Annotated in this window: 47 protein-coding genes (2 of these 47 cut by a window edge); 23 read left to right on the top strand and 24 right to left on the bottom strand. The window is 62.5% G+C overall.

All coding sequences use genetic code 11. The features are described from left to right. On the bottom strand, positions 1-65 hold the start of the coding sequence (locus AC1DLT_RS26285) for an NAD-dependent epimerase/dehydratase family protein (RefSeq protein ID WP_477488713.1). The gene continues 736 nt to the left of window position 1, outside the view; only the first 65 of its 801 coding nucleotides appear in the window; the start codon lies at positions 63-65; its stop codon lies off the left edge, out of view. A 159-nt stretch (positions 66-224) separates the two neighbouring features. On the opposite strand from AC1DLT_RS26285, the gene AC1DLT_RS26280 reads away from it, so the two are divergent. Continuing rightward, the gene (locus AC1DLT_RS26280; RefSeq protein ID WP_293405758.1) at positions 225-989 is read left to right on the top strand and encodes a FadR/GntR family transcriptional regulator; all 765 of its coding nucleotides are present in this window, start codon (positions 225-227) and stop codon (positions 987-989) included. Between the two features lie 88 nt (positions 990-1,077). Beyond that, on the top strand, positions 1,078-2,010 hold the full coding sequence (gene kdgD / locus AC1DLT_RS26275; RefSeq protein ID WP_477488717.1) for a 5-dehydro-4-deoxyglucarate dehydratase: 933 nt from the start codon (positions 1,078-1,080) through the stop codon (positions 2,008-2,010). Positions 2,011-2,166: 156 nt separating this feature from the next. Here kdgD and AC1DLT_RS26270 read toward each other — a convergent pair whose 3' ends face one another. Then, positions 2,167-3,750, bottom strand: coding sequence for an ABC transporter substrate-binding protein (locus AC1DLT_RS26270; RefSeq protein ID WP_477488716.1), 1,584 nt, complete (start codon positions 3,748-3,750; stop codon positions 2,167-2,169). Positions 3,751-4,010: 260 nt separating this feature from the next. Here AC1DLT_RS26270 and AC1DLT_RS26265 point away from each other — a divergent pair, with 260 nt between their 5' ends. From AC1DLT_RS26265 to AC1DLT_RS26245, 5 genes are all read left to right on the top strand, one after another. Continuing rightward, positions 4,011-4,826: an NAD-dependent epimerase/dehydratase family protein gene (locus AC1DLT_RS26265; RefSeq protein ID WP_477488712.1), complete on the top strand. Its 816-nt coding sequence runs from the start codon at positions 4,011-4,013 to the stop codon at positions 4,824-4,826. 7 nt (positions 4,827-4,833) lie between these two features. Then, positions 4,834-5,913 carry a mandelate racemase/muconate lactonizing enzyme family protein gene (locus tag AC1DLT_RS26260; protein WP_477488711.1) on the top strand — a complete coding sequence of 360 codons (1,080 nt, stop codon included), beginning with the start codon at positions 4,834-4,836 and terminating at the stop codon, positions 5,911-5,913. Positions 5,914-6,079: 166 nt separating this feature from the next. Beyond that, positions 6,080-7,213, top strand: coding sequence for a copper-containing nitrite reductase (gene nirK / locus AC1DLT_RS26255; RefSeq protein ID WP_477488710.1), 1,134 nt, complete (start codon positions 6,080-6,082; stop codon positions 7,211-7,213). Positions 7,214-7,300: 87 nt separating this feature from the next. Then, positions 7,301-8,206, top strand: a complete 906-nt coding sequence (locus tag AC1DLT_RS26250) for an SUMF1/EgtB/PvdO family nonheme iron enzyme (RefSeq protein ID WP_477488709.1) — start codon at positions 7,301-7,303, stop codon at positions 8,204-8,206. Positions 8,207-8,353: 147 nt separating this feature from the next. Continuing rightward, a complete protein-coding gene (locus tag AC1DLT_RS26245; RefSeq protein WP_247033604.1) occupies positions 8,354-8,800 on the top strand; it encodes a pseudoazurin in 447 nt (148 codons plus the stop codon). Positions 8,801-8,869: 69 nt separating this feature from the next. On the opposite strand, the gene AC1DLT_RS26240 is transcribed toward AC1DLT_RS26245, so the two are convergent. From AC1DLT_RS26240 to AC1DLT_RS26210, 7 genes are all read right to left on the bottom strand, one after another. Continuing rightward, a complete protein-coding gene (locus tag AC1DLT_RS26240; RefSeq protein ID WP_477488708.1) occupies positions 8,870-9,952 on the bottom strand; it encodes an extracellular catalytic domain type 1 short-chain-length polyhydroxyalkanoate depolymerase in 1,083 nt (360 codons plus the stop codon). 109 nt (positions 9,953-10,061) lie between these two features. Further along, on the bottom strand, positions 10,062-11,723 hold the full coding sequence (locus AC1DLT_RS26235; protein ID WP_477488707.1) for an ABC transporter ATP-binding protein: 1,662 nt from the start codon (positions 11,721-11,723) through the stop codon (positions 10,062-10,064). Beyond that, positions 11,720-12,631, bottom strand: a complete 912-nt coding sequence (locus AC1DLT_RS26230) for an ABC transporter permease (RefSeq protein ID WP_038546146.1) — start codon at positions 12,629-12,631, stop codon at positions 11,720-11,722. Before AC1DLT_RS26230 ends, AC1DLT_RS26235 begins: the two co-directional genes overlap by 4 nt. Continuing rightward, positions 12,631-13,638 carry an ABC transporter permease gene (locus tag AC1DLT_RS26225; RefSeq protein ID WP_477488706.1) on the bottom strand — a complete coding sequence of 336 codons (1,008 nt, stop codon included), beginning with the start codon at positions 13,636-13,638 and terminating at the stop codon, positions 12,631-12,633. The genes AC1DLT_RS26230 and AC1DLT_RS26225 overlap by 1 nt, the downstream gene beginning before the upstream one ends. A 107-nt stretch (positions 13,639-13,745) precedes the next feature. After that, a complete protein-coding gene (locus AC1DLT_RS26220; protein ID WP_477488705.1) occupies positions 13,746-15,323 on the bottom strand; it encodes an ABC transporter substrate-binding protein in 1,578 nt (525 codons plus the stop codon). Between the two features lie 48 nt (positions 15,324-15,371). After that, positions 15,372-16,052 (bottom strand): AroM family protein, encoded by a 681-nt coding sequence (locus tag AC1DLT_RS26215; protein WP_477488704.1) that lies wholly within the window; start codon positions 16,050-16,052, stop codon positions 15,372-15,374. A 174-nt stretch (positions 16,053-16,226) separates the two neighbouring features. Further along, positions 16,227-17,183, bottom strand: coding sequence for an AroM family protein (locus AC1DLT_RS26210; RefSeq protein WP_247135373.1), 957 nt, complete (start codon positions 17,181-17,183; stop codon positions 16,227-16,229). Between the two features lie 145 nt (positions 17,184-17,328). Here AC1DLT_RS26210 and AC1DLT_RS26205 point away from each other — a divergent pair, with 145 nt between their 5' ends. From AC1DLT_RS26205 to AC1DLT_RS26190, 4 genes are all read left to right on the top strand, one after another. Further along, positions 17,329-18,408, top strand: a complete 1,080-nt coding sequence (locus AC1DLT_RS26205; RefSeq protein WP_477485331.1) for a DUF917 domain-containing protein — start codon at positions 17,329-17,331, stop codon at positions 18,406-18,408. Next, positions 18,405-19,979: a hydantoinase/oxoprolinase N-terminal domain-containing protein gene (locus AC1DLT_RS26200; protein ID WP_477488703.1), complete on the top strand. Its 1,575-nt coding sequence runs from the start codon at positions 18,405-18,407 to the stop codon at positions 19,977-19,979. Before AC1DLT_RS26205 ends, AC1DLT_RS26200 begins: the two co-directional genes overlap by 4 nt. Positions 19,980-20,180: 201 nt before the next feature. Next, positions 20,181-21,572 carry an FAD-binding oxidoreductase gene (locus AC1DLT_RS26195; RefSeq protein ID WP_477488702.1) on the top strand — a complete coding sequence of 464 codons (1,392 nt, stop codon included), beginning with the start codon at positions 20,181-20,183 and terminating at the stop codon, positions 21,570-21,572. A gap of 19 nt (positions 21,573-21,591) precedes the next feature. Continuing rightward, a complete protein-coding gene (locus AC1DLT_RS26190; RefSeq protein ID WP_477488701.1) occupies positions 21,592-22,362 on the top strand; it encodes a FadR/GntR family transcriptional regulator in 771 nt (256 codons plus the stop codon). On the opposite strand, the gene AC1DLT_RS26185 is transcribed toward AC1DLT_RS26190, so the two are convergent. The 7 genes from AC1DLT_RS26185 to AC1DLT_RS26155 all read right to left on the bottom strand — a co-directional run bounded on the left by AC1DLT_RS26185 (position 22,363) and on the right by AC1DLT_RS26155 (position 29,668). After that, complete coding sequence (locus tag AC1DLT_RS26185) at positions 22,363-23,736, bottom strand: FGGY-family carbohydrate kinase (RefSeq protein WP_477488700.1); 1,374 nt, start codon at positions 23,734-23,736, stop codon at positions 22,363-22,365. Further along, entirely contained in the window at positions 23,733-24,053 is a 321-nt protein-coding gene (gene rhaM, locus AC1DLT_RS26180) for an L-rhamnose mutarotase (RefSeq protein WP_477488699.1), read from the bottom strand. The genes AC1DLT_RS26185 and rhaM overlap by 4 nt, the downstream gene beginning before the upstream one ends. Continuing rightward, positions 24,050-25,051 (bottom strand): ABC transporter permease, encoded by a 1,002-nt coding sequence (locus AC1DLT_RS26175; RefSeq protein WP_247039052.1) that lies wholly within the window; start codon positions 25,049-25,051, stop codon positions 24,050-24,052. The genes rhaM and AC1DLT_RS26175 overlap by 4 nt, the downstream gene beginning before the upstream one ends. Continuing rightward, complete coding sequence (locus AC1DLT_RS26170) at positions 25,048-26,037, bottom strand: ABC transporter permease (RefSeq protein WP_247039054.1); 990 nt, start codon at positions 26,035-26,037, stop codon at positions 25,048-25,050. The genes AC1DLT_RS26175 and AC1DLT_RS26170 overlap by 4 nt, the downstream gene beginning before the upstream one ends. 10 nt (positions 26,038-26,047) lie before the next feature. Further along, on the bottom strand, positions 26,048-27,532 hold the full coding sequence (locus tag AC1DLT_RS26165; RefSeq protein WP_477488698.1) for a sugar ABC transporter ATP-binding protein: 1,485 nt from the start codon (positions 27,530-27,532) through the stop codon (positions 26,048-26,050). 266 nt (positions 27,533-27,798) lie between these two features. Beyond that, positions 27,799-28,803 carry a rhamnose ABC transporter substrate-binding protein gene (gene rhaS / locus AC1DLT_RS26160; protein ID WP_038590455.1) on the bottom strand — a complete coding sequence of 335 codons (1,005 nt, stop codon included), beginning with the start codon at positions 28,801-28,803 and terminating at the stop codon, positions 27,799-27,801. Between the two features lie 49 nt (positions 28,804-28,852). Beyond that, positions 28,853-29,668 (bottom strand): DeoR/GlpR family DNA-binding transcription regulator, encoded by an 816-nt coding sequence (locus tag AC1DLT_RS26155; protein ID WP_046634068.1) that lies wholly within the window; start codon positions 29,666-29,668, stop codon positions 28,853-28,855. A 199-nt stretch (positions 29,669-29,867) separates the two neighbouring features. Between AC1DLT_RS26155 and AC1DLT_RS26150 the strand changes: the two genes are divergently transcribed. After that, positions 29,868-31,964 carry a bifunctional rhamnulose-1-phosphate aldolase/short-chain dehydrogenase gene (locus AC1DLT_RS26150; RefSeq protein ID WP_477488697.1) on the top strand — a complete coding sequence of 699 codons (2,097 nt, stop codon included), beginning with the start codon at positions 29,868-29,870 and terminating at the stop codon, positions 31,962-31,964. Between the two features lie 176 nt (positions 31,965-32,140). Next, positions 32,141-33,433, top strand: a complete 1,293-nt coding sequence (gene rhaI / locus AC1DLT_RS26145; RefSeq protein ID WP_477488696.1) for an L-rhamnose catabolism isomerase — start codon at positions 32,141-32,143, stop codon at positions 33,431-33,433. Between the two features lie 76 nt (positions 33,434-33,509). Here the strand turns inward: rhaI and AC1DLT_RS26140 are convergent, their stop codons facing one another. Beyond that, complete coding sequence (locus tag AC1DLT_RS26140) at positions 33,510-34,658, bottom strand: MalY/PatB family protein (protein WP_477488695.1); 1,149 nt, start codon at positions 34,656-34,658, stop codon at positions 33,510-33,512. A gap of 288 nt (positions 34,659-34,946) precedes the next feature. Here AC1DLT_RS26140 and AC1DLT_RS26135 point away from each other — a divergent pair, with 288 nt between their 5' ends. Genes AC1DLT_RS26135 through AC1DLT_RS26125 form a run of 3 tightly spaced genes read left to right on the top strand, consistent with a single transcriptional unit; the run spans position 34,947 to position 42,489 of the window. Beyond that, complete coding sequence (locus tag AC1DLT_RS26135) at positions 34,947-36,275, top strand: efflux RND transporter periplasmic adaptor subunit (protein WP_477488694.1); 1,329 nt, start codon at positions 34,947-34,949, stop codon at positions 36,273-36,275. Next, on the top strand, positions 36,272-39,391 hold the full coding sequence (locus tag AC1DLT_RS26130) for an efflux RND transporter permease subunit (RefSeq protein WP_477488693.1): 3,120 nt from the start codon (positions 36,272-36,274) through the stop codon (positions 39,389-39,391). Before AC1DLT_RS26135 ends, AC1DLT_RS26130 begins: the two co-directional genes overlap by 4 nt. Continuing rightward, positions 39,388-42,489: an efflux RND transporter permease subunit gene (locus AC1DLT_RS26125; protein WP_477488692.1), complete on the top strand. Its 3,102-nt coding sequence runs from the start codon at positions 39,388-39,390 to the stop codon at positions 42,487-42,489. Before AC1DLT_RS26130 ends, AC1DLT_RS26125 begins: the two co-directional genes overlap by 4 nt. A 33-nt stretch (positions 42,490-42,522) precedes the next feature. Here the strand turns inward: AC1DLT_RS26125 and AC1DLT_RS26120 are convergent, their stop codons facing one another. The 3 genes from AC1DLT_RS26120 to yghU all read right to left on the bottom strand — a co-directional run bounded on the left by AC1DLT_RS26120 (position 42,523) and on the right by yghU (position 44,955). Then, positions 42,523-42,768 (bottom strand): DUF982 domain-containing protein, encoded by a 246-nt coding sequence (locus tag AC1DLT_RS26120; RefSeq protein ID WP_477488691.1) that lies wholly within the window; start codon positions 42,766-42,768, stop codon positions 42,523-42,525. 77 nt (positions 42,769-42,845) lie between these two features. Continuing rightward, positions 42,846-44,003 carry a fumarylacetoacetate hydrolase family protein gene (locus AC1DLT_RS26115; protein WP_477488690.1) on the bottom strand — a complete coding sequence of 386 codons (1,158 nt, stop codon included), beginning with the start codon at positions 44,001-44,003 and terminating at the stop codon, positions 42,846-42,848. Positions 44,004-44,085: 82 nt separating this feature from the next. Next, the gene (yghU, locus tag AC1DLT_RS26110) at positions 44,086-44,955 is read right to left on the bottom strand and encodes a glutathione-dependent disulfide-bond oxidoreductase (RefSeq protein WP_477488689.1); all 870 of its coding nucleotides are present in this window, start codon (positions 44,953-44,955) and stop codon (positions 44,086-44,088) included. A 286-nt stretch (positions 44,956-45,241) separates the two neighbouring features. Between yghU and AC1DLT_RS26105 the strand changes: the two genes are divergently transcribed. The 5 genes from AC1DLT_RS26105 to AC1DLT_RS26085 all read left to right on the top strand — a co-directional run bounded on the left by AC1DLT_RS26105 (position 45,242) and on the right by AC1DLT_RS26085 (position 50,413). Next, positions 45,242-46,768 (top strand): ABC transporter substrate-binding protein, encoded by a 1,527-nt coding sequence (locus AC1DLT_RS26105; RefSeq protein WP_038546082.1) that lies wholly within the window; start codon positions 45,242-45,244, stop codon positions 46,766-46,768. 90 nt (positions 46,769-46,858) lie between these two features. Beyond that, positions 46,859-47,800, top strand: coding sequence for an ABC transporter permease (locus AC1DLT_RS26100; protein WP_038549714.1), 942 nt, complete (start codon positions 46,859-46,861; stop codon positions 47,798-47,800). Then, positions 47,800-48,672 carry an ABC transporter permease gene (locus AC1DLT_RS26095; protein WP_038546079.1) on the top strand — a complete coding sequence of 291 codons (873 nt, stop codon included), beginning with the start codon at positions 47,800-47,802 and terminating at the stop codon, positions 48,670-48,672. The genes AC1DLT_RS26100 and AC1DLT_RS26095 overlap by 1 nt, the downstream gene beginning before the upstream one ends. Next, entirely contained in the window at positions 48,673-49,881 is a 1,209-nt protein-coding gene (locus tag AC1DLT_RS26090) for an amidohydrolase/deacetylase family metallohydrolase (protein WP_477488688.1), read from the top strand. A gap of 19 nt (positions 49,882-49,900) precedes the next feature. After that, complete coding sequence (locus AC1DLT_RS26085; protein WP_051899842.1) at positions 49,901-50,413, top strand: RidA family protein; 513 nt, start codon at positions 49,901-49,903, stop codon at positions 50,411-50,413. Between the two features lie 10 nt (positions 50,414-50,423). On the opposite strand, the gene AC1DLT_RS26080 is transcribed toward AC1DLT_RS26085, so the two are convergent. Continuing rightward, complete coding sequence (locus tag AC1DLT_RS26080; protein WP_477488715.1) at positions 50,424-51,263, bottom strand: IclR family transcriptional regulator; 840 nt, start codon at positions 51,261-51,263, stop codon at positions 50,424-50,426. 115 nt (positions 51,264-51,378) lie between these two features. On the opposite strand from AC1DLT_RS26080, the gene AC1DLT_RS26075 reads away from it, so the two are divergent. Next, entirely contained in the window at positions 51,379-52,575 is a 1,197-nt protein-coding gene (locus AC1DLT_RS26075) for an aminotransferase class V-fold PLP-dependent enzyme (RefSeq protein WP_477488687.1), read from the top strand. A gap of 152 nt (positions 52,576-52,727) precedes the next feature. After that, complete coding sequence (locus tag AC1DLT_RS26070) at positions 52,728-54,563, top strand: ABC transporter ATP-binding protein (RefSeq protein WP_477488686.1); 1,836 nt, start codon at positions 52,728-52,730, stop codon at positions 54,561-54,563. Positions 54,564-54,588: 25 nt separating this feature from the next. Here AC1DLT_RS26070 and AC1DLT_RS26065 read toward each other — a convergent pair whose 3' ends face one another. The 3 genes from AC1DLT_RS26065 to AC1DLT_RS26055 form a co-directional block, all read right to left on the bottom strand. Next, positions 54,589-56,142, bottom strand: coding sequence for an acetolactate synthase large subunit (locus tag AC1DLT_RS26065; RefSeq protein ID WP_477488685.1), 1,554 nt, complete (start codon positions 56,140-56,142; stop codon positions 54,589-54,591). A 97-nt stretch (positions 56,143-56,239) separates the two neighbouring features. After that, a complete protein-coding gene (gene gabT, locus AC1DLT_RS26060; protein ID WP_477488684.1) occupies positions 56,240-57,547 on the bottom strand; it encodes a 4-aminobutyrate--2-oxoglutarate transaminase in 1,308 nt (435 codons plus the stop codon). Between the two features lie 73 nt (positions 57,548-57,620). Next, positions 57,621-57,671: the 3' end of a cupin domain-containing protein gene (locus AC1DLT_RS26055; RefSeq protein WP_477488683.1), read on the bottom strand. Its footprint extends 534 nt past the window's final position; 51 of the gene's 585 nt are visible here — the last part of the coding sequence; the start codon falls outside the window, past its right edge; the stop codon is at positions 57,621-57,623.

Genomic DNA, 57,671 nt, shown 5'->3' with positions numbered 1-57,671 from the left:
AGCATCGGCCGGATTGCCCGGCCGACACCCCCCGCGGCGCCGGTTAGAAGCAGTCTCTTGAGCATTCTTCCCTCGTGGACGGGTCGACGGTAAATATGCGTCGGTCCGCAGTGTCATCATACCTCATAGGTCATCTCATACTATAGGTCCGTGGCCGGGCGTCAATAAAATTCTTGCCCGGTGCTTGACAACACGGGCAGGTTTTACCCCTCTAAGTGGCTGAAATGGCAAAGCGAGAGAGCGGGCAGGCATTGAAGAGAGCAGATAACATCACCGGGGAGGCACCTTCCCGAAAAGGCCGCAACTTGGTCGAGACGGTTGGTCGGCGGATGCGGGATGCGATCACGAGTGGCGCGTTGAAACCCGGTGACAAACTGCCCACGGAAAGCGGACTGACCCAGCAATACGAGGTCAGCCGCACGGTCATCCGCGAGGCGATCGCCTCGTTGCGGGCCGATAATCTCGTCGAGGTCCGCCATGGCGTCGGTGTGTTCGTGCTGGCGCCACAAGCCGGGCTTCAGGGCGGCTTCCGCACCGTCGATGCCAGCCGGGTTTCCTCGATCATCGAGATGCTGGAAGTCCGCGCCGCCATCGAGATCGAGGCCGCGGGCCTTGCCGCCGTTCGCTCGTCGCCGGCACAGCAGGAGTTGATCTTCGAATGTCTCGAAACGATCAAACGGCAGATTGCTGCCGGTGCGGCAACCGTTGAAAGCGATCGGGCTTTCCATCTTGCCATCGCGGATGCGACCAACAACCCGCGTTTCCGGGAACTCCTGGAGGCGATCGGCAAGCAGATGATTCCGCGATCGCTGCTGCAGGAGGGCGAGGTCGAGATTTCGCCGCCCGAATACCTGGCCCAGATCCAGGATGAACATGCCCGGATCGCCCGCGCAATCACGGATGGCGATGATTCGGCTGCTCGCGACGCCATGCGCATGCATCTCAAGGGGAGCCAGCAACGCTATCGATCGCTGATACGGCGACCGTGAGTTTTCCACAAAGATAATACAACTATTGACAGTCATAATATGACTTGGTAGCCTTCTGGAAATCAACCAGGAAGGGACTGTCATGTCTATGGATCCAAATGAACTGAAGCATGCGCTCGGCGCCGGCCTCCTGTCGTTCCCCGTCACGCCGTTCGGTAAGGACGGCCTCTTCAACCGCAAGGCCTACGAGCAGCATGTCGGCTGGCTGGCCGGGTTCGATGCTTCGGTGCTTTTTGCTGCCGGCGGCACCGGCGAGTTCTTTTCTCTGGAGCCCTCCGAAATTCCGGAGATCATCACCGCCGCCAAGGCTTCGGCCGGCAGCACGCCGATCGTTGCCGGTTGCGGTTACGGCACGCGGATCGCCGTCTCGATCGCCAAGTCTGCCGAAAAGGCCGGTGCCGACGGCATTCTCCTGCTGCCGCATTACCTGATGGATGCCAGCCAGGAGGGCCTTTACCAGCATATCAAGACCGTCTGCCAGTCGGTCGGCATCGGCGTGATGGTCTACAATCGCGACAACTCGATCCTGACGGCGGAAACGCTGGCCCGCCTTTGCGAGGCCTGCCCAAACCTGGTCGGCTTCAAGGATGGTTCCGGCGATATCGGCCTGGTGCGCAAGATCACCGCGATCATGGGTGACCGCCTGACCTATCTCGGCGGCATGCCGACGGCCGAGCTTTTTGCGGACGCCTATCTCGGCGCCGGCGTCACCACCTATTCGTCGGCGGTCTTCAACTTCGTTCCGGCGCTGGCCCAGACGTTCTACAAGGCGCTCCGCGCCGGCGATACGGCCGCCACCAACCAGATCCTCACCGATTTCTTCTATCCGTTCATGGAGATCCGCAACCGCCAGAAGGGTTATGCCGTTTCCGCCATCAAGGCCGGCGTGCGGCTGATGGGCTTCGACACCGGTCCGGTTCGCGCCCCTTTGACCGACCTGACCGCCGAAGAAATCAAGATGATGGAGGCTCTCTGCGAGCCCTATCGCAATGGCGCTCTCGGGGTGCAGGCGGCCGAATAGGCGTCCTCCTCTCCAACCCTCTCCCCGAGCGCATCAGCCGGCAGGTCCGCCCTGCCGGCTTTTTCGTGTCCGCGGCCAAGCGTTGGCGGCCCATAAAAAACGCCCGCAACCGAGGTTGCGGGCGTTCGTCCTGGGAGGGACTGATAGCTTGAGTGGTCAGCGCTGCTTGGACACGCTGCGCAGGCGAACCGTCCACCCGTAGTGGTTCACATAGCCCTTGACGTCGGCACGATAGACGACGCTGTCGACAACCGCCGAAATCGGCTGCAGCGCAGGAACGAGTTCCTCGTATCGCTTCTGAATGTCTTCATAGGCCGTCTTCTGCTTCGCCTGGTCACGCTCTACCAGTGCCTTGGCCGACATGTCGTTCAGCTGCTGGTCGAAGAAGGACGTGCGCCAGCCGATGATGCCGCTGAGCTTGGCGTCGTCGGCGTTGTTCGGGTTGATGACCAGGGCGCGCAGGTTGGAATGCGGATGCGGCTCCTGGCCGCCGCCGCCGCGACCGACGAGCATCTCGAACTTGCGCTCGCGCATCGGGCCATAGATCTGGTCGCCGGCGCCCTGGACGATTTCGGCCTTGATGCCGGCCTGGGCAAGGGTCGCCTGGATCGCGGTGGCGGTGTCCGTGAAAGGCGGCTCGTTGAGCGTCAGCAGCCTGACCGGGAAACCATCGGGATAACCCGCCTTGGCGAGCAGCTCCTTGGCCTTGGCGACATCGATCTTATAGTCCGGATCGGCCAAGCTGCCGATGACGCCTTCGGCGACCGGGCGAAGACGTTTGGTGCCGTAATTCGGCATGATCGTCTTGTTGATGCCGTCATAGTCGATCAGATACCGGATCGCGAGGCGCACGTCCGGGTTCTTGAAGCGCTCGTCCTTCATGCTCACGGCGAGGAAATAGAAGCCCGAGCTCGGTGTGCTCTGCACCTCGACGTCCTTGTTCTTACCGAGCGCGGCGATATCGGGAACCGAAAGGCCGATCGCGACGTCCACGTCGCCTTTTTCCAGCATCAGGCGCTTGGTCTGGGATTCCGGCATGTGCCGGAAGATCACGCGCTTCATCCTGGGCTTTTCGCCCCAATAATCGTCGAAACGCGTCAGGATGAGCATTTCGTTGGAGGACCAGCGCGTCAGGCTGAAGGCACCGGAACCGGCGGCATTGATCTTCAGCCAGGCTGCTGCCTTGTCGCCGTTTGTCTCGTGGCTCATGGCGGTCTTCATATCGATGACCGCACTGGCATCCGGCTTGCCAAAAATGTCGAGCGTGAGCTGCGGATCGGTCGGCTGAGCCGGCTTGAGGGTGATCTTGTTGCCGTCAGCCGTCAGCAGCTGGTCGATATTGTTGGCCTTGTAACCGAAGGACGACCAGACGCCCGCCCCGACCAGGCCAAGGCTGATATTACGTTTGATCGACCAGACGACGTCTTCGGTCCGGACCGGATTGCCGGACGTGAACTTTGCGCCATCCCTCAGCGTGAAGGTGATCGAGCCGTCATCCGCCACCGTCCAGGAGCTGGCGAGGCTCGGATTGACGGTCTTCTTGTCCGGGGCGAGTTCCACCAGCGTGTCATAGAGATTGGCGATGACGCCTGTCGCCTCGCGGCCTGAAATCGCCGCCGGGTCGAGGGTCAGGATATTGTTCATGCTGAGGCCGACGATCAGCTGGTCGGCGGGGGTATCTGCGTATGCGCCGATCGGCGCAGACAGCGTCAGAGCCGTGGCCAGAGCCACATGCTTCATCCATTTCATCTGGGGTTCCTCCATCCAGGCACTCAAGTGAGAGTATGACGTCACATGACTGCTGCGCTATATGAAGACCGAAAAGATAACCTTCGTCAATCGATACGGGCCGATAAAACAACGCATTTTGCGTTATTTTGATCTCGACGTCGGGCAGTCAATGCCCTGGCATCCTATTTTGGTCTTCAAGTCATATTATGAGTTGACGCCCCTTCGGGGCACCTTCTAGATTGCCGGCAGCATATCGAGGAGGAATGGGGATGAAGCGGCTTCTGATCACCGGGGCGGCCGGCAACATGGGCAAGGCCATGCGCCAGCGGCTCGGGCACCTGGCGGAGATCATCCGCATTTCCGATATCGCCCCACTGGACGATGCCGCGGCCGACGAGGAGCCGTTTGCCTGCGACCTGGCGGATTCCGATGCCGTCCTGCGCATGGTGGAAGGGTGCGACGGTATCCTGCATTTCGGCGGCGTTCCTTCCGAAAACACCTTCGCCAGCATTCTCGACAGCAATATCCGCGGACTGCACAATCTCTATGAAGCGGCGCGAAAGCACAGTAAACCGCGCATCCTGTTTGCCAGCAGCAACCATACGGTCGGCTTCTACCGGCAGGACCAGTTCATCGGCGTCGATCAGCCGACCAGGCCGGACGGCCTTTATGGCGCCTCGAAATGCTTCGGCGAGGGTCTGGCGCAGATGTATTTTCACAAATTCGGCCAGGAAACGGCGATCGTCCGCATCGGTGCCTGCTGGCCTAGGCCGACGACGGTGCGGATGCTGTCGATCTGGCTGAGTTTCGACGACATGGCTTCGCTTGCGGAGAGGGTCTTCAAGGCTCCTTATCTCGGTTGCCCGACGATCTGGGGCGTTTCGGACAATCAGCCGAAATGGTGGGATAATTCTGCTTCCGCCTATCTGGGCTGGGTTCCGAAGGACAGTTCGGAGATTTACCGCTCGGAACTGGAACGCAATCCCGGCATTCCTGACAGAGGATCGTCACAAGCCAAGTGGCAGGGCGGCGGTTTCGTCGACGATCCGATCTACACCGAAGCTCCCCGTGCCCTGAACCGGTAACGATCCCATGAAAATCACCGATCTCACTACCACCGCCGTCAGCCTGCCGCTTGCGGAACCGCTCGGCAATGCCACGGCGACCATCCATCAATTCTCCTGCATCGTCGTCGATCTCGTTACCGACGAGGGACTGCGGGGCGAAAACCTGATCTTCACCATCCGGCCGGAGCAACTGAAGCTGCTGGATAGCATGGTGCATGTGCTGCGGGATGCGGTGATCGGACGCGATCCAGACGATACGGGCGCCTTCTGGGCTGATGCCTGGCGGCGCATCAACTTCATCGGCTTCACGGGCGTCTCGATCATGGGCGTTTCCGCGATCGATGGCGCCATGTGGGATCTGAGAGCCAAACGCGCCGGGCTTTCGATCTCGCGGATGCTGGGCCGGTGCCGTGAGACTATTCCAGCCTATGCGAGCGGCGGCCTATGGCTCACTCAGGACATTCCCTCACTCGTCCGGCAGGCGGAAGGTTTTGTTGCAGCCGGCTTCAAGGCGATGAAGCTGCGGCTTGCTGGGCGGATCGACGTCGACCTGCCGCGCGTGAAGGCCGTTCGGGCAGCGATCGGCAGCGATATCGGGCTGATGATCGACGCCAACCAGGTGCTCGACGCTGACGCCGCGATCAAGCTCGGCGACGCTTTGGCACCCCTGGATATAGCCTGGTTCGAAGAACCGGTGCCGGCCCACGCATTGGAGGATTCGGCCAAGGTGGCAAAAGCCCTGCGCATGCCGGTCGCGTCCGGTGAAAATGAATATACCCGCTATGGTTTCCGGCGGATGATCGAAATGGGCGCCGCCTCCATTCTCATGCCGGATCTCCAGCGGGTTGGCGGCGTTACCGAATTCGCTCGCGTCGGCGCATTGGCGGCAAGTTTTGATCTGCCGATCTCCTCGCATCTTTTCCCTGAAATGAGCCTGCAGCTGCTGGCCCACGTCCCGACCGCCCATTCCCTGGAATATGTGGAATGGTTCGCGCCGCTCTACGAGGAAAAGATAAAGCTCGTCGACGGTACGGCCCAGATCCCGGATGCGCCTGGCTGGGGAATGTCCCTCGACCGGGATGCGATCCACCGCCACGCTCTTTAGGCTGAAATCCGCATAGGACGAGATTTGCCCCGTTTTCTTGCGAAAGCGCAAGCAAATGCCCATGCCCTGTTTGTTTCACGTCAAAGAGAAGAGGTTGGCGTAGACATAAATTCTATTTCCAGAGGACGGCGATTTACTCCGCCCCTTGTTCCGAAGGACAGAAACCATGACCGACACGATTCAGATGACCAGACGCTCGATCCTCGCGGGGGCAGCCTTCGTTGGCGCAATCGCACCGGTCGTGCAGGCTTCCTTCGCTTATGCGGACGAAGCGCCCCCGGCGAAGATGAAACCGGTGGACCTATCGCGCCTCCGTCGCGAGAAAATCGAGCTGGTGAAGCCGCCTTTCGTGCATGCCCATGCTCAGAAAGCAGACGGCCCGCCAAAGGTGATCGAAGTTACGCTGACCATCCAGGAGAAGAAGCTCGTCATCGACAAGGAAGGCACCGAGATCAATGCGATGACCTTCAACGGGTCGGTTCCGGGCCCGCTCATGGTCGTCCATCAGGACGACTATGTCGAGCTGACGCTCATCAACCCCGACACCAACGAACTCCAGCACAATATCGACTTCCATTCGGCAACCGGCGGCTTGGGTGGCGGTGCGCTGACCGTGGTGAACCCAGGCGAGAAAACCGTTCTGAGATTCAAGGCAACCAAGGCCGGCGTCTTCGTTTACCACTGCGCACCTCCCGGAATGGTGCCGTGGCACGTTACCTCGGGCATGAACGGCGCTATCATGGTGCTCCCGCGCGACGGTCTCAAGGACGGCAACGGGAAACCGCTGACCTACGACAAGATCTACTATGTGGGTGAGCAGGATTTCTACGTCCCCCGCGACGGGAACGGCAAGTTCAAGAAATATGACAGCGCCGGCGAAGCCTATGAAGACACGCTCAAGGTGATGCGGACGCTGACCCCGACGCATATCGTCTTCAACGGGGCCGTCGGTGCCTTGACTGGCCAGAACGCCATGACCGCCGCTGTCGGCGAAAAGGTGCTGATCGTCCATTCGCAGGCAAACCGGGACACCCGGCCTCACCTCATCGGGGGCCACGGCGATTATGTCTGGGCCACGGGCAAGTTTGCCAACCCTCCGGACCTTGACCAGGAAACGTGGTTCATCCCGGGCGGGGCAGCGGGCGCTGCGTTCTATACCTTCCAGCAGCCCGGCATATACGCCTACGTCAACCACAACTTGATCGAGGCCTTCGAACTGGGCGCGGCGGCGCATTTCAAGGTCACCGGCGATTGGAACGACGACTTGATGACGTCGGTCCTTGCGCCGAGCGGCACCTGATCGGAAACGGCCGGGAGCATGGCATGAGCCTGTTCCCGGCCGGCCTTCATCCCCCGCAAGCGCCAGAATTCGCCTCGGGAGGCGAACATGCCATGCACACACGACAGGCCAAAGCTCTCGCTCCTCCATACCGGGCTTCCGATCACGCTGATCGCCGTGCTGGCGGCAGGTATCTTCCATCAGGCGGGCTTCATGAGGCCGGCGCCCCCAGAGGGCGCGGTCTATGAGCCCGCGACGGTCGTCGTTCCTGCCCGCAGCTACAGCTACAGGAGTGACGGAGAGTTCCTGAAGGGCACGGCACCGATCGATGCGCCGATGAAGACGGTGGTCGCGGGGCCGAGCCTTACGATCATGAAAAATCATGTCGCGGCCTCGGAATACCGGACGTGCGTTTCCGCAGGCGCCTGCAGATCGCCAGAAGCGGCTACATCAAGGACGGACGTTCCTGCCACCGGCGTGAGCTTCGACGATGCCACGACTTATGCCCGCTGGCTCTCCGAGGTGACCGGTGAATACTGGACCCTGCCGACAGACGAACAACTGGCGCAGGCCGCGGGCAAGAGGTTTCCGGACGATGCTCTCGGCCTCGATCCGGACAGCAAGAACCCCGCGCTGCGGTGGCTCGCCGACTACGAGCGCGAAGCACGCGAGCGGGCCGCGGGTAATCCCACCCCTCGGCCGACGGGAAGCTTTGGGGAGAACGAATATGGTCTGGCCGACTTTGGCGGCAACATCTGGGAGTGGACCTCGACCTGCCATCGCAGGGTCCATCTTTATGCGAACGGTTCCGTTCGGGCCTTCGAGGAAAGTTGCGGCGTCTATGTGACGGTCGGCACCCATCGCTCGCCGATGAGTTCCTTCATCCGCGATCCGAAAGGCGGCGGCTGCGCAGTGGGAATCCCGCCGGACAATCTGGGCTTCCGCCTGGTCAAATCCACCCGCTGGTATGCGCCCTTTCTCAAGACGCTTCGGCAAGTGGGTTGGACAACGTGACCATCACGTCGCCATCCGGGCCCAAACCGACGCAAAAGCGAGCCGCGACAAACTCAAAACCGTTTGTCGTACGTCAAAGAGCACCGGCGGTTTTGCTCTAGTGTGAATTCCAACGAAGCCGTGGGCTTCCAGAAAAGGAGTAAGAAAATGAAGAAGATTTTGGCATCCCTGGTCGGTGCGGCGATCGTCACGGCTGTCTGCGCCACGGTGGCGTCGGCTGCCGATTTCGAAGTGCACATGCTCAACAAGGGTAACGACGGCGCGATGGTATTCGAACCGGGCTCCCTGAAGATCGCCAAGGGCGATACCGTCACCTTCATCCCGACGGACAAGTCTCACAATGCCGAGACCATCGAGGGGCTGATCCCGGAAGGTGCAAAGCCGTTCAAGGGCCAGATGAACGAAAGCGTCAAGGTCACCTTCGACGTTGAGGGGGCATATGCCGTGAAATGCTCGCCGCATGTCGGCATGGGCATGATTGGCCTCATCGTTGTCGGCAATGCGCCAGCCAACCTGGAGGCCGTCAAGACCGCGAAACTGCCCAAGAAGGCTCGCGAACGTCTCGACGCGGATATTGCAGCTTCCGGCGTTTAAGCCGGGAGCGTTCGGCGGCGGCCATTCCCTCTCCCCCCGACCGTCGCCGCGCTTATTCTCCAGGTCTTATCAGCGCATCAGGCCAGCCATGCGAAGCGCATTCTCGATGATCTGCTGGATACCTTCAGGCTCTTTTGCCTCCTGAGAAGAAACGGATGCCCGCTTGGGGCCGCCAGTCTTCGCCTGCAACGGCTCCGCACCTTCGCGAAGCAGGCCCCAGCTTTCTGCCGAATGAAGCGTCGACGATATGCCGACATCCAGCAGATACGGCGCGGCGTTCTCGCCGCCGAGCGTCGGATCGATCGGCGTTCCATGGCCCATTCCGGCGATGCTGTAATATTCGAGCGCCTGCCTGCCGCGGGAATCTTTCCACGCGGTTCTCGTCTGGCCGTCGATCTTTTCCTTGAGGTCCGGCCGCGGGCCGACCTCGTGAACGCCGCGCCACTGGTCGATGATCGCCTGCGCATTCGCCTCCGCGACCGTCTTGTCCTCGGTGCCCTGCCATACGGAGATGGTTGGCCAGGGTCCCTGATGGGTGGAAGCGGCTTTCAGCCGCGACTGAAGCATCGATGGTGCCGGCAGGCCGTGGCCGCGCATCCGGTCGAATGCTTCGGGCACCGTCGCGGCGACGCCATAGGGCAGTCCTGCGATGATTGCGCCACCCGCGAAGACTTCCGGATAGGTGGCGAGCATGACGTTGGCCATGCCGCCGCCTGCGGACAGGCCGCTCACATAGATGCGCGAAGTGTCGATCCCGTGCCGGGAGACCACGGCATCGATCATCTGGCGGATCGAGTGCGCTTCGCCCTGGCCGCGGCGCGTGTCGCCCGGAAGGAACCAGTTGAAACAGAGATTGCCGTTGTTGGCCCGGACCTGTTCCGGCAAGAGCACCACGAAGCCATGCCGTTCGGCGAGCTTCGACCATCCGGTGCCGTGATCATAACCGGATGCGGTTTGCGTACATCCGTGGAGAACGACGACGAGGGCGGGGTGTTTGGGAAGCAGGGAGGGCACGTAAACCTTGGCTGCCAGCGCTCCGGGGTTGGATCCGAAACTTTCAAGCGCCGCCAGATGGCTGGGCGCGTCGGTCGGTTCCCAACCCAGTGATTTCAAGCGGGCGAGCCGCTCCAGCGTATCCGACAACGATCTCATCATGCCTCCTGGCAATCATTGCCGGGATGGCAGTGATCAACGACAACGTCCCCCTATATGGGAAGCGTTGCTGCACTGCACAATTATTTTTTTGCAAACGTATGTTTCATCACGAGCCGGCGGGGGCCGACAAGTTGGCCGCGCGCGAGGTTTTGCGTCCGCTTTCGATCAGCGCCCTGGTGTATTCGTGCTGCGGCGACAGGAAAAGGCGTTCCGTCTCGCCCTGTTCGACGATCACGCCGCGTTTCATCACGATGGTCCGGTCGCAGATCTGCCGGATGACGGCCAGGTTGTGCGAGATGAAGACGTAGGTGAGGTCGAGTTCGGCGCGCAGTTCCTGCAGGAAGTCGAGCACCTGCGCCTGCACCGAGATGTCGAGCGCGGAAGTCGGTTCGTCGAGGATCAGCAGGCGCGGATTGAGGGCGATGGCGCGGGCGATGCAGATGCGCTGCTTCTGGCCGCCGGAGAGTTCGTGGGGATAGCGGTATTTGAACATTTTCGGCAGCTGGACGATGTCGAGCAGTGCTTCGACGCGCGCCTCGATGTCGCGGCGGCCCATGCTTGTCTGGATGCGCAGGGGCTCGCCGATCGCGTCGCCGATCGTGTGGCGGCCGTTAAGCGCCGAATGCGGGTTCTGGAAAACGAACTGCATGTGCCGGCGCATCAACCGCATGGGCTCGCCGGTCAGGCCGGAAATGTTCCTGCCGTCGAAGATGATGTCGCCGGAGGTCGGCTCGATCAGCCGCAGCAGCATGCGCGCCAGCGTCGATTTGCCGGAACCGGATTCGCCGACCACGCCGAAGATTTCGCCGGTTGCTACGGACAGGTTGATGCCGTCGACCGCAGTCACCTCGCTGCCGGACTGGCTGCGGTAGACCTTCTTGAGGTCGATCGCTTCCAGAAGCACGCCGGGTTTCACCGGCGTGCCGATTGCCGGTTCGGCGACGACCTTTGCCGCGGCGGTATCGATGTCCGGCACGGCAGCCAATAGGCGCTTGGTGTATTCGTGCTTCGGCGCGCTGAGGATGTCCGCCGTCAGGCCCTGTTCGACGATCTCGCCCTTGTACATGACCGCACAACGTTTCGCGATCGTGGCGATCGCGCCGATATCGTGGCTGATCATGATGACGGTGAGGTTTAGCTTCTCGACCAGCGAATTGATGAGGTCGAGCACCTGCGCCTGGACCGTCACGTCGAGTGCCGTCGTCGGTTCGTCGGCGATCAGCAGGTCCGGCTTGCCTGACAGCGCCATGGCGATCAGCACCCGCTGGCGCATGCCGCCGGAAAGCTGGTGGGGGTACTGGTCGAACAGCATGGCCGGGTTCGGCAGGCCGACCTGGTCAAGCAGGTCTTCGGCGCGGGCACGGCGAATGGCCTTTAAGGAGACGCCGTGGCCGGCTGCCTTTTCATGGGCGGCGATAACGTCGGAAATCTGCTGCCCGATGGTGAAGAGCGGGTTCAGATAGGTCATCGGGTCCTGGAAGATCATCGAGATGCGGATGCCGCGGATCTTCCTCCAGTCTTTTTCCGAAAGCGCCGTGATATCCTGTCCGTCGAAGGCGATGCTGCCTTGGACGACTTTTGAGGCCTTCGGCCCGATGCCGAGCACCGAGCGCACCAGCACCGTCTTGCCTGAACCGCTTTCGCCGACGATGCCGAGCGTATCGCCGCGGTTGACGGTCAGGTTGATATCCTTCAGCACGTGCACCGGGCCGTCGAAGGTGCTGATATCGAGCCGGTAGTTCTGGATGTCGAGAAGAGGTCCGGTCATCGGTCGCGGCTCCGGGGGTCGAGAATGTCGCGCAGGCCGTCGCCCAGCAGGTTGAAGCCGAGCACGGTCAGGAAGATCGCGGCGCCCGGAAACAGCGAATACCACCACCAGTCCGGCATGTAGGTGCGGGCGACCGAGATCATCGCGCCCCATTCCGGTGCCGGCGGCTGGGCGCCGAGGCCGATGAAGCCGAGGCTGGCGGCGGACAGGATCGCCATGCCCATGTCCATGCTCATCTTGACGATGATCGGCGACATGCAGTTCGGCAGGATGTGGTGCCAGAGGATCCACGGCGTTTTGGCGCCGATCGAGCGGGCCGATTCCACGAACAGTTCTTCCTTGACCGACAGCGTCTTTGCCTCCACCAGCCGCACATAACCCGGCCACCAGACGAGCGACAGAGCCAGCACGCAATTGGTGATGCCGGGGCCGAGTGCGGCGACGATCGCGAGCGCGAGAGCCAAGCCCGGTACTGCGAGGAAAAGCTCCGTGATGCGCATGATGACGGCGCGCACCCAGCCGCCGCGATAACCGGCGATGATGCCGAGCGGCACGCCGATGACGGCGCCGACGCCGGTGATGATCAGCCCGATCCACAGCGAGGTGCGGGCACCGATGATGACGCGCGAAAGGATGTCGCTGCCCATCTCGTCGGTGCCGAACCAGTGACCGACGCTCGGGCCCATCAGCTTGTTGGCCATGTTGAAGGCGCCGACGGTATCTTCCGGATAGGGCGCGAGCCAAGGGCCGAGTGCTGCAAGCAACAGGAAGAGCACGACCAGGCCGAGGCCGAGCATGGAGGAGAAGCTCTTGCCGAACATGTGGGCATAAAGCCGCCACTGGCGGATCTTGCTTTCATGCCGTTCGCGGAAGGTGAGGGGCCGGGAGAGTTCCACGGGCGTCGTCATCAGGCGCTCCTGAGGCGGGGATCGATCCACGCATAGGCGAGATCGACAAGGGTGTTGGCGACGATGAAGAAGAAGCCGATTACCAGCGTGACGCCGATGACAGGCTTGAAATCCGACGAAAGCGCCGAAGAGACGGCGTAAAGCCCGATTCCCGGCCAATCGAAGACGGTTTCGACGAGAACGGTCGAGCCGAGCATCCAGCCGAAGCGCAGACCGATCATCGCCAGCGTCGGCAGAAGCGCGTTCTTCAGCGCATAGATTGCGACGATGCGGAAGGAGGCGATGCCGTGGGCGCGGGCCGCGACGATGTAGTCCGACTGCAGCACTTCGATCATCTCGGCGCGGTTGACGCGCAGGATCGAGGCGAGGCAGGGGAAGGAAAGCACGATTGCCGGAAGGATGATATGCCGCAGCGATATCCAGAACGTGTCCAGCCGGCCGGCGAACAGGCTGTCGACGAGGAGTAGGCCGGTGACGGTTTGCGGCGGGCGGGTGACCAGCGGCAGACGGCCGGAAACCGGCAGCCAGCCGAGATCGACCGCGAATGTCAGCTGCAGGATGATGCCGAACCAGAAGGCCGGCAGAGCGACGCCCGAGATCGAGAAGATGCGGGTCGCATGGTCGATCGGGCCGTCCTTATAGACGGCCGACAGCATGCCCAGGGGCACGCCGACGACGATGCCGAGCGTCATGGCGACGAAGACCAGTTCCAGCGTTGCCGGCGCATAACGCAGCACTTCTTCCAGCACCGGCCTGGTGGTGACGATCGACTGGCCGAGATCGCCAGTCATGAGATCGCCCATATAGACGACGAACTGTTCGGGCAGCGACTTGTCGAGGCCGTATTCGGTGCGAATGGTCGTCACCATGTCCTCGGTCGCGTTGGGGCCGGCGACCAGGCGGGCGGGATCGCCCGGCGCGACATTGGTGATGACGAAGGTGAGTGCCGCAATGCCGATCATGGTTCCGACCAGCGTCAGCACTTTGCGGAAGGCGAATGTCAACATCGTCTTCTCCGGTGGCTATCTTCTAAAAAACTGCGCATGGCCCGGCCGGTTGGGATGGCCTGGCCATGCGCATCATGCTGGCTGCAAGAGGGGACGCAAGCCAGTTTCTATTCGGCCTTCACCCACATCGGGTAGAGATCGACTTCGCCGGTGAAGCGGACCGGGCTAAACTGGAAGCCCTGCAGATAGTCGCGATGCGCCCAGCGGCGGTTCTGCAGCATGCCGAAGACTTCCGGCTGGTCGGCGACAATCTGCTTCTGGATGTCGGCATAAAGCTTGGCGCGGTCATCCCAGTTGGTGGCGGCACGGGCCTGGTCGATCATCTCCGAGACCTTCGGATTGTCGTAGAACATCATCGCGTAATACTGGCCCCAGCTCGCCTTGTGATACTGGTAGGCGACGGCGTCCGGGTCGGTCGAGACCGGTGTGGTGAAGACCGAGGTCATGGCCGGCGAAGTCTCGACCTTGGAACCGGCGGCGACCATGTTCGGCCACTGTTCCGGCTTGACCTCGACGGTGATGCCGAGCTCCTTCAGGTTGTCGAGCAGCACGAGACCGATGCGGCGGGCTTCTTCGAGGCCGGCGACATGGACATAAGGCAGGGTGATGCCGCCGTTCGGATAGGCGGATTTCGCCAGGTATTCCTTGGCCTTGGCGATGTCCTTGCGCGGGACGCCCGGAACCGAGACGAAGCCCTTCATGGCGTCCGGCAGCGGGCTGCTCTCGAGCGATGCGGCGCCGTTGTAGATCTGGATCAGGGCATCGTAGTCGACCGCATAGGCGATTGCCTTGCGCAGGTTGATGTCGGCGGTCGGGCCCTTCTGGGTGTTGAACTTGATGCCGAAGGTGGTCATGCCCTTATGGTCCTCGATGACCACGCCCGGCACGCGCTTGATCTGGATGTAGTCGTCCGGCGTCAGACCTTCGACAATGTCGGCTTCGCCGCGCTGCAGGGCAGCCTTCTGGGCGGCGGGTTCGCGGATGATCTTGTAGATGACGCCGGCCGGGCGGTTCTTCTCGCCCTGCGGCCAGCCCTTCCAGTAGGTGTCATTGGCTTCGATTTCATAAAGAACGTTCGGTTCCCAGCGGCCGAGTTTGAAGGGGCCGGAACCGGCTGCATGGTCGGTCAGCCACTTCTGGCCGTAGTCGCCGTCGACTTCATGAGCCTTCACCTCAGCCGGGTTGACGATGTACCACCAGGGCAGGAAGGAGAGGAACGGTGCGTAGGGCGCCTTTAGGTCGAAGCGGACGGTGTTGGCGTCGACGGCGACGATGTTTTCCGGCGCCAGGAAGTCCTTGAGCATCCAGGCGACGCCCTTGTTGAGCTTCAGGCCGCGCTCGAAGGAATAACGCACGGCTTCGGCGGTCACCGGATCGCCGTTGTGGAACTTGGCGTTCTTGGCGAGATGGAAGGTCCAGCTCTTGCCGTCGGCGCTGGTTTCCCACTTCTCGGCGAGCCAGGACTTGATCTCAGCCGGGTTGCCTTCGTACTTGACCAGAGCATCATAGACCGACTGCTGGATCATGCGCGTCGACCAGTCGTAGCGGATATGCGGATCGAGGACCGGGATGGCCTGACGGCCGCCGAAGACGATGACATTGCCCTTGTCGGTGCGCTCAAAGGCGCCGGCGGGCGCGGCGAGGATCGAGGAGGCGAGCAGTCCCGCGACCGCGACGATTCTCAAGGTTTTTCCGAACATGTGGTTCCCTCTGTTTTTAATGTGGCTCGGCTATCAGATCATTTGACGGACGACGCCCGCGACGACGCGGCGCGACAATAGAACCGGGGCATCGACGGCGCGGCGCACCTCATCCAGCATTCCGGCGGAATAACCCATGCAGTGCATGACGATGAGGTCGCAGCCTTCAAGCGTTTTTGCCCGTTCGCCGACATCGTCGCCGGCATAGGGGGAGGCGGCGACGAATTTCGGCTCGCCGCTGAAGACGTGGCGATCGGCGAAATCCTTGACCTGCCGTTCGAGCGGCAAGATGACGCCGAGCTTGCGGGAGGAAGCGGCGAGTGCCTCGACGGTGGAATCGACGATCCGCTGGGCCTCGACGACCAGCGTGTTTTCGAGCGGATCGATCCGGGTGCCGGTGCAGAGAAGAACGACGAGCTCGAAACCTTGCGCATCGATCTTCTTCAAGAGAACGTTGAGCTTCTCCTCGGTGCGGGCCTTGGACGTGACGATCTCCTCGCCGCTCTTCAGACGCGTTGCGAAGGAATGCTCGCCGTCGACAGCGCGCATCGCACCGAGCTCGGCGGAGTTCATGCCGTCGAGCACGCCGAATTCACGGAACTCGACGCGACCTTCCGGCAGGCCGATGCCGATCTCGGCCATCATTTCCGGAACGATATCGACACGTGGTGTCTGACCGATGGTCACAAAGGCGATCTTGGATGTGGAAGGCATGCTCTCATCGTTCCCTGCATGACATTATCGACAGGGAGCCTAGCGCCCGGAAGCGCGGCTTCACTATAGGGTAATGCCCCTAGAACGACATGATTCTGACATGCTCAAGGCGACCAATTTTTAGGCAAAGAGGTCTTCTGGCGCAATTTTCTTGCGCGAACCGGATTATTTCGATCAGGGATGGCCGGCGGTGATGACCATGCGGATCAGGGCATTGGACGACGTGACTTCCATCTTGCTCATGACATTCGAGCGGTGGATCTCGACGGTCTTCGGGCTGATGCCGAGCTGGCGGGCGATCGCCTTGTTGGACAGACCTTCGGCCACAAGCGACAGGACCTGCCGCTCGCGCGGCGTCAGACGAAGAAGTTTTTCGGCAAATTCCGGCGAAACGCCAGGCAGAGTGACAGGCTGCGAACGATGCAGGAGGAGCCGGATGGCGCTTGCGACGATGCGGCGGGCGAGGACGACAGGCTTGCCGCTCGCCTTCGCCACCATCTGCCGGTCGGCCTCGGTAAAGCTGACGGAATTCAGGACGATGATTTCCGCATCCGCAAGATCGACGAGCGCGCCGGCAAGCAATTTCCTGTCGCCGTCGGCTGCATAGCTGGCGCAGATCTTATAGGGCGCCAGCGCGGGGATATCGAGTTCCTCGATCTGCTGCTGCAGTGGCTGGATGAGGCCGACGGAAGAGCCGTGCGCGGCGAGCGAAATCACCGCCGATTCCATGGCACGCTGGGCATTGACGGTCGGGCAGGTGCTTTCGAAATCGCGGAACAGGCCGGTCGAGAGGATGACGACGAGGTCGAATTCGTTGGGGTGGAAGGCGGCGGCGATCTTCGCCATGCGCTCGGCGATCCGCGGCTTGGACACGACAATGTCGGTATTGTCGGCAAGCCGGGTGACGATGCTCTGTTCGCCTGGCCTGACCCTGAGATCGTCGATCTCGGCTTTGGAAAGCCCGTCCAGCGCGCCGATTTCGAGTGCTTCGATCGGCACATCGAGATTGGTCAGCATGTCCCCGATAAGATCGGCACGCGGCGTCTGGCCGACGCTCAAAAACATCACCCGATGGCGCAATTCCGCACCTTCCGGCGAGGTCGGGGCCAGCGCATATGGGCTCTTCGTCACCTGCAGGGAATCGGTCCTTTCGATCGTCAAACCATGATTGCGCCGAGCGTGCCCAAAATCAAGGCAAGCTCATTCTAGGGGCAGTCCCCTATAGGCATCCTTCGTCACTCATGGCTAGGTTCTAGCACATTCTTCGGAGGTAAACATGATCCGTGATTTCGAAGCGAGCGAGATCGACCCGCTTGCCGTAGGCGCCTGGATTCTCGGCACCGGCGGCGGTGGCAGCCCTTATCTGGCGCAGCTCAACCTGAAAAAGCTCTACAAGGACGGCAAGCGCGTCAAGCTGATCGACCCCCAGGCGCTCGATGACGGCGATGCCGTCGCGGTCGTTTCCAAGATGGGCGCACCGCTGGTCGGCCAGGAGCGTCTCGTCGATCCCGCGCATCTGGCGCGTGCCATGCAGCTGATGGAAGAATATACCGGCCGCAAGTTCCGCGCCGTGATGAGCGTCGAGATCGGCGGCGGCAATGCGCTGTCGCCGTTCCTCGCCGGTGCCATGCTGGATATCCCGGTCGTCGACGCGGACGCGATGGGCCGTGCCTATCCGGAAGCGCAGATGACCAGCTTTGCGATCGGCGACCTGCCGATGTATCCGCTGACGCTGGTCGATTGCCGCGACAACGAGGCGATCGTCGCCAAGGCTGCCTCCTGGAAGTGGATGGAGCGGATTTCCCGCAAGATCTGCACCGAAGTCGGCTCGACGGCGGCGACCTGCAAGGCGCCGCGCACCGGCCGGGAAGTCAAGGACTGGGGCGTGCTCTACACGGTGACCAAAGCCGTCAGCCTGGGCCGCGCCGTGCTTGAGGCCCGCGCCGCCCATACGGATCCCGTCGAGGCCGTGCTTGCCCATGAGGGCGGCAAGGTGTTGTTCAAGGGCAAGATCGCCGATGTCGACCGCACCACGACGGGCGGCTTCCTGCGCGGCTCGGCGATGATCGAAGGCCTCGACGGTGATCGCGGCTCGAAGGTCGAACTCGCCTTCCAGAACGAATGGGCGGTCGCTTTCCGCGACGGCCAGCCGATCGCCATGACGCCGGACCTGATCTGCCTGCTCGATACAGTGTCGGGCGAGGCGATCGGCACCGAGACGGTTCGGTACGGCCAGCGCGTCACGGTCGTGGCACTGCCGGCGCCGGAGGTGCTGACCAGCGCCAAGGGCCTTGAACATGTCGGCCCGCGCGCCTTCGGATATGACCTGGATTTCAAATCGGTGTTTGCAGCATGAAGCGGATCGGAATTGACGTCGGCGGCACCAATACGGATGCCGTGCTCATCGATGGCGAGAAGGTTCTCTCGGCCATCAAGTTTCCCACCACGTCGGACGTGATGCAGGGTGTCGTCAACGCGATCGGCCATGTGGTCGCTTCGCAGGCGCCGGGTGCGGCACCGGTCGATGCGGTGATGATCGGCACGACGCATTTCACCAATGCGGTGGTCGAACGCGCCCGTCTCGATCGGGTCGCGGCGATCCGCATCGCCATGCCGGCCGGCGCCTCGCTGCCACCGATGGTCGACTGGCCGGATGAGTTGCGCGATGCCGTCGATCCGCTCACCTTCATGGTGCACGGCGGCCACGAATATGACGGCCGGCCGCTGGTGCCGCTCGCCCGCGACGAAGTGCGCGACGCGGCGATGAAGATCCGCGATGCCGGCGTCGATTCGATCGGTATCACCGCGCTTTTTTCGCCCCTGACGGCGGAATGCGAGCTGGAAGCGGCGGAGATCGTCCGTTCGGTGATCCCGAATGCGCGCATCACGCTGTCCCATACGCTCGGCCGTATCGGGCTCCTGGAACGCGAGAATGTCACGCTGCTGAACGCTGCACTGCAGGGGCTCGGCCGCAAGACGATCGACGCCTTCAAGGATGCGCTGAAGCAGGCCGGCATCGACGCGCCGTTCTATCTGACCCAGAACGATGGCACGGTGGTGCTGGCGGATGTCGCTGCCGCCAACCCGGTCTACAGCTTTGCGTCCGGCCCGACCAATTCCATGCGCGGCGCGGCGTTTCTGACCGGCCTCAAGGAGGCCATGGTCATCGACGTCGGCGGCACCACCTCGGATGTCGGCTGCCTGGTCGGCGGTTTTCCGCGCGAGGCGAACAATGTCGTCGAGGTCGGCGGCGTGCGCACGCTGTTCCGCATGCCGGACCTGCTGCCGATGGCGCTCGGCGGCGGCACGATCATCGACCCGGAAACCCGCAAGATCGGGCCGCGTTCGGTCGGTTACCGCATCACCGAGAAGGCACTGGTCTTCGGCGGTGATACGCTGACGACGACGGACGTGGCGGTTGCTGCCGGCCTCGTCGAGATCGGCGACCGCGACCGGGTCAAGCATCTCGACAAGGCGCTGGTGGCCGATCTGCTGAAACGCGTCGAGGCGATGGTCGAGGACGGCGTCGACCGGATGAAGACGTCTGCCGAGGGCGTGCAGTTGATCGCCGTCGGCGGCGGTGCGTTCCTGATCCCGGAAAAGCTCAAAGGTGCCAGCGAAGTGCTGCGCGTCGAACATGCCGGCGTCGCAAACGCGCTCGGTGCTGCGATGGCGCAGGTTTCCGGCGAAGTCGACCAGGTGTTTTCCGGCATGTCGCGCGAAAAGGCGATCGCCGAGGCCGAGCGCATCGCCCGCGCCCGCGCCGTCGAGGCGGGCGCCAGCGTCGAAACGATCGTCACGCTCGATACGGAAGACATTCCGATCGCCTATCTGCCGGGTGATGCACGGCGTGTGCGTGTGCGCGTCGTCGGCGACATCGCCTTCATGAAGGACGAACAGAAGCACGTGGCCGGCGCCTTGCGCTGAACCAAATCTCCTCCCAGGGAGAAATCGGCGGGCCGGCTTGTTGCCGGCCCGCCGATTTCATTTGGAGCTGCCGGGATCGCTTCGGCATCGATGGCGGTTATCTGCCGGCCTCTGCTCTTCGAGAAAATTCGGAGGTATATTTATTTTACCGAAGATGGCAGTTAAGCTTACCTTTATCGATATCTCCGAGGTGACGGCTTCATGACACAAGAATTCATCCACGCGCTCCAGCGCGAGCTCGCTCCCGACGTCTTTTTCGGGGACGATATTCCGGTCCGCTTCCACAATGATTGGGGCGGCCTTTCGCCGGTGGTGCCGCTTGCGCTGGTGCGGCCGCGCACGACGGAGCAGGTCTCGGTAACGCTGCGCCTTTGCAACGAATTCAAGGTGCCGGTGGTGCCGCAGGGCGGGTTGACTGGTCTTGCCGGCGGCGCCCGGCCGATTGAAAATGGCGTGGCGCTGTCGCTCGACCGCATGAACGGTATCGAGGAAGTCGATACCGTGATGGCGACGATGACGGTGATGGCAGGCACGCCGCTCAGCGTTATCCAGGCGAAGGCCGAGGAGGCGGGGTTGTTCTTCGGGCTTGATCTCGGCGCCCGCGATTCCTGCCTCATCGGCGGCAATCTCGCCACCAATGCCGGCGGCAATCGCGTCATCCGGTTCGGCATGGCCCGCGAACATGTGCTCGGCCTCGAAGTGGTGCTGCCGGACGGCACGATCGTCAAGTCGTTGAACAAGATGCTGAAGAACAATGCGGGCTACGACCTCAAGCAACTGTTCATCGGTTCGGAAGGCACGCTCGGCGTCATCACCCGCGCCGTGCTGCGGCTGCAGGCGAAGCCCGCCGAACTTGCCAGCGCCTTCTGCGGCTGCCCGGATTTCCCCTCGCTTCTGGAGCTATTGAAGAGCGCCCGCCAGGGCATGGGATCGGCGCTGACCTCGTTCGAGGTGATGTGGCCGAGCTTTTACGACTTCATGACGGGTAAGCTTCCTGACCTGCGCCGCGCCTTCAAGGAGCCGCACGGTATCTATGTGCTGATCGAGACTGGCGGGCGCAATGCGGACGAGAACCGGGCGCTGCTGGAGCAGGTGCTGTCGGATGCGCTGGAAGCCGGCTGGGTTTCCGATGCGGTCCTGCCGTCCTCCGAGCGGGAGACCAAGGACCTCTGGGCGGTGCGCGAAAGCGTGTCGGAATACGGCAAGCTGATGGGGCCGCTGACCGCTTTCGACGTCGGCCTGCCGACCAGTGCCGCCGGCCAGGTGGTCGACGAGATCGAGGCCGCGATGAAGGCCCGCTGGCCGGATGCGATTGCGCTCAGCTACGGCCATATCGGCGACAGCAACCTGCATCTCGTCTGCAACATTCCATCCGCCGGCAACGACCAGCCGCACAAGGAGATCACCGAACTCGTCTTCGGTTCGATCGCCCGCGAAGGCGGCACGATTTCCGCCGAACACGGGATCGGCCTGCTGAAGAAGCCCTATCTCAAGCTGTCACGAACCCCGGAGGAGCTGGCGTTGATGGCGCGTATCAAGCTGGCGCTCGATCCCAACAACATTCTGAATACCGGCAAAGTGCTTTCCGTCTGAGCGGGGGTAGGAGGTGCTGGTGGACCGACATTTTCAGCCTGTCAAAGTGCTGCTTCCCAACGAAGAGGTGGCGCGCCGGCTTGCCGATGCCATCAGGGCCGGGTTTTTCCGGCTCGGCTCGCGCCTCCCGTCCGAGCGCAGCATCGCCGAACAGATGCAGGTGAGCCGTCCGACGGTGCGCGAAGCGGTAAAGCTGCTGGTCGAGGCGAATATCCTCACCGTCAGGCCGGGTGCCGGCGGCGGCACGTTCGTCAGCAGCGAAATAGTGCCGCTCGACCTGATCGTGCCGAGGCCGGACATGCGGCCCGGCGACATCGACGAGGCGATCGAGGTGCGCCGGCTGATCCTGCCCTGGGTGGCGCAGATCGCCTCGCAATATGCCGAGGATGCGGATTTCGACCGGATGCGGGAGGCGATCCGGTTCGGCCGGGATTCGTTGCCGCTGCCGGAGGTGACGAAAAGCAGCCCCGAACATATCAGCTCGATCATCATCGCGTCGATGCGCTTCGACCTCGCCCTGGCGCGGGCGACCCGAAACGGCCTCGTGCTGGAACTGATGGAACTGCTGCTGCAATGGGTGGAGCCGATGCGGCACAGGACGCTGCATACCCGCGCCGACCTCGTGCTGTCGCTCGAACTGGTCGAGACCATGATGCAGGCGATCGAATCCGGTGATCCCGTGCAGATTGCCGAAATCACCGAACGCCGGCTCGGCATTCTGGAGGACGCACTCGAGGAGCAGACGGGACGGCGCCTTCGCCGCAACCGCCGGCCGGCCAATGCGCGCTGATCAGCGCCCCAGCTTTTCGTGCCAGGCAGCGCGATAGGCGCCGATGTTCCAAGGCGGCGCGGGCACGACGCGGCCTGCTTTGGTCGCCGGCGAAATGCCTGCGAGAAGCGCTGCGCCCTGACTTGTGCCGGTCGAGCCAGGAAGTGCCATGATCTCGCGGCCGAGCAGCGCGGCCAGCGCCTGGAGATAGGCCGGGTTGGCCGAGAAGGGGCCTTCGACCAGAACCGGTCCCTTGGCGCCGATGAGATCGAGGCAGGTCTCCGTCATCAGCGCGAGGTAGAGGCAGGCTGCCGCCCAGCGCTGGTCGATAGTGGCGCCGGTGTCGTTGATCCATTGCCGTTCGCGGCCCGGGAAGGGGCCGGAACCGCCTGAAACGTTCGGCAGAAGCATCAGGCCTTTTTCGATGACATGAGGGATGGCTGCAAGCGCCGCTTCCGGCGATAAGATGCCGAGTTCCACCGTCAGCATCTCAAACTCGCGGCCGCCCATGAAGCGGCTCGAGGGCACGGCACGGCCATAGGCATCGACATTGGCAAGCGCGTCGCGCTGCGGGTCGAGATGGTCGAGATCGCCACCGACCGCGAAATTGATGGCCCAGGTACCGGTGGAGACCACCGCGAACGGCGGCTCACGTCCGACCAGATGCGGCAGCAGCGAGGCGTTGGAATCGTGCATACCGCAATGGACCGGGATCGGTTTCGTCGTTCCGATCTGCGCTGCAACGTGTGGCAGGAGCGAACCGAGCGTGTCGAAGGCCGAACGCACCGGTGCCATCAGGTCGCGGATGCCGAGTGTCTCGACCAATGACGAATAAGCGCCTTCACGTGGGAGCCAGAGATCGGTGTGGCAGCCGAGCGATGTGACTTCGTTTGCCGCGACACCGGTCAGCCTGAACGCCCAATATTGCGGGTAGGTGAGGATGGTGCGGACGCGGCCAAAGGCTTCAGGAAAGGCGGTCTTCTGGTAGTGAAGCTGTGCGCCGACATTCAGCCCGCCTGATAGGACCGGGGAGAAGGTTTCAGAAAAAGGCGGGCGGATCGATCGGTAGGTTTCGCGGATGTCTTCCGGATATTCGTGTTCGTAATCGAGCACCGGCAGCGCCAGTTTACCCTCGGCATCGAGAAGCACCGCCGATGCGCCGTGGGTGGTGATGGAGATCGCATCGAAGCCGGGGTAATTGGCAAAGTCGGACAAGGCTTGGAGCACGAAGGTCCACAGGGCGTCGATATCGTAATGCGGATAGGGCAGGCCCGGCAGAACCCGGTTCGGCGCGCGCCTTTCGGCGATCTCCTCACCGGTCGCGCAGTCGAGGACGACGATCTTGGCATTGGTCTTGCCGATATCGAGGACGGCGATCTTTTCCGGCGTGGTCATGGCAGGTGGAAGACCGTCACCAGATCGCTCTGGACCGGCGAGTTGTCCGGATTGGTTTCCATGATGTCGGCCATATGCGCCCACCATTTCTTCAGCGCCGGGTGGTCGGGCAGGCTCGACAGAGTGTGGTCGGTCGGCCGTGTCAGCACGCCGAACAGAATGTTTGTCTCGCGGTCGAGATGGATGGAATAGTCGCTAGCGCCCGCCTGGTGGAGGAGATCGACAAGCTCCGGCCAAATCTCGTCGTGGCGTCTGCGGTATTCCGCTTCCATTCCCGGATTGAGCTTCATCTTGAAGGCGTACTTTTCGAGCGTCATCGGCTCATTTCCTTGATGCGGCGGGCGATGATCGGGATGGCGATGGTGATGATCAAGAGCAGGCCGACGAAGATCGACATGACGATGCCGGGCACGTTGAGCAGCCCCAGTCCGAAGGTGACGAGGCCCATGACGAAAGCGGCGATGACGACGCCGGCAATGGTGCCCGCGCCGCCGAGAATGGAGACGCCGCCGAGCACGACCATGGTGACGACCTCAAGCTCCCAGCCTTGGGCGATCGAAGGCCGGGTCGAGCCGAGGCGGGATGTGAGGCAGACGGATGCGACACCCGCCATGACACCGGTCAGCAGGAAGAGGATGAATTTCACCCGTTCCACCGGAATGCCGGAGAAACGTGCCGCGAATTCGTTGTTGCCGATCACATAGACCTGCCGGCCGAAATTGGTCGCGTGCAGCAGGATGCCGAAGGCTGCGGCGAGGATGATGAACAGCACGAATTCGAAGGAAAACATCCAGGCCACATAGCCCTGGCCGAAATAGGCAAAGCTAGACGGATATTTGCCATAGGCTTGGTCGCCCAGCACGATATAGGAAATGCCGCGGAAGAGGCTCATCGTGCCGATCGTCACGACGATGGACGGTAGCCTCAGGCCGGCGACGAGCAGGCCGTTGAACGCGCCGCAGACAAGCCCGGTGCCGATGCCGATCGCCACCAGTCCCGGTGTGCCGATGCCGGCCTGGGCCGCGGCGCCCATGGCGGTCGAAGCAAGCGCGATGATCGCTGCGACCGACAGATCGATCTCGCCGGCGATGACGAGCAGCGCCATGGCAAAGGCGATCATCGCCTTTTCGGTGAAATTGAAGGTAGCGTCGGAGAGGTTCCAGGCATTCAGAAAGTAAGGCGAGGCGAACGAATTGAAGACAAAGATCAGCACCGCCACGCCGAACAGCAGCACTTCCCAGCTCGCCAGCAGGCGCGAGGTCTTGCTGCCGAGCCGGTCGGGAATGACCCGTTTGGAAGAAACGACGTCGCTCATGCGGACACCTCTTTTGCGCCGCGATCGCGCAGGATGATGCGGCCGGCCTTGCGTTCGGCGCGGGCGTTGAAGACGACGGCGAGCACGATGACGATGCCGGAGATCGCCATCTGCGCGAAGGGCGAGATGCCGATGACGGGCAGCGCGTTCTTGATGACGCCGAGGAAGAGGGCGCCGAGCACCGCACCGCCGACCGAGCCGATGCCGCCGGCAATCGAGATGCCGCCGATGACGCAGGCCGCAACCGTGTCCAGTTCGAAGCCCGCAGCGATATCGACATAGGCGACCGCATAACGCGACACCCAGAGATAACCGGAGAGGCCCGCGAGCGCGCCCGACACCACGAAGGCTATGAATTTGGTCCAGCCGATATCGATGCCGGCATAGATCGCCGCCGTCGGGTTGCCGCCGGATGCGTAGGCTGCCCGGCCAAAGGGCAAGCGGGTCAGCACGAACCAGGCGCCGAGCACGATGAGGATGGCGATCCAGGAGAGGATCGGCAGGCCGATCACCGGCATTCGCGGGACATTCAGGAAGGAAGGGGCCATCTGGTGGGCGTTCACCCAGCCGCCGCCCGACAGCACGAAGGCCATGCCGCGATAGATGGTCAGCGTTCCGAGCGTGACGACGATCGGCGGAATCCGCAGCGCCCAGACCAGGTAACCGTTGATCGCACCCAGGAAGGCGCCGATGCCGATCGCCATGACGATGAGCAGGGCCAGCGGCAGGTCGGGATAGGCAGCATTGGTCATGGCGACCGCCATGCCGGTGAAGGCAAGGTTGGCGGCAACAGAAAGATCGATCGACTTGGTCAGGATCACCGTCATCTGGCCGAGCGCCAGGATGATCAGAATCGAGGTGTCGTTGAAGATGTTGGCGAGATTGCCGGGAGACGCAAAGCCCTGCGCACGAGTCGCGAAGCCGGCGATCATCGCGGCGATGATGACGGTGAGCAGGATTTCGCGGTTCTTCAGGAGGCGGTTCATCGGTTTCTCCTCACTGGTTGCCGGTTGCGGCGCGGACCAGCACTTCTGCGCTCAGGGCTTCGCGCTCGAAAACGCCGGCGGAAAGGCCCTCGCGCATCACCATCACCCGGTCGGACATGCCGAGGATTTCGGGAAGCTCGGACGAAACCATGATGATCGACAGGCCCTCGGCGGCAAGTTCGCCGATGAAGGCGTGCACGGCAGCCTTGGAGCCGATGTCGATGCCCTTGGTCGGCTCGTCGAGAATGATCACCTTCGGCTGCGTCGCCAGCCATTTGCCGATGACGACCTTCTGCTGGTTGCCGCCGGACAAGGTGCCGACCGGAACCGAAAGGGCGGCGGCGCGCAGGTCCAGCCGCTCGGCATATTTTCGCGCAAGCGCCAGTTCGTTGGCGGCTTTCAGGAAACCGGAGCGGGAGGTCTTGCCGAGCGAGGGCAGCGACATGTTCTGGAAGATCGGCATGGGCAGCGCCAGGCCGTGGCGGCCGCGTTCTTCCGGAACGTAGACGATGCCGGCGCGGATCGCATCACCCGAGGAGCGGATTTCGAGCGGCTTGCCTTCCAGCACCAGCCGTCCGGAGGAGGGCCGGGTCACGCCGAACAGCGACTGGCAGAGTTCCGAACGCCCGGCGCCGATCAGGCCGTAGAGCCCCAGGATTTCGCCGCGACGAAGCTCGAAGGAAATGTCGCGGAATTCGGTCGGATGGCAATAGTTCTCGACGCGGAAGACCGGCGCACCGATCTGGACCTCGACCTTGGGAAAGACGTCCTTGACGTCGCGGCCAACCATCAGCCTGACGATCTCGTCCTGGGGCGTTTCCCTCAGCCGGCCCTGGCCGACGGCGCGGCCATCGCGAAAAACCGCGTAGTTCTCGGCGATCTCATAGACCTCGTCGAACTTGTGGCTGATGAAGAGGATCGCCTTGCCCTGGCGTTTCAGGCTCTCGACAATGCGGAAGAGGTCATCGATCTCCTTTCGGGAGAGGGCGGCAGTCGGCTCGTCCATGATGACGATGCGGGCCTCGACCGACAGCGCCCGGGCGATCGCCACGAGATGGCGCTGGGCGATCGAGAGGTCGCGCAGGCGGATCGTCGGGTCGATATCGCTCTCGAGCTGAAGCATGAGGGCCTTGGCGCCGGAATTGATCTTCCGCCAGTCGATCGTGCCGAAACGGGTGCGCGGCGCATGGCCGAGAAAGATGTTTTCCGCGACACTTAACTCGTCGAAGAGGACGGTTTCCTGATGGATTGCGGTAACACCGGCGTCGATCGCCGCCTGCGCGCTCGTGAATGTGGTGGGCTTGCCGTCGATCAGGATCTCGCCCTCGTTCGGGCGGTAGATGCCGGTCAAAATCTTGACGAGCGTCGACTTGCCGGCGCCGTTTTCGCCGATCAGCGCCGTCACCTGGCCGGGATAAAGCTTGATGCTGACGCCGTCGAGCGCTTTGACGCCGGGAAAGATCTGGCTGATGCCGCGCATTTCCAGGATCGGCATTGCTTCCGTCGTCGGTGCCGGTCGGGGCGATCGGTCTTGAATTTTCGTAACGCCGTTCATTATGGGTGGCCGTTTTCCGATGGCAAGAATCGTGGCGTCGAGGCGGCAGCGCCCCTCACCCACCTCCGCTTCGCTCGGTCACCCTCTCCCCAAGGGGAGAGGAGGAACGGAGACGTTGCAGCATATTTCTTCTCCCCCGGTGGGAAAGAAGGTGCCGGCAGGCGGATGAGGGGGCTCGCGCCTGCCGGCAAGGGGAGTTCTCCGGATCAGAAGATCTTGGAGAACTCATCGATGTTCTTGGCGTTGTAGACGAAGGGGTCGGCCATGGCGGCTTCGCCATTGTCGCCAATCTTGATCGAGCCCATGCGGCCGGCCTTGATGTCCGAGCCCGGCTTGCCGTCCGCATCACCCTTGACGAGGTGATAGGCTATCTGGGTGGCGGAATAACCGAGGTCGATCGGGTTCCAGATGGCGAATTCCTTGGTGGCGCCGGACTTGATGGCGCCGGCCATTTCAGACGGCAGGCCGAGACCGGTCACATAGACCTGGCCGATCTTGCCGGCATCCTTGACGGCCTGCGAGGCGGCGAGAACACCGACCGTGGTCGGAGCGACGATGACCTTGACGTTCGGCTGCGAGGTCAAGAGGCCCTGTGCTTCGCGATAGGACTTGTCGGCGAGGTCGTCACCATAAACTGTCGTGACGAGGTTCAGGCCCGGAAAATCCTTGAGCTGCTTCTTCATCTCGGCGATCCAGGTGTTCTGGTTGGTCGAGGTGGTGGTGGCCGAAAGGATCGCGAAACCACCCTTGCCGCCATCCAGGTGGTCCTTGGCGAGCGTCAGGCACATCTTACCGATCAGCTCGTTGGAAGACGGGTTCAGGTGCATGATGCGGCCTTCCTTGGCGACCGCCGAATCCCAGGAGATCACCTTGATGCCGCGCTGGGTGGCCTTCTTCAACGCCGGGATGACGGCGTCCGGATCGTTGGCGGAGATGGCAATCGCATCGACGCCTTGCGCGATCAGCGAGTTGATCACTTCGATCTGGCCTTCGGCCGTCGTCGAGGTCGGGCCGGTATAGATGACCTGGACGCCGCCGAGTTCCTTGGCAGCTTCCTGCGCGCCCTTGTTGGCCGCTTCGAAGAAGCCGTTGCCGAGCGATTTGACCACGAGCGCGATCTTCATGTCGGCAGCGCTTGCCGTCGTCATTGTTGATGTCAGGGCGGCGAAGGCGAATGCCGCGCCGAGGGCGAGTTTCTTTGCAAGTTTCATAGTTGGTCCTCCCAGTTGATAGTTCAATCTTTCTCCCGCCGGTCGCTCCTCACGCGGCCGACGAAGAATCCTCCTTGGCCGTGTCCGCTGCGGCGGCACCGGCGATAATCAGTTTGACGCCCGCATCCTCGATCATGCGTGCGGCGTCGTCTGTCACACCGTCATCGGTGATGACGGTGGTCACCCGGTCGAGCGGGCAGAGTATGAGGCTCGATCGGCGCGAAAACTTCGAGGAATCCACCATCACGATGAGTTCCTCGGCCTGGTGCATCAGCTTCTGCTCGCTCTGGATCACCAGCGCGTCGGCTTCCATCACGCCGAGCGGGCCGACCCCCTGCGCGCCGATGAACATGCGCCGTGCATAAAAATTGCGGATCGCATCGTTGTCGAAGGGCGACAGGATCAGGCTCTGCTCGCGATAGATCGCGCCGCCCGGTATGGTCACCGTGTTCTTCGAATGCTTGACCAGATGTTCGGCGATCGCAAACGAGTTGGTCATCACCTGCAGGCGTCGGGCCGACATGAAATGCACCATCTGGAACGTCGTCGTGCCGCCGTTGATGATGACGCTGTCGCCTTCATCGCAGAGTTCAACCGCGCGGCGGGCGATTGCGCGCTTCTTGTCGATGTTGACCGATTCCGACACCCGGAACGATCGGGCCGAAAGCTGGCCGATCTGCGGAGGATGAACGGCTTCCGCGCCGCCGCGGACGCGCCGGAGCTTGCCCTGGACGTGCAGCGAAGCGATGTCGCGCCGGATCGTCGCTTCCGATGCCTCGGTCAATTCGGCGATATCCTGCACCGTGATGACGGGTTTTTCCTGGATAGCGCTCAAGATGATGCGATGGCGTTCACGTTCGTGCATTGGCTCCTCCTTGGCGTCAACTATTACCGGAAAATTTACGTTGTCAATCATAAACGATCAACTTCGCTTTTATTGCGCTGCACAATGAAACTTTCTGATCGTTTATGATTGACAGATGGCGCGACAATGCGCGATACCGGCAGCAGGGAGATGGCGGCCGCCTCGTCGCCGTGAGCCGAAACACGTTGGAGGACAAGCAATGTCGGGCCAAACCCGCCTTCTCGAAAACCGTTGGAACGATGCTCAAGCCGCCAAGCTCGATGAGCCCGGCAAGCTGCTCTATCGCTCCAATCTTCTCGGTGCCGACAAGCGCATCACCAATTACGGCGGCGGCAATACTTCCGCCAAGGTGATGGAAACCGATCCGCTGACCGGTGAAAAAGTGAAGGTCATGTGGGTGAAGGGATCCGGCGGCGATGTCGGCACGATCAAGCTCGACGGTTTCGCCACCCTCTACATGGACAAGCTGGAAGCGCTGAAGGGGCTCTACAAGGGCGTCGAGGACGAGGACCGCATGGTCGGTTTCCTGCCGCATTGCACCTTCAACCTCAATCCGCGCGCCGCTTCCATCGATACCCCGCTGCATGGTTTCGTGCCGTTCACCCATGTGGACCACATGCACCCCGACGCGATCATCGCAATCGCGGCTTCCAAAAACTCGAGAGAACTGACGCAACAGGTCTTCGGTGCCGAAATCGGCTGGCTGCCCTGGCGGCGGCCGGGTTTCCAGCTTGGGCTCGATCTCGAAGCGTTCGTCAAGGCGAACCCGAATGCCAAGGGCGTCGTGCTGGAAAGCCATGGCCTGTTCACCTGGGCAAATGATGCCAAGGCCTGTTACGAACTGACGCTCGACATCATCAACAAGGCGATTGAGTGGTTCGCCAAGGAGACCGAAGGTAGGACGATCTTCGGCGGGCCGGTGGCAGAGAGCCTGCCCGCACAGGAACGTCGGGCAATCGTCGCGAAACTGATGCCGGAGATCCGCGGTCGGATCGGCAAGGTGGAGCGCAAGCTTGGCCATTTCGACGACCAGGATGCGGTGCTGGAATTCGTCAATTCGAAGGATCTGAAGCCGCTTGGGAGCCTCGGAACCTCCTGCCCGGACCATTTCCTGCGCACGAAAATCCGTCCGCTGATCGTCGATTTCGATCCCGCAAAGCCGGATGTCGATGCGGTGATCGCCGCGCTCGACAAGGCGCTCGAAGATTATCGCGCCGATTACAGCCGCTATTACGAGACCTGCAAACACGCCAATTCACCCGCCATGCGCGACCCCAACCCGGTGATCTTCCTGGTTCCGGGCGTCGGACTGCTGTCGTTTGCGCGTGACAAGGCGACGGCCCGGATTGCCGGCGAGTTCTATGTCAACGCCATCAACGTGATGCGGGGCGCCTCGACGGTTTCCGAATATCAGGGCCTGCCGGAGCAGGAGGCCTTCGACATCGAATATTGGTTGCTCGAAGAGGCGAAGCTGCAGCGCATGCCGAAGCCGAAAAGCCTTGCCGGGCAGGTAGCCTTCGTCACCGGCGGCGCAGGCGGCATCGGGCGGGCGACGGCCGCCAGGCTGATGGGCGAGGGTGCCTGCGTGGTGCTTGCCGATATCGACGGCGGTGCGCTCGACACGACCAAAGCCGATTTCGAAAAGTCGTTCGGCAGGGATGCGGTGCGTGGGGTCCTGCTCGACGTGACGACCGAGGACGCGGTGATCGCCGCGTTTGCCGAGGCCTGCGTCGAATTCGGCGGCGTCGATATCCTCGTCTCGAATGCCGGGATCGCGTCGTCCGCGCCGGTCGAGGAAACCACGCTTGCCATGTGGAGCAAGAATATCGACATCCTGGCGACGGGTTATTTCCTCGTTTCGCGGGAGGCTTTCCGGTTGTTCCGCCGCCAGAAGCTCGGCGGCAACGTCGTCTTTGTCGCTTCCAAGAACGGGCTTGCCTCTTCTCCGAATGCGTCGGCCTATTGCACCGCCAAAGCCGCTGAAATCCATCTCGCTCGCTGCCTGGCGCTCGAAGGCGCCGAGGCAGGCATTCGAGTCAATACGGTCAATCCGGACGCCGTGCTGCGCGGATCGAAGATCTGGAACGGCGAATGGCGCGAACAGCGGGCCGCCTCGTCCAAGATCGAGGTGGACGACCTGGAGGAACACTACCGCAAGCGGTCGCTGCTCAAGCTCAATGTCTTTCCGGAGGATATTGCGGAGGCGATCTATTTCCTCGCATCGGACGCATCGGCCAAGTCGACCGGCAACATCATCAACGTGGATGCCGGCAACGCCCAGAGCTTTACGCGGTAGGGTAATATCTTCTCCCCAGCGGGGAGAAGATGCCCGATAGGCAGATGAGGGGGAGGAGCAAAGCGACGCCTTGAGCGATAAGCGAAAGGCAGAATGTGCCGCGCCCCCTCATCCGACCCTTCGGGCCACCTTCTCCCCGCTGGGGAGAAGAGACAAAGATTAGATGGGAGGACCGAATGACTGAACTCAAGATCACGACCAATGTGATCGCCGCTGAAAACGACAAACGTACAGCAGCGCTCAAATCCGACTACGACGCGCTCGGCGAGAACCTGTCGCGGCGCGGCATCGATATCGAAACGATCACCCGGGATGTTGAAAAGTTCTTCGTCGCCGTACCCTCCTGGGGCGTCGGCACCGGCGGCACGCGTTTCGCCCGTTTCCCGGGCCAAGGCGAGCCGCGCGGCATTTTCGACAAGCTCGATGACTGCTCGGTCATCCACCAATTGACCCGCGCGACGCCGACGGTCTCGCTGCATATCCCGTGGGACAAGGCGGATCCGAAGGAATTGCTGGCCAAGGGCGATGCGCTGGGTCTCGGTTTTGATGCGATGAACTCGAATACGTTTTCCGATGCTCCCGGCCAGGCGCACTCCTATAAATACGGCTCGCTCAGCCACACGAATGCTGCGACACGCGCTCAGGCGATCGAGCACAATCTCGAATGTATCGAGATCGGCAAGGCGATCGGCTCCAAGGCGCTGACGGTGTGGATTGGCGACGGCTCGAACTTTCCGGGTCAGAGCCATTTCACGCGGATGTTCGAGCGTTATCTTGCGTCGATGGCGGAGATCTACAAGGCGTTGCCGGACGACTGGCGGCTGTTTTCCGAGCACAAGATGTACGAGCCGGCCTTTTATTCGACGGTGGTGCAGGACTGGGGCACGAATTACCTGATCGCCAATACGCTCGGACCGAAAGCCTTCTGCCTCGTCGATCTCGGCCATCATGCGCCGAATACCAATATCGAGATGATCGTTGCCCGGCTGATCCAGTTCGGCAAGCTCGGCGGCTTCCACTTCAACGATTCCAAATATGGCGACGACGACCTCGATGCGGGCGCTATCGAGCCCTACCGCCTGTTCCTCGTCTTCAACGAGTTGGTGGATGCCGAGCATCGCGGCATCAGGGATTTTCGCCCGGCGCATATGATCGACCAGTCGCACAATGTCACGGACCCGATCGAAAGCCTGATTTCCAGCGCCAACGAGATCCGCCGGGCCTATGCCCAGGCATTGCTGGTCGATCGGGTAGCACTTGACGGATTCCAGCAGGAAAACGATGCGCTGATGGCCTCGGAGACACTGAAGCGCGCTTATCGCACCGATGTGGAGCCGATCCTCGCCGAAGCCCGCCGCCGTGCAGGCGGCGCGATCGATCCGGTCGCGACCTATCGCGACAGCGGCTATCGGAAAAAAGTCGCGCTCGAACGTCCGGCGTCCACCAGCGGCGGTGGCGGGATCGTCTGATCCTTTCAGTCTGCCATCATGCCGGCGGATGAGTTCCGCCGGCGATCACTTCTTCTTATTCGATCGAGCGGACTGATCAGGTGTTCCGGCCGAGTGCGCGTTCCATGCGGCTCAGGCCCTCCTCAAGCAGGGTGCGCGGGCATCCGAAATTGACGCGGACGAAGTTGCCGTAGGCCGCGCCGAATTCCGAGCCGGCATTGAAGCCGACCTTGCCGTGCTCGAGGAAATAGCTCTGAGCATCCCGTTCCAGACCGAGTTCCGTGCAGTCGAGCCAGGCGAGGAACGTGCCTTCCGACGGGATGAGCTTGATCTTGGGAAACCGGCGCGCCAGTTCGGCTGATAGAAAATTTCGGTTGGCCTCGATATAGGCGAGCATCCGCGTCTTCCAGTCGCCCGCCTTCGAGAAGGCCGCAAGCGTCGCTTCAAGCCCGATGATATTGGCGTTGTCGACCATTCCGAGGCGTGCCTGGTTGAATTTCTCGCGGATCGCCTTGTTGCCGATGATCGCGAAGGCGGTCTTGAGGCCGGCTATGTTGTAGGTCTTGCTGGCGGCCATCAGGGTGATGGTGCGGTTGGCAGCGTCTTCCGAAAGCGTGGCGATCGGCACGTGGCGGCGACCGTCGAACAGAAGGTCGCAATGGATTTCGTCGGAGATGATCAGCGTATCGTTCTGGCGGCAGAGGTCGGTGATCGTCTTGAGTTCGTCGGCAGTGAACACCTTGCCCGTCGGGTTCTGCGGGTTGCAGAACAGCAGTGCCTTCGATTTTGCCAGTTCCGCCGCGAAGGCACCGGCATCCATCACATAGCCTTCAGCGGTCGGGGTAAGCGGCGCTTCGTGCCGGACGAGGTTCCAATTCGCGGGGGCTTCGAGGATAGGACGATAGACCGGCGTCTGCACCAGTACGCCATCGCCGGGCTGAAGCATCGCGTGCAGCGCCATGTTGAACCCCGGCACCACGCCGGGGAGGAAGACGATTTCGTCAGGCGAGACGCTCCAGCCGTATTTTTCCTGCATGTCGGAGATGATTTGGGCTCGCAGTTCGTCGCGGGCGACGCCGTAGCCGAGCATCGGATGTTCGAGCCGGTTGCGGATGGCGTCGACGATCTCCGGTGCCGCGGGGAAGTCCATGTCGGCGACCCACATGGGCAGCACGTCGTCCGGATACTTGCTCCACTTCGAGCTGCCGGTGCCCCGGCGTTCGTGCACGGCATCGAAATCGGTCATGTTCTCAAGTCCCCTGTTTATTATGTTGCCGATCGATGCGGATCGACGGCCCTGGTATGCGCCTGCCGCGAACAGGGCAAAGCGTGAAATTACCCTTAGCTTGTCCCTAACCAACGGCGCGGCTGTCAACGCCTTTCTTCGCTTTGGTGAGTCGTTCGGCGTTTTCCGCATCCGGCCTAATCTATCCAATTTGTAATCCGTGTCCGCGGAAAGCGCCTTCCATTGCAGGCATTAGACCAGTAGCGTCCAATCCAGTTGATTTTTCGAGCATTCAAGAAGTTGCGGTCGATGGCGCGTAGGCATTGGGTCCTGGTTTCCGTGATAATCCTGGGCACAGCGGGCTTCGGAGCCTATGCGCTTCGGGACCGCTGGCTGGGCCGTGTGGAAACCATGCTCGGCTGGGCGCCGACGGAGGCAACCGCGGCGCAGCCGGCGGGACGACCTGCCGGCGGGCGCCGGCGCCCTGGTCGTCAATCGGGCCAATCGGAACCGGTTCCGGTGCTGGTGGCCGATGCCAAGGCGAGTGACGTGCCGGTGTTCATCGATGGCGTCGGCTCGGTCCGGCCGTTGAGCACGGTCACCATTCGCCCGCAGGTCAGCGGCAAGCTGGTCGAACTGCATTTCGACGAGGGGCAGGACGTCAGGAAGGGCGATGTCCTGGTGCGGATCGACGACGCGGTCTATCGCGCACAGCTCGACCAGGCGATCGGCAAGAAGGCGCAGGATCAGGCGCTGCTGCAGAATGCCGAACTTGCTCTGGACCGCTCCCTGAAACTGGTTCAGTCGAGCTCGGGCACGCAGCAGCAGGTCGATACGGCGCGCTCGCAGGTCGAGCAGTACCGGGCGGCCGTCCAGTCCGACGACGCGGCGATCGCCAGCGCCCAGGCCTCGCTCGACTATACGACGATCCGGGCGCCGATCGACGGCCGCACTGGCATCCGCAATGTCGATGTCGGCAATATCGTCAGTTCTTCCGATGCGGCGGGCATCGTCACGTTGTCGCAGATCAGGCCGATCTCGGTGGTGTTTTCGATTCCGCAGCAGCAGCTTGCCAAGGTCAACGCGGCGAGCGGCGGTGGGCAGCTTTCGGTCGAGGCGATTGCCGGCGACGGCAAGAGCGTGATCGACAACGGTGTGCTTGCGGCGGTGGACAACCAGGTGGACGCGACCACGGGAACGGTCAGGATCAAGGCCAACTTCCCGAACGACAAGCTGGCGCTCTGGCCCGGCGCCTTCGTCAATGCCCGCCTACTCGTCGAGACGCTGAAAGGCGTGATCGTCGTGCCGACGGCCGCCGTCCAGCGAGGACCCAACGGCACCTTCGTCTATCTCCTGAAGCCCGACCAGACGGTCGGCATGAAAATGGTCAAGCTGGGCCAGCAGGACGATGTGCAAACCGTCATTGCCGAGGGCGTGGCGGATGGCGACAAGGTGGTGACCACCGGCTTTTCACGCCTGAGGGACGGGGAGCATGTCGAGGTTGCCGGCTCGCAGCCGCCGGCAGCAACGCCCGGCAATCCCAATGAGGAACGCCGACCAAACCGCCGACCTCAGAAGACAGGCGGGCCCGAAGCCGCGAGTGCTGCGCCGGTCGCATTACCCGAAGCAAAACAATGAACACGTCGACGCTGTTCATCAAACGCCCGATCGCGACTTCGCTGCTCGGCGTCGCCGTGCTGCTGGGCGGCATTCTCGGCTATATCAATCTTCCCGTCGCGCCACTGCCGCAGGTGGATTTTCCGACGATCCGGGTGACGACGCAGTTGCCGGGTGCCGATCCGGAGACGATGGCGGCGCTGGTGACCGCACCGCTTGAACGCCCTCTCGGCCAGATCCCGTCGCTGACCTCGATGACCTCGTCGAGCGCCTTCGGCATCAGTCAGGTGACGCTGCAATTCGTGCTGGGCCGGGATATCGACGGCGCCGCGCAGGACGTCCAGTCGGCCATCAATGCCGCCGGTTCGGGCCTGCCGCGCAACCTGCCCTATCCGCCGACCTATGCCAAGGTGAACCCGGCCGATACGCCGATCATCACGCTCGCCTTGCGTTCGACCAGCTACCCGATCCGAGACCTCAGCGATTTCGCCGATACGCTCCTGGCGCAGCGGCTTGCTCAGGTTTCCGGTGTCGGCAATGTCTCGGTCCAGGGCGGGGTACGGCCCGCGATCCGCGTCCAGGCCGATATTCCGCGCCTGGCCGCCTATGGCATCGGCCTCGAAGATCTCCGAACCGCGATTTCCAGCGCCAGCGTCGCCGGCGCCAAGGGCGCGCTTGACGGCGCGCACCAGTCCTTCACGCTTGCCGCCAATGACCAGATCATCGACCCCGAGATCTACGGCAATGTCGTCGTCGCCTACCGGAACAATGCGCCGGTGCGGCTGAAGGACGTCGCGGATATCGTCCAAGGGCTTGAAAACACCCGCGTCGGCGCCTGGTATCAGGGCGAGCCGGCGGTCATCCTCGATGTCATGAGACAGCCGGGCGCCAATGTCATCGATACAGTCGGCAGCATTCTGAGGCAGGTGCCGCGGCTCAGGGAAGTGCTGCCGGCGGGTATTTCGCTCGATATCGTCAACGACCGGACGGAAACGATCCGGGCCTCGATCCATGACGTGCAATGGACGCTCGGGGTCAGTATCGGCCTCGTCATTCTCGTCGTCTTGCTATTCCTGCGAACGCTGACCGCGACCATCATCGCGGCGGTCGCGCTGCCGTTGTCGCTGGTCGCGACTTTCGGGGTGATGTGGTTTGCCGGCTTCAGTCTCGACAACCTGTCGCTGATGGCCCTGACGATCGGTACCGGGTTTGTGGTCGACGATGCGATCGTGATGATCGAGAACATCGCCCGCCATATCGAGGAGGGCGAGGACCCGATGCAGGCGGCCCTGAAAGGGGCTGGAGAGATCGGCTTCACGATCATCTCGCTGACCGTCTCGCTGATTGCCGTGTTCATCCCGCTGCTGTTCATGTCCGGTATCGTCGGCCGGATGTTCCGCGAATTCGCCCTGACGCTGACGATCGCCGTCGTCGTCTCGGCGGTAATCTCGCTGACGCTGACACCGATGATGTGCGCCCGCATTTTGCGCAAGCCGGCCGAAGGGCGGCGCGGGGTGCTTGCCGGTGCTGATCGTGTCATGGACCGGGTTATTGCAGGCTATCACCGAAGCCTGGTCTGGGTGGTCGACCGCAGCGCGCTGATGCTGATCTTGACCGTCGCAACGCTGGCGGCAACGCTTGCGCTTTATATCTTCATTCCCAAGGGTTTTCTGCCGCCCCAGGATACGGGCCTGATCACGGCCGTCATCGAGACGGAGCCGACGACATCCTTCGACGCGATGAAACGGACCCAGGCCGTCGTCACCGACAGGCTGCGCGGGGATAAAGACGTGACCGGCATCGTCTCCGTGGTCGGCGCGAGCGCGAACAACCTGACGCTCAATACCGGCACACTGAGCCTCGTGCTCAAGCCGCGAAGCGACCGGACCTCTTCCGTGCCGGAGGTCATCGACCGGTTGAGGCGGGAGGTATCGCAATTGCCCGGCGTCCGCGTCACCTTCCAGGGGGTGCGGGATATCAGCATCAGCACCCGCGTCAGCCGCGCGCCCTATCAATACATTCTGACCGGTGCCACGGCGGCGAGCGTCTCAGATTGGGCGGACCGGCTGGCGACAAGGCTTGAGCAGCTTCCGGAACTGGTCGACGTTTCGTCCGAAGTCGAGATGGGGGGAGGGCGTCTGCTGCTCGACATCGATCGCGAGACGGCATCCCGTCTCGGCGTCTCGATGCAGGCGATCAGCGACACGCTCAACGACGCGTTCGGCCAGCGCCAGATCACCACAATCTATGCGCAGTCGAACCAGTACCGCGTCATTCTGGAAGCGGCGCCGCAATATCAGTCCGATCCGAAATCACTCGAACGGCTTTATGTGTCCGGAGCCTCGAATACGCAGATCCCGCTCGGGGCCTTCGCCAAGACGTCGTTTACGGCGGCGCCGCTCGTCATCAGCCACAACGAACAGTTCCCGTCGGTGACGATCAGCTTCGATCTTGCTCCAGGCGCGTCGCTCAGCGAGGCCGTCAGCGCCATCAAGGCGGCGGAAGAGGAGATTGGCGTTCCGGCGTCGATCCAGCGGGACTATTTCGGCGATGCGGAGGAGTTTGCCAATTCGCTGGCCGGAGAGCCCTGGCTGATCCTCGCCGCGATCGTCACCATCTACATCGTTCTCGGGCTGCTGTATGAAAGCGCCATTCACCCGATCACCATTCTCTCGACCCTGCCGTCTGCCGGCGTCGGCGCATTGCTGGCACTGATGCTGTTCGGACAGGATCTGTCGCTGATCGCGTTGATCGGCATCGTGTTGCTGATGGGCATCGTCAAGAAGAACGCGATCATGATGATCGACTTCGCGCTCGAGGCTGAGCGCGTCGAGGGGCTGTCTCCCCGCGAGGCGATCCTGAAAGCGTCGATCCTGCGTTTCCGCCCGATCATGATGACGACGCTTGCCGCGCTCTTCGGCGCGCTGCCGCTGGCGATGGCGGAAGGAACGGGCTCCGAACTGCGCATCCCGCTCGGCATCAGCATTATCGGCGGCCTGCTCCTCAGCCAGCTTCTGACGCTCTATACGACACCGGTCATCTACCTGGCATTCGAGACCCTGCGCAGCCGCATCGTCGGCCGGACGACGGGACAATCGCCTTTGCCGGCGGAAAGCGAGCTCGGAGGGTCACCGTGAACCTCTCGGAGACCTTCATCCGCAGGCCGGTCGGCACGACGCTTCTGGCGATCGGCCTGACGATCCTCGGCATCGCCGCCTACCGTTTCCTGCCGGTTTCCAATCTTCCCTCTGTGGACCTGCCGACCATCCGGGTGACGGCAAGCCGGCCGGGCGCCGATCCCTCCAGCATGGCAGCGAGCGTCGCAGCTCCATTGGAACGGCATCTCGGCGCGATTGCGGGTGTCACCGAACTGACCTCGTCGAGCGCGCTCGGTTCGACCAATATCACCATCCAGTTCGATATCGCGCGGACGATCGACGGGGCGGCGCAGGATGTGCAGGCGGCGCTCAATGCTGCCGCGGTCGATCTGCCCGCCGATCTCCCGTCGCTGCCGTCGTTCCGCAAGGTCAATCCCGCCGCGGCGCCGATCCTCAGCCTTGCGCTGACATCCGATAATGTCGCGCCGAGCGCGATCTACGATGCCGCCGATACTCTGGTCGTGCAGCGCATATCGCAGGTGGAGGGGGTGGGGGACGTCAGCGTCAGCGGTGCCGACCAGCCGGCGATCCGGGTGAAGCTCGATCCCAGCCGGCTTGCGGCGATCGGCCTGTCGCTCGATGCGGTCCGCACCGCCATCGTCAGCGCCGCCACATTGGGGCCGATCGGCTCGATCAATGGCGGCGACCTCGCCTTTTCGATCGGCATGAACAACCAGTTGCGGACGCCGGAAGAATATGGCCGGGTCGTCATCCGCAGCAATAACGGCGTCGCCACGCGCCTGTCCGACATCGCGATCGTCGAGCCGGGCGTGCGAAACCGGCGTTCGGACGCCTGGTACAACGGCAAGCCGGCAGTGCTGCTCAACATCACCAAGGGGACCGACGCCAACGTCATCAAGACGGTGGATGCGGTCAAGGCGCTGATCCCGGAACTCCAGGCGCTGATGCCGGCGGGCGTCGAGATCGCCATCCTTGCCGATCGCACCACGACCATTCATGCGAGCGTCGATGACATGCAGTGGACGCTGCTGATCACCGTCGTGCTTGTCATGATGGTGGTCTTCCTTTTCCTGCGCCGCACGACGCCGACGGTTGCGGCGGGCGTTACCGTGCCGCTGTCGCTTGCCGGCACGTTTGCGGCGATGTGGGCCTGCGGTCTTTCACTCGACAACCTGTCGCTGATGGCGCTGGCGGTGTCGGTCGGTTTCGTGGTCGATGATGCGATCGTGATGATCGAGAATATCTATACCAATCTCGAAGCCGGCATGAAGCCGATGCAGGCGGCGACGGAGGGGGCACGGCAGATCGGCTTCACGGTCATCTCGATCAGCGCTTCCTTGCTCGCCGCCTTCATACCGATGTTCTTCCTCGGCGGCATCATCGGCAAATTCTTCCAGAGCTTTTCGCTGACGCTCGGTTTTGCGATCGTCATTTCCACGGCGGTTTCGCTGACGCTGACGCCGATGATCTGCGCACACCGCCTGCGTGCGCATGAAAAGCACGCTCATACGGGGGATAAGGAACGTAAGGGAATGCTGGGAGTGGTTATCGGCTTTTATGGCCGCACGCTCAAAGCGGTGCTCCACCATCAGGTCGCCGCAGTCGTCGTCATCCTCGCCTGTGTCGGTTTGACCGCCTATCTCTATGTGAAGATCCCGAAGGGTTTCATCCCGCAGGACGATACGGGGTTCATCCAGGGCGGCACGGAGGCCTCGACCGACATATCCTATCCGGCCATGGTCGCCCTGCAACGCCGCGCGGCCGAGATCGCGGGCCGGGACCCGGCGGTCTCAGGGATTGGTTCTTCGGCCGGCGGCGGCTTTTTCGGTTCGGTCAATCGGGGCCAGCTGACGATCGCGCTGAAGTCGCCCTCGGAGCGGGCGTCGACCGCGGAGGTGATCGAGCGGATACGAAAGGAACTGGCGACCATTCCGGGGCTCAGTTCCTATCTGTTTTCGCCGTCCGATATCCGCATCGGCGCCCGTTCGACACCGTCGCCGTTTCAGTTCACGCTCTGGGACGAGGACTTCAACGAGCTGACAACCTGGGCGCCCAAGGTTCTCGAAGCGCTGCGCAAGGAGCCGATCCTCACGGACGTCAATTCGGACCGCCAGCCGAACGGGCTGCAGGCGACTGTCAATATCAATCGAGACGAGGCCGCGCGCCTCGGGGTCAGCATCCAGTCGATCGACAATGCGCTGAACAGCGCCTTTGCCCAGCGGCAGGTCTCGACGATCTATACGCAACGCAATCAATACCGGGTGGTGCTGGAAGCCGATCCGCGCTTTGCGCGCGACCCTTCCGATATCTCCGGGCTCTACGTGCCGGCGGCGGGCGGGAAGCTGGTGCCGATCTCAAGCGTCACCTCAATCGAGCGGACGCTCGCGCCGCTCGTCGTCAATCACCAGGGCCAGTTCCCCTCGGTGACGATGTCCTACAACGTCAAGCTGGGGGGCACGCTGCAGGATGCCAATGATGCGGTGCTGCATGCGGTCGGCGAATTGCATATCCCGGACACGCTGCATGCCGAGTTTGCCGGAGATGCCGGAGCCGGCAGCTCGTCGAACAACCAGCCGCTGTTGATGGCTGCCGCCATCCTGACGGTCTATATCGTGCTCGGCATTCTCTACGAAAGCCTCGCGCATCCGCTGACGATCATATCGACGCTGCCATCTGCCGGGCTCGGGGCGCTGCTTGCCCTGATGATCAGCGGTACGGAGCTGACGATCATCGCCTTCATCGGTATCGTTCTGCTGATCGGCATCGTCAAGAAGAACGGCATCATGCTCGTCGACTTTGCGCTGCAGGCGGAGCGCCGGCTGGGGTTGGCCCCGGAAGAGGCGATCTTTCAGGCGTGCCTGCAGCGTTTCCGGCCGATCCTGATGACGACGCTTGCGGCGATCATGGGCGCCGTCCCGCTGATCATCGCCACCGGGCCGGGTTCGGAGCTCAGGCGTCCGCTTGGCATCACCATCGTCGGCGGGCTGATCATCTCGCAGATCCTCACCCTCTACACGACGCCGATCATCTACCTGATCCTGGCAAAGCTGCATAACCGACGATCGAACCGCCAGGCACTTGTTTCCGGCGAAGGAGCGGGTGATCCGGTTCGGTAGTCGGGAACTGCGAAGTCCTGACCCGCAGCAAGCTTAGGCGCGGACCAGGATATGCGCTTCCTTCGCGGCCTCGACAAAGGCCTTTCTGGCGTCTTCCGGCTTGCTCTTTCCGGCATCCACCGCGGCACAGACGGTAAGCGCACGGTCGAGGGCCGTGCCATCCTCCACCGGCCAGTCCTCGATCATCGCCCAGGCAGCACCCTGCGTCGTCTCGATCGCGGTCTCGGCCGGCGGTTCGCCGATCGATACGACGACCGGCTTGTTCCAAGGCGTGTTCATTCTCTTAAGCGTCCCGTCTGGTCTGTGCCGGTCTCATAGGCCGATTTGACGGCCGTGGCGAGACGAGGCCGCTCCGTTTAGAGCAGTCCTCGCGCGGCGAGATTCTTCATCAGCGCAGAGATGCCGAAACTCCAGGGTGGGCATTCGGTGGAGAGGCGCACCGTGTTGCGCAGCGTGCCGAGGGCCGGGGACGAGATATCGACGATGTCGCCGATCTTGTGGGTAAAGCCCTGGTTCGGAACATCGCGATCCTCGGTCGGCGCAAACAACGTGCCGAGGAACAGCATGAAGCCGTCGGGATATTGATGGTGATCACCGCAGGTGTGTTTCACGAGTTCGAGCGGGTCGCGGCTGATCTTCGACATGGAGCTCTTGCCGTTGAGGATATAACCATCCGGGCCGGTAACCCGCAGGTCCAGTTCGGCATTGCGGACATCGTCCAGTCCATAACTTTCATCGAGGAGGCGGATGAAAGGTCCGATCGAGCAGGAGGCGTTATTGTCTTTCGCCTTGCCGAGCAGAAGCGCAGAGCGCCCTTCGACATCGCGCAGGTTGACGTCGTTGCCGAGCGTCGCGCCCTTGATCTCGCCGCGGCTGTTGACCGCGAGCACGATTTCCGGCTCCGGATTGTTCCAGGTCGATACCGGGTGCAGGCCGACATCCGCTCCCCACCCCATCGAGGAAAGCACCGGCGCCTTCGTAAAGACCTCCGCATCCGGCCCGATCCCGACTTCGAGATATTGCGACCACATGCCTTCCCGGATCAAGGCTTCCTTGACTTTCGCGGATTGCGGGGAGCCGGCCTTCAGGTCCTTGAGGCTGCCGCCGATGATCGTGCTGACCGTCTCGCGGATCGCTGCCGCCCTGTCCGGATTGCCGGCCGCTTTTTCCTCAATGACCCGCTCGATCATCGACTGCGCGAAGGTGACGCCGCAGGCCTTGATTGCCTGCAGGTCGGCGGGTGCCAGAAGATGGGGACGCGACGGGTCGGGCCGGCCCGTGCTGTTTCCGGCAATGTCTTCCAAGGTGCCGAGGACCGGTCCGGCCGCGTTGCGGACGAAATCCGCGGTATCGCCGCGCTCCAGGAGCGCGCTGACGGTCGGCGTCTCCTTGCTGGTGATGTCGACCAGGACACCGTCACGCAGCGTGACGAGGCTAGGGCCTGAAGCAGCGGGATTCCAGACCCGGCCGAGGAAAAGGCCGTTCGTGGAAGTGTCGATAAGATTGTCGGTCATGTTAAAAATATGCCTCCCAGACGATGTGGCCCGAATGGGCCACATCCATCTCGTTTTGTCCATCTGGCTCGAAGGGCTGTTTTCAGCTCGCGGCCAGTTTGTCCTGGGTTTTGGTCTCGAAGTCGCTGGCGTCATGGCGCTCGTGAAGCTGGCCGGACGGGTCGCCGCTGAGGCGATTGACCATTCGACCACGCTTGACGGCGGGGCGATCCAGGATGGCGTCGGCCCAACGCTGGACGTGGGTGTAGTCCTGGACCGAAAGGAATTCGCCGGCGCCATACTGCCAGCCCTTCACGAGGCCGCCGTACCAGGGCCAGATCGCCATGTCGGCGATCGTGTAGGCGCTGCCTGCGATATATTCGCTTTCGGCAAGCCGCCGGTCGAGGACGTCGAGCTGGCGCTTGGTTTCCATCGCGAAGCGGTCGATCGCATATTCGATCTTGGTCGGGGCGTAGGCATAGAAGTGCCCGAAGCCGCCGCCGAGATAGGGGGCGCTGCCCATCTGCCAGAACAGCCAGGACAGGCATTCGGCGCGCTTGGCAGGCTCGGTCGGCAGGAAGGCGCCGAATTTCTCCGCGAGATAGACGAGGATGGCGCCCGACTCGAAGACCCTGATCGGCTCAGGCCCGGACCGGTCCATCAGCGCCGGGATCTTGGAATTGGGATTGACCTCGACAAAGCCGGAGCCGAACTGGTCTCCGTCGCCGATCTTGATCAGCCAGGCGTCGTATTCGGCGCCGGAATGCCCGAGTGCCAGCAATTCTTCCAGCATGATCGTGATCTTCTGGCCGTTCGGCGTCGCCAGCGAATAGAGCTGGAGGGGGTGACGTCCGACCGGCAATTCTTTTTCATGGGTCGGGCCGGCGATCGGGCGATTGATGCTCGCGAACTGGCCTCCATTGGATTTGTCCCAGGTCCATACTTTCGGCGGAGTGTAATTGGAATCGGTCACTTCTGGCTCCTAGCATTTGTAGAGGACGCGAAGGCTATCTGCTTTCGCCGTCGAAGACACGTTCGTCCAGCCCCCACGTAACAGAGAGCGCGAAATTTTGTGAGGGGCTGTCAGCGACTTCACGCAACATTGAGGGCTGCTGCAGGCGGTATCCATCATTTCAACCCGGCAATTTGCATAGGACCAGCGCATGTTCCCGCGCGCCCATTGACAGGCTGGCTGCGTTCTATATTCTGTTATAAAAGCTTATATAACATAATTGTGGAACAAAAAACGGGAGACTACCATGAGATTAAAGCTTGCATTCCTGGTTGCAACCGCGCTCGTCGCCACGCCGTCATTTCTGATGGCGCAGGAGAAGGGCGGCGTCGTCAACGTCGCCACCATCGGCGAGCCGCCGACACTCGACCCGATGACGTCGACGGCCGACCTCGTGGGTATCGTCACCCAGCACATTTTCGAGACGCTCTACACATTCAACAAGAAGTGGGACGTCACGCCGCTTCTGGCGGAGAGCCTTCCGGAGGTCAGCGCCGACGGCAAGACCTATACGATCAAGCTGCGCACCGGCATCAAGTTCCACGACGGCAGCGACATGACCTCGGAAGACGTGGTCGCCTCGCTGACCCGCTGGACCAAGCTCGCCTCTCGGGGCAAGCAGGCCGTCGGCTTCATCGACACCATTTCCGCCGCCGACCCGACGACGGTGACGATCAAGCTGAAGCAGCCGTATGCGCCGCTTGTCTCGTTGCTCGCCTTCAACAACTCCGCCGCGATCATCATCCCGTCGGAGAAGCAGGCCGACACGATGACCGATTTCATCGGCACCGGGCCTTACATGCTGAAGGAGCGCAAGGCCGACCAGTATATCCAGCTCGTCCGCTTCAAGGACTATAAGCCGCGTTCGGGCGAGAGCGACGGTTATGGCGGCGCCCGCCACCAGTATCTGGACGAGATCCGTTTCGTGCCGGTTCCGGACCCGAACACGCGCGTAGAGGCCGCTATTTCCGGCCAGTACGACTATATCGACTCGCTGCCGGTCGAATCCTTCGACAAGGTGAAGGCCTCGAAGGCCACTCAGCCGCTGCTCCTGAAGCCGTTCGGCTATCCGGTCTTCGTCTTCAATACCGCCGAAGGCGCCGCCAAGAACCTTGCCGTCCGCAAGGCGATCCGCCAGGCACTCAGCATGGAAGACATGCTGGCCGCCGCCTTCGGCAGCAAGGATTTCTACGCCCTCGACGGCAACATCTACCCGGCCTCCTTCACCTGGAGCACGGATGCCGGCGTGAAGGGCAATTACAACGTCGCCGATCCGGAAGGTGCCGCCAAGGCCGCGAAGGCCGCAGGTTATGACGGCAAGCCGATCCGTATCCTGACCAGCCGCCAATACGAGTTCCACTACAAGATGGCGCAGGTTGCTGCCGAATATCTGAAGCTTGCCGGCTTTACTGTCGACATGCAGGTGGTCGACTGGGCGACGCTCACCCAGCGCCGCACCGACAAGGCACTCTGGGATATCTACATCACCCACAGCCCCTTCCTGCCGGAGCCGGCATTGATCGGTTCGCTGGCCCCGACTTCGCCAGGCTGGTGGGATACGCCTGCCAGAAAGGCGGCCGTGGATGCTTTCTCGGCAGAGTCGGATCCGAAGAAGCGTGTCGAGCTCTGGGCCAATGTCCAGAAGGCCCTGTATGACGAAGCGCCTTTCATGAAGATCGGTGATTTCAACGCGGTCTCTGCGATCTCGACCAAGCTTCAGGGCGTCGATCCGGCTCCGTGGCCCTATTTCTGGAACGCCTCGATCAAGAAGTAATAATCCTCCCAAGGGACGCGGATGCCGGTCTATGGATCGGCATCCGCTTTCAATGATGTCCGCACTATCCGGACACAGGAACGTCTTCGAATGATACGCTACATTCTCCAACGTCTTGCCGGCATGATCGTGGTGATGTTCCTCGTCGTCACGATCGTCTTCGTGATCGTTCGCGTGACGCCTGGCGATCCGGCCGCGGTCATGCTCGGCCCGGATGCCACGGCTCAGGACGTCGCCCAGCTGCGCACGCGTCTCGGCCTCGATCAGTCGATCGCGGTTCAATACGTCTTCTATATCGGCCAGCTTCTCAAGGGCGATCTCGGCCAGTCGATCTTCCTCAACATGCCGGTGACGTCAGCGCTTCTCGACCGCGCCGAACCGACTTTCTTCCTGACGATTTTCTCGCTGGCGATTGCGAGCCTCATCGCGCTGCCGATCGGCATCTATGCCGCCTATCGGCGTGGATCCTTCGTCGACCAGGCTGCGATGATGGTGGCGATGCTGGCTGCCAGTATTCCGAGCTTCTGGCTCGGGCTCATCCTGATGCAGTTCTTCGCGGTGCGGCTCAACATCTTCCCCGTTTCCGGTTACGGCGGACCGGGCGCGAGCTTCGGCGAGCGCATGTATCACCTGACATTGCCGGCCTTCGCGCTTGGCCTCGTTTCCTCGGCGCTGATCCTGCGGTTCACCCGCGCCTCTATGCTCGATGTGCTTGGTGACGATTACATCCGCACTGCCCGTGCAAAAGGGCTGATCGAGCGGCGGGTGGTGCTGAAACATGCGCTGAAGAACGCGCTGATCCCGATCCTCACCGTGCTCGGCCTCACCGCCGCGGTGCTGATTTCCGGCGCCGTGGTCACAGAAACGGTGTTCGGGCTGCCGGGCGTCGGCAATCTGGTCGTCTCGGCGGTGCTGCGGCGTGATTATCCCGTCATCCAGGGCGCGCTGCTCGTCATCGCCGCCCTCTATGTCCTGATCAATTTCGCGATCGACATGCTCTATCTGCTGGTCGATCCAAGGGTGCGCTACTGATGGCGGAAATTGTCACCACCAAGCCGGCCTCGAGCGAAGGAGCCAAGTTCTTCCGCCGGTTCCTGAAACGCAAGACGGTCGCGCTCGGGCTGGTCGTCATCATTATCTTCGTCCTGCTGGCGGTTCTGGCGCCGTGGATAGCGCCCTATTCGCCGTCGAAACTGTCGATCGTCAACCGGCTGAAGCCGCCGAGCGAGATCTACTGGTTCGGCACCGACGAGTTCGGCCGCGATATCTTTTCGCGCACCATTTTTGCGGGGCGCCTGTCGCTATTGGTCGGCGCTGCCGTCGTCACTCTTTCGGCGATCATCGGCGTGACGCTCGGTCTGCTCGCCGGATTCTTCCAGAGGCTCGATACGCCGATCGCCCGGCTGATCGATGCGATGATGGCCTTTCCCGATATTCTGCTTGCCATCGCGCTGGTCGCAGCGCTCGGGCCGTCGCTGGTGACGGTGATCATTGCGCTGTCGATCGTTTATTCGCCGCGGCTTGCCCGTATCGTCCGGGCCTCGACGCTGGTGATCCGCGAACTGCCTTACGTGGAGGCGGCGAAGGCGCTCGGCATCTCGACCTTCCACATCATGACGCGGCACGTGCTGCGCAACCTGATATCGCCGATCCTGGTGCAGGGCACGTTCCTGTTTGCCAGCGCCATGCTTGCCGAAGCCGGGCTTTCCTTCCTCGGCCTCGGCGTCAGCCCCGAAATTCCCACCTGGGGAACRATGATTGCCAGCGGGCGCCAATATATCGGCCAGGCCGACTGGATGACCTATTTTCCGGGCTTTGCCATCATTCTTTCCGTTCTGTCGCTGCAGATGGTCGGCGACGGATTGCGGGACATGCTCGATCCAAGACTTCGAAAGGACCTTTAAATGACCGGTGAAACAGCGGGCCAGCCGCTCCTCCTCACCAACGTGAAGCCGATGGCTTTCGGCGACAATGCGGCCTCCGGCACGATCGACATCCTGGTCGGCACCGACGGGCGGATTTCCGCCGTCGGCCCGTCGCTTGCAGCAACCGCGGACGCAATCCGGGTCGACGGCAATGGCGCCTTCATCTCGCCCGGCTGGATCGACCTGCATGTGCATATCTGGCATGGCGGCACCGATATCTCGCTCCGTCCGTCGGAATGCGGCGCCGAGCGCGGCGTCACCACGCTGGTCGACGCCGGTTCTGCGGGCGAGGCCAATTTCCACGGTTTTCGCGAGTACATCATCGAGCCGTCCAGGGAGCGCATCAAGGCGTTCCTGAACCTCGGCTCGATCGGCCTGGTTGCCTGCAACCGCGTTGCCGAATTGCGTGATATCCGCGATATCGACCTCGACCGCATCCTCGAATGTTATGCGGAAAACAAGGAGCATATCGTCGGCATCAAGGTGCGGGCCAGCCATGTGATTACCGGTTCCTGGGGTGTCACACCGGTTAAGCTCGGCAAGAAGATCGCCAAAATCCTCAAGGTTCCGATGATGGTGCATGTCGGCGAGCCGCCGGCGCTCTATGACGAGGTGCTGGAAATCCTCGGTCCCGGCGACGTCGTTACCCATTGCTTCAACGGCAAGGCCGGTTCGAGCATCATGGAAGACGAGGATCTCTACAATCTCGCCGAACGCTGCGCCGGCGAAGGCATCCGCCTCGACATCGGCCATGGCGGCGCGTCCTTCTCCTTCAAGGTGGCGGAGGCGGCGATCGCCCGCGGCCTGCTGCCATATTCGATCTCGACCGACCTGCACGGCCATTCGATGAATTTCCCGGTCTGGGACCTGGCGACCACCATGTCGAAGCTGCTGTCGGTTGGCATGCCGTTCGACAAGGTTGTCGAAGCGGTCACCCATCACCCGGCCTCGGTCATCAAGCTTGCCATGGAAAACCGGCTGTCGGTTGGCGAGCGCGCCGATTTCACGATCTTCGATCTCGTCGACGCCGATCTCGAAGCGACCGATTCCAACGGCGACGTCTCGCGCCTGCAGAAACTGTTCGAGCCGCGTTACGCGGTCATCGGCTCCGAGGCCATCACCGCCAGCCGCTACATCCCGCGCGCCCGCAAGCTCGTCCGCCACAGCCACGGTTACTCGTGGCGCTGAGGCGCATTGTTGAAATCGCATGACAGGAGTTGACGTGAATACGTCTTCAGCAAAGGCCGCTCCCACGGCACAGACACCCTACGATCGGCTGATCGAGCTCGGCATCAAGCTGCCGCCGCCGCCGCCGCCGATCGCCAATTTCGTCACGCATGTCCGTGAAGGCAATATGCTCTATCTCTCCGGCCAGGGGCCGCGCGAGGCGGACGGCCATCTGCACGCCGGCAAGGTGGGCGCCGATGTCAGCGTCGATCTCGCCTATCAGCATGCGCGGCTGGTCGGCATCAACCTGCTGGCGGTCATGCATGAAGCGCTCGGCGACCTTTCGCGGGTGAAACGGGTGGTGAAACTGCTCGGCATGGTCAATGCCGTACCGGATTTCGAAGATCATCCGAGCGTCATCAATGGCTGCTCGGACCTCTTTATCTCGGTGTTCGGGGATGCGGGACAGCATGCCCGTTCGGCCGTCGGTTTCGGCTCGCTGCCGGGCAACATCACCGTGGAAATCGAGGCGATCGTCTCGCTGAACGACTGAGGAGACAAGGTCAGTGGTTGCGCCAACCCATCAGCTTCTCGATCCGCTGGGCGGAAGCGCGGACGTGCTCCGTATAGTGGTTCCCGTCGGACACGACCTTCTGTTCAGGCAGCACGATGGAGATGGTGGCGACGCACTCACCGCTCCGATCGCAGACCGGCGAGGCGATGCAGGCAACCGCATAATCCGACTCCGCCACCTGGATCGACAGCCGCTCCTCGAAGGCCTTGCCGGCCGAGTCGGACAGCGTGCGCGCGTCGATCTCGGCGCGGCCGGTCGGCGAGGTGCGGGCGCAGCGCTTGAAAAGCTCGATCCGCTCGGCCTCGGCCAAGTGCCCGACGAGAAGCCGGCCGGATGCCGTCCAGTTGAGCGGCACACGGGTGCCGACGCGCGAAGCGACCTGGTAATGGCTCGGGCCGTCCGCCATGGCGAGCACCAGCATGTAATCACCGTCGCGGCCGCAGACCTGCACGGTTTCGCCGGCCTGCCGGCAGAGGTCGTGCATTTCGTGGGTCGCGACGCTCATGAAATCCAGCGACCGGGCATAAGCGAGGCCGTAGTGGTAGAGGCGGGCGCCGAGCCAGATCGAACCGTCGGCATTGCGGGCAAGCATGTTCTTCTCGACCAGATCGTCAATGATCACATAGACGGTCGACAGCGGCGCCTTGACCGCCTTGGCGATCGCATAGGCGCCGGTCGGCGCACTCGTTTCGTAGAGATAATCGATCACCTGCAGTGCGCGGTCGATGCCGCTCACGCGCGAGCGGCGCGCGCCCTTGGCTTCCGTCTCCGTTTCGGAAACGGCCTCAACGGAGAGGTCTGCGGATGAAGTCTTTGCGTCCAACTCGATGTTCCCCTTGGGGCTCCTCGTGGGGGCTCCTCGTATGATTTCGAGAGTCTATTACATTATTATGGCATAACTGTCGATGGCAATTCGCGGTTGGCCGTCACTTTGGAGAACGACAATGTCCGATGATATCCGCACCCAGATCGGTCTTCGCCCGGTCATCAATGTTTCCGGCACGATGACGAGCCTCGGTGCTTCGATCGTGGTTCCGGAGGCGATCGCGGCGATGTCTGCGATCCTGCCGCAATTCGTCGAGATCAACGACCTGCAGCGCAAGGCAAGCGCGATCATCTCCCGGTTGACCGGCGGTGAGGCGGGCTTCGTCACGGCCTCCTGCTCCTCGGGTATCAGCCTCGCGGTCGCTGGCGCCATCACCGGCAACAACCTGCTGGCAATCGAGAAGCTGCCGGACACGGTGCCCGACAAGAACGAAGTGCTCGTGCAGATGGGCCATGTGGTGAGCTATGGCGCACCGGTGGACCAGGCGATCCGGCTCGCCGGCGGCAAGGTCGTGCTGATTGGCCAGGCGACCTCGACGCACCGTTATCACATGGAACATGCGATCACCGAAAAGACGGCTGCGGCCGTCTATGTCGTCTCGCATCACGTCGTCGACTACGGCCTGCTCAACCTTGTCGAATTCGTCGAAATCGCCCACGCGAAGGGTGTGCCGGTCATCGTCGACGCGGCTTCGGAATACGACCTCAAGCTCTTCCTTTCGCAGGGTGCCGATATCGTCCTTTATTCCGGCCACAAGTTTCTCGGCGGCCCGACTTCGGGCATCGTTGCCGGCAAGAAAGAGCTGGTGCGCAACGCCTTCCTGCAGAACATGGGCGTCGGCCGCGGCATGAAGGTCGGCAAGGAGAGCGTGTTCGGCGTCATGGCGGCGCTGGAAGCCTGGGAGAAGCGTGACCATGCGGGCATCCGCGAGCGCGAAACCGGCTATCTCGATCTGTGGAAACGGACGCTCGACGGCCGCCCCGGCGTCACCGCGCTTATCGAGCCGGATCCGACCAACAACCCGCTCGACCGCATGCGGGTGATCATCTCCGCGCCGGAAGCGCATATCACGGCCTGGGATCTGGCTGCAGCACTCGGCCGCGGTAACCCGCCGGTCATCGTCCGCGACCATGAGGTGGAACATCACTATTTCTACCTCGATCCCTGCAACCTGCATCCTGGCCAGGAAACCATCGTCGCGGCCCGCCTGACGGAAGAACTCGACAAGGCTCGGGCCTCCAACGAGATCATCGCGACGCCGATCGAAGAACGCAGCCGCCACCGTTTCGACGGTGCTCTCCGTTGGCCGGACTGAGGTACAGCACGGCAGACTAACCCTCCCCCTTGTGGGGAGGGTGGCCGGCAGGCGGGAGGGGTTTTCACTCGGAGTGAAGTCCCCTCCCCAACCCCTCCCCACAAGGGGGAGGGGCTCCACGTACCGCCGACGACAATAAGAAGGGAACGATCATGGCCATTTCGCAAGCACAAGCCGTCCAGTCCACGCAGCCGGTCCTCTCCGTCGAGAACCTGACGACCTCGTTCAACGTGGACGGGGAGTGGAAGTCGGTCGTGCGTGACGTTTCCTTCACCGTCGCTCCCGGCGAAACCGTGGCGATCGTCGGCGAAAGCGGGTCCGGCAAAAGCGTCACCTCGCTCTCGATCATGCGGCTTTTGCAGGAAGGCACCAGTCGCATCGAGGGCAAGATCATGCTCGGCGGACGCAACCTGCTGGCGCTTCCCGAGCATGAGATGCGCAAGGTGCGTGGCAACGATGTCGCGATGATCTTCCAGGAGCCGATGACGAGCCTCAATCCGCTCTTCACCATCGGCGACCAGATTTCCGAGGCGCTGCTCTGCCACAAGGCGATGTCGGCGGCGCAAGCGAAGGCCGAAACCATCCGGCTGCTCGAAAAGGTGCGTATCCCATCTGCGGCCTCGCGCTTCGACGAATATCCGCATCGCTTTTCCGGCGGTATGCGCCAGCGCGTGATGATCGCAATGGCGCTGGCGTCGAAGCCGAAACTGCTGATCGCCGACGAACCGACGACGGCGCTCGACGTGACGATCCAGGGCCAGATCCTCGATCTCATCAAGCTGCTGCAGGACGAGGAGGGGACGTCGGTCCTGTTCATCACCCATGACATGGGCGTCGTCGCTGAAGTCGCCGACCGGACGATCGTGATGTATCGCGGCGAGCAGGTGGAGACGGGCGACACGCCGGACATTTTTCATCGCGGCAAACACCCCTATACGCGGGCGCTGCTTGCGGCCGTGCCGGTGCTCGGCTCGATGCAGAAGTACCAGCGACCGCTGCGCTTTCCCGTCGTCAACACGGCGACCGGGGAATCCGACGTCCAGGTGGAAGTGGCCGATACGGTTGCCGCCAATGAGCGGCCGGTTCTGGAGGTGAAGAACCTCACCAAGCGTTTCGATATCCATTCGGGCTTGTTTGGTCGGGTGAGCGGTCGCGTGCACGCGGTCGAGAACGTCTCCTTCGATCTGCAGGCCGGCGAGACGCTGTCGCTGGTCGGCGAAAGCGGCTGCGGCAAGTCGACGACCGGCCGCGCGATCATGCGGCTGATCGAGCCGGACGCCGGTTCGGTGGTCGTCGAGGGCCGGGACGTGCTGGCATTGGACAAACGCGAAATGCGCGAGATGCGCAAATCCGTGCAGATGATCTTCCAGGACCCGTTCGCCTCGCTCAATCCCCGCATGACGATCGGCCAGGCGATCGCCGAGCCCTATCTCGAACACAGGATGGGGACGGCAAAACAGGCGAAGGAAGTCGTCGCCGACATGCTGCGCAAGGTCGGGCTGACGCCCGACATGGTGAACCGTTATCCGCACGAATTCTCCGGCGGCCAGCGCCAGCGCATCTGCATCGCCCGGGCGCTTGCGCTCGAACCGAAGGTGATCGTTGCGGACGAAAGCGTCTCGGCACTCGACGTGTCGATCAAGGCGCAGGTCATCAACCTGATGCTCGACCTGCAGCAGAGCCTGAACCTCGCCTTCCTGTTCATCAGCCACGACATGGCGGTGGTTGAGCGGGTCAGCCACCGGGTGGCGGTCATGTATCTCGGGGAGATCGTCGAGATCGGTCCGCGCGCCTCCGTGTTCGGCAATCCGCAGCACGCGTATACGAAGAAACTGATGGCTGCCGTGCCGGTACCGGACCCCGATCGTCGCCGCGAAAAACGGGCGGTCGCCAGCGACGAGCTCAAGAGCCCGATCCGCCCCGTCGACTATAAAGTCAATCCGCTTGGCTATAAGACTGTTTCACCGGGTCATCTGGTCGCGATGTAACGGTTGCGGCCAATCTCTGCAGCAATCAGTCGATGACGGCCTCGATCAGGAAAGGCCCCTTGCGGCTAAGCGCGCCGTCGAACAGCTTGACGAATTCCTCGATCGTCGTCGCACGGCCGGCTTCGACGCCGAGGCCCTTGGCGAGCGAGCACCAGTCGAGTTTCGGCGCGTCGAGATCGAGCATCCGTTGGGCATTGCGGCCGTAGGCGTTGACGCCGACATTGGTCATTTCGCCCTGAAGAATGCGGTAGGCGCTGTTGGCGAAGACGATGGTGACGACATCGAGCTGTTCGCGCGCCTGGGTCCAGAGGCCCTGCACCGTGTACATGCCGCTGCCGTCGGCCTGCATCGCCACCACCTTGCGATCCGGCGCGCCGATCGCGGCGCCTGCAGCCAGCGGAATGCCGATACCGATAGCGCCGCCGGTGATCGGAAGGTGATCGTGGGGCGGGAGCCCGGGCGCCAGAACCGGATATTGGCCGACGGAGGTCAGGCCTTCATCAATGATGATGGTGTTTTCCGGAAGTCGGCGGCCGATGGCGAAGCTGATCGCATCGGGCGTCAGCGCGCCGGTCGGCACCTGGATATCACCCCGCGTCAACCGGATGCGGATGAAATCCGCATCCGGCTTGATGCCAAGGGCATCGGCAAGCGTCGCCAGCACGTCGGCGAGATCGTGTTCGTGTTCGGCCAGCTGGATGATCTCGCAGGAGGGCGGCAGGGTCGTGCTCGGTTTCCCGGGATAGGCAAAGAAGGTGACCGGGCGTGGTCCGCCGATGCAGATGGCGACCTCGAAATCCTTGAGCGCTTCGACCGCGAGATCGATCTTGTAGGGCACCGGTCTGACGAATGCGCGCCCGGCGCCGCGGGCGCTACGGCCCGAGGACGTTGAAAAAAGTACCGCGCCGGTGGCGGCAGCGATCCGGCCGGCGGTCTCGACCGGCTTTTCCCGCATTGCCTGTCCGGCCAGCATGATCACGACACGCTTGCCGCTGCGCAACGCGGCGACGGAGGCTTTCAGGGCTTCGGGGTCGATCGCCGGCGGGGCAGGGATTGCGGCAGGCGTGAGCGTTTCCGGCGAGACCTCACCCCAGGCGGCGTCCGCCGGCAAGATCATGGTCGAGACGCCGCGATTGGCAAGCGCCGCCACATAACTCTCTTCGGTGCAGCGGCGGATATCGGCTGGGCCGCTGGCGCGTCCGACCCAATGGGACATCGGCCGGGCCAGGCTTTCGATATCGCTGGTCAGCGGAGCATCATATTGAAGGTGATAGGAGGCATGATCGCCGACGATGTTCAGCATCGGTGTGCGGGCGCGGCGGGCATTGTGGAGGTTGGCCAGACCATTGGCGAGGCCCGGGCCGAGGTGGAGAAGGGTGGCGGCAGGCTTGTCCGCCATGCGGGCGTAACCATCGGCAGCGCCCGTGACGACACCTTCCGACAGGCCGAGCACGCAGCGCATGGCCGGCTTGCGGTCGAGAGCGGCGACGAAATGCATCTCCGATGTGCCGGGATTGGCAAAACAGACATCGACGCCGTTCACCAGAAGGACGTCACACAGCATATCGGCGCCGTTCATGCGCTTTTCCTTATCTTTGCAGCGTTTCCAAAGGCCACTGCGATCAAGAGAAACCGCAGGCCGGATCGGTCCTGCGGTCAGCGGCGATGAGTTAGGCTCAGGCGGCTGCCGAAGCGGTTGCGTCGGAGAATGCTGCTTCGATCGAAGCTTCGAGAATGGCGAGCCCTTCCTCCAGAACCTCCCACTCGACGGTGAGCGGCGGCAGCAAACGGATCACATTGAAGCGTGTCCCGCAAGACAGGAGGATCAGACCGCGGGCCTCCGCTTCCGCGACGATGCGGTTGGTGAGGGCAGGCGCCGCCGTTTTCGATTGGCGGTCCTCGACCAGTTCGAACGCGACCATGGCGCCTAGGCCGCGCACGTCGCCGATATGTTCCATGCCCTGGCGGGTGGCGATTGCCGTCAGCCGCTCGGTGATCCGGCGGCCGACTTCGGCGGCGCGTTCGCAGAGCTTCTCATCTTCGATGACGTCGAGTACGGCGTTGGCGGCGGCGACGCTCAGCGGATTGCCGGCATAGGTACCGCCCAGCCCACCTGGATGGGCGGCATTCATGATCTCGGCCTTGCCGGTGACGGCCGAAAGCGGAAAGCCGCCGGCGAGGCCCTTGGCCATGGTGATCATATCCGGCTTTACGCCGGCATGCTCGAAACCGAACATCCTGCCGGTGCGCGCCATGCCTGCCTGGATTTCGTCGGCGATCAGCACGATGCCGTATTTATCCGCGACTTCGCGAAGGTGTACGAGGAATTCCTTCGGCGCGACGTTGAAGCCGCCTTCGCCCTGGACCGGTTCGACGATGAAGGCCGCAATCCGTTCCGGATCGACATCGGCAGCAAACAGCCGTTCGAGGCCAGCGATCGCCTCCTCGGTCGAGAAGCCGAGATAGGGGTTGGGGAAGGGCGTGTGGTAGATATCGGCCGGGAAGGGGCCGAAATTCTTCTTGTAGGGCATGACCTTGCCGGTCAACGCCATGCCGAGCATCGTGCGGCCGTGGAAGGCGCCGGAAAAGGCGATGACGCCGGCGCGGCCGGTATGGGCGCGGGCGATCTTCACGGCATTTTCGACGGCTTCTGCACCCGTGGTCACCAGCATGGTGCGGTTTTCGGCGCCGGTCGGCGCCATCGCGTTCAGCCGTTCGGCGAGCCGCACGTAACCTTCGTAAGGCGCGACGTGGAAGCAGGTATGGGTGAAATGTTCAGCCTGTTCGGCGACGGCGCGCATCACGGCCGGATGGCGGTGGCCGGTATTGTTGACCGCGATGCCGGCGGCGAAATCGACGAAGCGCCTGCCGTCGACATCCCAGAGTTCGGCGTTCAAGGCTTTGTGGGCGAAGATACCCCTTGTGCCGACACCGCCGGCGACGGCGGCTTTCAGGCGGGATTGCAGATCTGCTGAGACGGTCATGGCGATATCCCCTAAAGTCGATGACCTAAGCTATAATCTTGCTCATTATATTGAGCAAGAGGGAATCGCGAAATCAGAGATAGGGCGGCGAGCAGGCCGAAATAACGATCGTCTGCCGGTCGGA

This window comes from Neorhizobium sp. 05N33 (assembly GCF_056397445.1).
This window is presented reverse-complemented; position numbering and strand designations above follow the sequence as displayed.

What these genes read in the sequence shown, in the direction of transcription:
- AC1DLT_RS26140 (WP_477488695.1), bottom strand. Translation starts at nt 34,658, where the DNA reads ATGACCGATTTCGATGCCGTGCACGAACGCCGGGGCACCGGCAGCTCG.
- AC1DLT_RS26185 (WP_477488700.1), bottom strand. Translation starts at nt 23,736, where the DNA reads ATGACCACGCCGGAAAAGATCGCCGTCCTCGATATCGGCAAGACCAAT.
- AC1DLT_RS26170 (WP_247039054.1), bottom strand. Translation starts at nt 26,037, where the DNA reads ATGAACCGCCTCCTGAAGAACCGCGAAATCCTGCTCACCGTCATCATC.
- AC1DLT_RS26120 (WP_477488691.1), bottom strand. Translation starts at nt 42,768, where the DNA reads ATGAACACGCCTTGGAACAAGCCGGTCGTCGTATCGATCGGCGAACCG.
- AC1DLT_RS26280 (WP_293405758.1), top strand. Translation starts at nt 225, where the DNA reads ATGGCAAAGCGAGAGAGCGGGCAGGCATTGAAGAGAGCAGATAACATC.
- AC1DLT_RS26205 (WP_477485331.1), top strand. Translation starts at nt 17,329, where the DNA reads ATGATCCGTGATTTCGAAGCGAGCGAGATCGACCCGCTTGCCGTAGGC.
- AC1DLT_RS26230 (WP_038546146.1), bottom strand. Translation starts at nt 12,631, where the DNA reads ATGACGACGCCCGTGGAACTCTCCCGGCCCCTCACCTTCCGCGAACGG.
- AC1DLT_RS26225 (WP_477488706.1), bottom strand. Translation starts at nt 13,638, where the DNA reads ATGTTGACATTCGCCTTCCGCAAAGTGCTGACGCTGGTCGGAACCATG.
- AC1DLT_RS26100 (WP_038549714.1), top strand. Translation starts at nt 46,859, where the DNA reads ATGATACGCTACATTCTCCAACGTCTTGCCGGCATGATCGTGGTGATG.
- nirK (WP_477488710.1), top strand. Translation starts at nt 6,080, where the DNA reads ATGACCGACACGATTCAGATGACCAGACGCTCGATCCTCGCGGGGGCA.
- AC1DLT_RS26175 (WP_247039052.1), bottom strand. Translation starts at nt 25,051, where the DNA reads ATGAGCGACGTCGTTTCTTCCAAACGGGTCATTCCCGACCGGCTCGGC.
- rhaM (WP_477488699.1), bottom strand. Translation starts at nt 24,053, where the DNA reads ATGACGCTCGAAAAGTACGCCTTCAAGATGAAGCTCAATCCGGGAATG.
- AC1DLT_RS26135 (WP_477488694.1), top strand. Translation starts at nt 34,947, where the DNA reads ATGGCGCGTAGGCATTGGGTCCTGGTTTCCGTGATAATCCTGGGCACA.
- AC1DLT_RS26090 (WP_477488688.1), top strand. Translation starts at nt 48,673, where the DNA reads ATGACCGGTGAAACAGCGGGCCAGCCGCTCCTCCTCACCAACGTGAAG.
- AC1DLT_RS26260 (WP_477488711.1), top strand. Translation starts at nt 4,834, where the DNA reads ATGAAAATCACCGATCTCACTACCACCGCCGTCAGCCTGCCGCTTGCG.
- AC1DLT_RS26200 (WP_477488703.1), top strand. Translation starts at nt 18,405, where the DNA reads ATGAAGCGGATCGGAATTGACGTCGGCGGCACCAATACGGATGCCGTG.
- gabT (WP_477488684.1), bottom strand. Translation starts at nt 57,547, where the DNA reads ATGACCGTCTCAGCAGATCTGCAATCCCGCCTGAAAGCCGCCGTCGCC.
- AC1DLT_RS26070 (WP_477488686.1), top strand. Translation starts at nt 52,728, where the DNA reads ATGGCCATTTCGCAAGCACAAGCCGTCCAGTCCACGCAGCCGGTCCTC.
- AC1DLT_RS26075 (WP_477488687.1), top strand. Translation starts at nt 51,379, where the DNA reads ATGTCCGATGATATCCGCACCCAGATCGGTCTTCGCCCGGTCATCAAT.
- AC1DLT_RS26130 (WP_477488693.1), top strand. Translation starts at nt 36,272, where the DNA reads ATGAACACGTCGACGCTGTTCATCAAACGCCCGATCGCGACTTCGCTG.
- AC1DLT_RS26155 (WP_046634068.1), bottom strand. Translation starts at nt 29,668, where the DNA reads ATGCACGAACGTGAACGCCATCGCATCATCTTGAGCGCTATCCAGGAA.
- AC1DLT_RS26085 (WP_051899842.1), top strand. Translation starts at nt 49,901, where the DNA reads ATGACAGGAGTTGACGTGAATACGTCTTCAGCAAAGGCCGCTCCCACG.
- AC1DLT_RS26195 (WP_477488702.1), top strand. Translation starts at nt 20,181, where the DNA reads ATGACACAAGAATTCATCCACGCGCTCCAGCGCGAGCTCGCTCCCGAC.
- AC1DLT_RS26235 (WP_477488707.1), bottom strand. Translation starts at nt 11,723, where the DNA reads ATGACCGGACCTCTTCTCGACATCCAGAACTACCGGCTCGATATCAGC.
- AC1DLT_RS26245 (WP_247033604.1), top strand. Translation starts at nt 8,354, where the DNA reads ATGAAGAAGATTTTGGCATCCCTGGTCGGTGCGGCGATCGTCACGGCT.
- AC1DLT_RS26150 (WP_477488697.1), top strand. Translation starts at nt 29,868, where the DNA reads ATGTCGGGCCAAACCCGCCTTCTCGAAAACCGTTGGAACGATGCTCAA.
- AC1DLT_RS26270 (WP_477488716.1), bottom strand. Translation starts at nt 3,750, where the DNA reads ATGAAGCATGTGGCTCTGGCCACGGCTCTGACGCTGTCTGCGCCGATC.
- rhaS (WP_038590455.1), bottom strand. Translation starts at nt 28,803, where the DNA reads ATGAAACTTGCAAAGAAACTCGCCCTCGGCGCGGCATTCGCCTTCGCC.
- kdgD (WP_477488717.1), top strand. Translation starts at nt 1,078, where the DNA reads ATGGATCCAAATGAACTGAAGCATGCGCTCGGCGCCGGCCTCCTGTCG.
- AC1DLT_RS26165 (WP_477488698.1), bottom strand. Translation starts at nt 27,532, where the DNA reads ATGCCGATCCTGGAAATGCGCGGCATCAGCCAGATCTTTCCCGGCGTC.
- AC1DLT_RS26105 (WP_038546082.1), top strand. Translation starts at nt 45,242, where the DNA reads ATGAGATTAAAGCTTGCATTCCTGGTTGCAACCGCGCTCGTCGCCACG.
- AC1DLT_RS26265 (WP_477488712.1), top strand. Translation starts at nt 4,011, where the DNA reads ATGAAGCGGCTTCTGATCACCGGGGCGGCCGGCAACATGGGCAAGGCC.
- AC1DLT_RS26240 (WP_477488708.1), bottom strand. Translation starts at nt 9,952, where the DNA reads ATGAGATCGTTGTCGGATACGCTGGAGCGGCTCGCCCGCTTGAAATCA.
- AC1DLT_RS26065 (WP_477488685.1), bottom strand. Translation starts at nt 56,142, where the DNA reads ATGAACGGCGCCGATATGCTGTGTGACGTCCTTCTGGTGAACGGCGTC.
- AC1DLT_RS26215 (WP_477488704.1), bottom strand. Translation starts at nt 16,052, where the DNA reads ATGCCTTCCACATCCAAGATCGCCTTTGTGACCATCGGTCAGACACCA.
- AC1DLT_RS26250 (WP_477488709.1), top strand. Translation starts at nt 7,301, where the DNA reads ATGCCATGCACACACGACAGGCCAAAGCTCTCGCTCCTCCATACCGGG.
- AC1DLT_RS26115 (WP_477488690.1), bottom strand. Translation starts at nt 44,003, where the DNA reads ATGACCGACAATCTTATCGACACTTCCACGAACGGCCTTTTCCTCGGC.
- rhaI (WP_477488696.1), top strand. Translation starts at nt 32,141, where the DNA reads ATGACTGAACTCAAGATCACGACCAATGTGATCGCCGCTGAAAACGAC.